Source organism: Corynebacterium kalinowskii (genome assembly GCF_009734385.1).
GTDB classification, from domain to species: Bacteria; Actinomycetota; Actinomycetes; order Mycobacteriales; family Mycobacteriaceae; genus Corynebacterium; species Corynebacterium kalinowskii.
Genome location: NZ_CP046452.1, coordinates 1092286 through 1149956, shown reverse-complemented (window position 1 = coordinate 1149956; position 57671 = coordinate 1092286). Strand labels below are relative to the sequence as shown.

The following is a 57671-nucleotide window of genomic DNA, read 5'->3' as shown; positions in this document are numbered from 1 at the left end:
TGCTTGGGATTTCCGCATCGTCTGCGAATGGGACTTCATAAACTTCGCCGGTATCGGTCTTGTACTTAACCAGCTGCCGAGGGGCGAGGTCGTGGTCGCGGTCGGTTTCATAGGAAACGGCGCCCATGCGGCTGCCACGAAGTACGCGATCTGCCATGTATCTTCAGTCCTTTTGTTCTTGTGGTTGCGGTCATCTGGGGTTAAAGCACACCCACGAATAGGTGACTGCGGGACAGTATTTGGCCATTATAGCTGTTTTGTCTCGTCACCCGCACAAATGGTTTATGTAGACCTGCGAAAGTTCGGCTATGGTGAACGTCGTGAAACCGTATATTGCTTCGGCAACGACCCATGCGGGAGCAGGGAAGCCAGCCACATGTGCTTGGTGTGGCAAGACTATCGAAGCCGGTGGCCGGGGCCGCCCGAAGAAATATTGCAGTCACTCGTGCAGGCAACGTGCTTACGAACAACGTAACAACGTCGCCGGCACATCTATTCCCGCCGAGGCGGTCATTTTACGCCCCGAAAAGGTAGCTCAGCTCAAGGATTCACTATTTGAATTGCGCTGCGCTGCTGAGGATGTCGCTACGGCGGCATCCGAGGGAGCTAATGCAGAAGAAATGCGACAGCTGTGCGAAGATCTAGTCGAGCTTGCGTGCACCATCGAGAAACTACGTTAGGTTACTAAGGCACTGATGAATCAGACTTACAACAAGAAACTAGTCATTGGCCTCGCCATCGCGATCATCATCGTGGCGCTGGCCAGTGTGGCTCCGGTGGCGTACAAGGCGTACATGACGCCCGGCGTAAAGACCGATGGTATCCAGGTCGAAGGTGCGAAGAAGGCATCGACCGAAATCAATGGCACCTGGTCTGTGGTTAAGGCCGCACCAGGAAACCCAACCTCGGTGGGCTACACGTTCCATGAGATCTTGCCAGGCGAGCGCCGCGAGACCTCGGGTAGCACCGAAAATGTTGATGGCAGCGTTGTCATCGACCAGGGAAAACTCAAGAGTACGGACATTACAGTTGACATGACAACTATTCGTACTGATCGGGAAAAGCGCGATATCAACGTACGAATGAAGCTCCTGGAAACGGACAAGTACCCAACGGCAAAGTTCGTCGCCGATGAAAATGCCTCAGTCAACGTCGCCGACATTCCAGATAACGCAACTGTTGGCAAAGTGACCGTCCCGGGCACGCTGACGATCCATGGCGTCGCAAAGCATATCGACGCCGAGCTGGACATCCTACGCACGGGCGACAACATTGTGGTCGGCGCCAACATTCCATTCAACCGCCTGGATTACGGCGTAGAGACTCCAGACTTTGTAGCGGCAAAGATCGATACCGAGGGCCACCTGAACATTCGCCTGGCGCTGGAGAAGTAACCCATGATGACCAAGCGGATGATTCCGTGGCTGTGGTTCCGGCTCGTCGTGATCCTCGGATTCTTCATCTTCGTCATGATCAAGGGGATGCCACTGATCGGGCTGATCGCGATCGGCTTGTTCGTTTTGAGCGCGCTGCAGTTGCGCACCGCATATCGATCCCAAACACCTCAAGAGCCACAACAGTAGACCCCCGCAACTTACGTCACAGTGACATTAGTAGTGGGAATTTCCATACGGAGCCAGCGCCTCACCAACGTGCGGAAATTACCCCAATTGTCCGATAATGTACATTATGTCAAATAGGAGGCGTGGTTAACGTCCACATTACACTGGCGGCCATGACGAGCACCGCGAGCTATCCTCCCCAACTGCCTCACATGGACATGGCCCAGCATCTTTTCGGCTACGTCCGTCACTATCACGCCGACCTTGAACGCCAACTAGGCCTAGTCTCGAACATCCACGAACCACTAACACCCAGTGGCTGGTCCGCGGCGGAGCTGGCGAACCACATCTTCCACATGGAGCGCCGCTGGATCCTGTGGGGCTTCCATGGTCAAGCGCTTCCCGATGTCTGGGGCGACTGGCATGACGGACGTCCCGGAACGAGATGGTTTGCGCCGACCGTGACGCTCGCCGATGCCGTCGCCAAGCTTGCACAAAATCTAGACATGTTTGAGACCACCTTGCGTGAGCACGACCTGTCTGAATCTGCCACTACCAGTGGCAAATTCCTAGAATCGGATCCGCCACAGCTGTCCTGGATCATGCTGCATGTCATCGACGAATTGGCCCGCCACCTGGGCCAATTGGATGCGGCTCTTGAGTTTCAGCGCGACCCGCAGGCCGCTAATCCCACTTAGCGCTGTTCAGAATTTCCCTTGGTGACCTTTTTATATTCAACCGACATCAAGGCAACGAGCACTATTTGTGCACAGGCCAATAAAATAGCCAGCCAAGGACTGATATCGCCAACCAGGTAGAGGACAGCTAGAAGCCCCGCGATGAGACGGATCGCGATCGAATATTGCGTTGACTTGTTTGACATGATTCCCTTTCCGGCTGCGTAAAGCTTTCAAATCTGATTGTATACTATACTTTACATTCCGTCGACTGTATTGGTCTTTTTGCTTAGCCCTGGTTCTGCGAACAACGCCTAAGGGCTTTATTATCAACCGTCATGACCAAAGTTCAGGGCAGCCCGTGGGAAGTCCTCAAAGTGTTCAGCACCCTCGGCCTCACGTCCTTCGGCGGACCTACTGCTCATTTGGGCTACTTCAAGACGGCCTTCGTTGACAAGCGCAACTGGCTCACCGAAGCCGACTACGCCAACACCGTAGCGCTGTGCCAGTTCCTCCCTGGTCCGGCATCCTCGCAGGTCGGCATGGTTATCGGTTTCCGTCGCGCGGGATATCTGGGCATGCTCATGGCTTGGCTGGCCTTCACGTTGCCGTCTGCGGCTGTGCTTACCGCGTTCGCCTTACTCGTCAAAGACTCGACGCTCGTGGATCCCGAAGCCGGATGGTTGAAAGGATTGCTGGCTGCTGCAGTTGCCGTGGTCTTTCACGCTGTGGCAGGCATGGCAAAGAACTTGGCGAACACCAGGGTGACCGCCACCATTGCTGTCATTGCGGGGTTGATCGTTCTCAGCGTTCCGAGCCCCTGGACGCACGTCGCAGTCATCGCAGTGGCTGCGCTCGCTGGCGCGTTTGTGTGCCAAGCATCTGCACCGACGGAGACCGACGACTCTCGATCAGTACCGCAAGCCGTCGCATTATCTGCGCTCGCGTTGTTCGTCGCGGCGCTGATCGCGCTCCCAATCTTGGCGCGCACCACCAAGGATCACACCCTGGAAATGATCAACGCCTACTTCTCCTCCGGCGCCCTCGTCTTCGGCGGCGGCCACGTGGTGATGCCGCTTCTCGAACAACACACCGTCGCCCCAGGCTGGGTCTCCCAAACCGAGTTCCTTGCTGGCTATTCCGCCGCCCAGGCTGTCCCTGGCCCGCTGTTTACCTTCGCGTCCTTCCTCGGTGGCGCCGACGCCGGCCTCCTTGGAGCCGCGATCGCCACCATTGCGATCTTCGCCCCCTCTGCGCTCCTGGTCCTTTTCGGCCTCCACTACTGGGACCGACTCTCCCACTCACTAACCATCCGGAAGGCCTTCGCCGGAGCGAACGCCGCCGTGGTCGGACTGCTGGCAGCGGCCCTGTACAACCCGGTGTTCACTCACGGCATCAGTGGCATCCCGTCCATGGCAATTGCCGCCGTGTGCTGGCTGGGCATGGCAAAGTGGAATGTTCCAGCGTGGGCCATCGCCCTCGGAGCGGGCATCGCGGGCTGGGTACTGCTCTAAGCAGGGCTTATCGACGCCCAGACCGGTTTCTCGTCGTGAGCGTCAGCTGCACCGCTTCCAAGTGTCCGAGCCGGAACAGGGCCTCAAGCAACGCAAAGTGGTAAATCCACATTCGGCGAAAAACTGGGTCATACCCTGCCGCTGCCGCCTCGCGGAGATGGCTTTCAAAAAGCTCGCGCTGGATTCGCAGGCTCTCTAAGTAGTGGTCACCGAAGTGCTTTTCTGCGATGATCCGCAAACCCGATTCCTTGTCGACCAAGGTATGCAGGCCTGTGATCGTCGAAAAGCGCAGGGCGGGCCACACATAGCTGCGCAGTACCGATAGGGCTTGACGGCTGGTCGGGCCGAAGGAATCGGTAGCGACCACGGTCTGCAATCCAATGAAGCCGCCGATGGTAAGCATGCGGTCGAGAGACTTCAAGTAGGAAATGGCGCCCTGTTTGCCCAGGTACTCGAGCTTTTCGGTGGAGATAATGCAGTCGTATCGGCCTCGCCACTCTTCGCGGGTCGGAAAAGGAGCCTTCAGGGTGTACGGGTGCACGTAGTCGGTAGCGCCGTTGAGCGTGATGAACTCCTCCACCGCGATCTGGTGGTCAGGGTCCGCAGTGAGAACGTCCACCGTCGCACCCCGCGCAGAAGCCAGCAATGCGATCGTGCCACCTGAGCTGGGAAATTCCAGGACGTCGGCACCCTGATCAACAAGGGCGGCGTCCAGCAAGCTCTCAGCGGCGCGTTGCTGGGCCGCGTCAAAATCGGCCCGCTCCACGCCGATGGGCGCAGACAAGGTCGTCACATCCACGAAATGTGTCGCAGGTTCACTGCCCCGCCCGGCACCCGAAACAAAACTCTTGGTGGAGGTACGAACGGTCGTCGGCACGCCCGAGGCGAAAAGTCCGCCAAACATGCTGACTCCGTCGACGGAGCACAGCTGCACTAGGTCGGCAGGAAGTTCGTGCCCATCTCCCCTGCTCGCGCTGCGTACGGACGTGCCGGACCGGCGACCCTGTGGCTGAAAGTCGGCGCCTAATAGCTTAGTCAAGGTGCCGGTGAGGTCTGTCGCCGTCCACTCGCCTGCCATGTAGGATTCCGCGAGCCCGAGCCAACCGGACTCCGCCAGACGCACAAAGAGCTCTTCCTGGACTACTTCTACATCCGGAGATTCACCACCGAGCGCAATCCCTGCTTTGTCGCAAGCCACTGCGAACCGGCGCTCAGCCTGACGGGTACGGAAGTTAACGATCCGGCCTGGCTCAGTCACCGACACCAACGCAGGCCAACTCTGCGCATCCACATTCTCCAAGTGCTGTGGAATGTAGGTTGCCATCTCGGATCGTCACCTCGCTTCCGGGAAATATATCCAAACAAGGACAGCTTAATGCTCCCTTTTCGCCCAGCACAGAACCGACACGGATGAGTCAACCATCACTCGAGTGCTACCCAGGATGTGACCAAGGTCAAAGCACGGTCTAGAATGGGAACCCTAACCCCAGGAACACCCCCATAACAGGAGCTAAAAGTATATGTCTGAGAAGCCATTCCGCCCTTCCGAAGAACGTCACCATGTTGTCATTATCGGTTCCGGCTTCGGTGGACTGTTTGCAACTCAGCGTCTGAAGAAGGCTGATGTCGACGTCACCCTGATCGACCGCACCAACCACCACCTGTTCCAGCCGCTGCTTTACCAAGTAGCAACCGGCCTGTTGGCATCCGGTGAGATCGCTCCAGCCACCCGCCAGATCTTGGCGGACCAGGACAATGCCTACGTAGTCAAGGCTCGGGTCACCGGCATTGATATCAACGAACAGACTGTCACCACGCAGCTGGGCAACAACACCAAGGTCTTTGGCTATGACTCCCTCATCGTCGCAGCCGGCGCTGGTCAGTCCTATTTTGGCAACGACCACTTCGCTCAGTTCGCGCCAGGTATGAAGGACATCGACGATGCCCTCGAAATTCGCGCCCGCATCATGGAGGCCTTTGAGCGCGCCGACATGACCCAGGATCCAGTAAAGCGCGAGCGCTACATGACCTTCACCATCGTCGGTGCCGGCCCAACCGGTGTCGAGCTTGCTGGTCAGTTGGCTGAAATGGCTAACCGCACCCTGAAGGATCAGTACCGCAACATCGATCCTTCCCAGGCGAAGATCATCCTCCTGGACGGCGCTCCTCAGGTACTGCCTCCATTCGGCAAGCGCCTGGGTCGTAACGCCCTGCGTCGCCTGCAGAACCTCGGCGTGACCGTGATGCTGAACTCCATCGTTACCGACGTGAACGAAGAGGCGATCGTCGTCAAGAACATGAAGGACGACTCGGTCTCCACCATTCCTTCCTTCTGCAAGATCTGGTCCGCAGGTGTGGCTGCTTCCCCACTGTCCAAGATGGTTGCTGACCAGGCTGGTGCCGAAGTTGACCGAGCTGGCCGCGCGATCGTGAACGAAGATCTCACCGTTGGTGAGTACAAGAACGTCTTCCTGGTCGGCGACATGGCAAACCGCGACAACCTCCCGGGCGTAGCCCAGGTAGCCATGCAGGGTGGCGAATACGCCGCCGAGCAGATCATCCACGAGCTGAACGGTCGTCCGAACACCGAACGTCCTAAGTTCGAGTACTTTGACAAGGGTTCCATGGCCACTGTCTCTCGCTACTCCGCAGTGGTGAAGATGGGCAAGCTTGAGTTCACTGGCTTCATCGGCTGGTTCATGTGGCTCGCAGTTCACATCATGTTCCTCGTCGGCTACCGCAACCGCTGGACCGCCGCGTGGGCATGGGGCCTCAACGTCCTGTCCCCTAAGCGTTGGCAGATGACCGTTACGGATCAGCAGCGCAAGGCCCGTAACCTGATTGAGCAGTAGTTTCGCCCCATCTCCCCCGTGAATTCCGGTAAATTCGCGGGGGAGATTTCTATGCAGTTTCAAGGAGCCGTCATGCCTCGCAGTATCCCCCGTGTCTTGTCCATCGCTGGCACTGACCCCACCGGAGGGGCGGGTCTGCACGCCGATCTTAAATCCATTCTGGCCGCGGGTGGCTACGGCATGGGCGTGGTAACTGCCCTAGTTGCTCAGAACACGCACGGTGTCCGCAGCGTCCACATCCCGCCCGTCGATTTCCTCACTGAGCAACTCCACGCCGTCTCCGACGATGTCCACATCGATGCCGTCAAGGTCGGCATGCTCGGCACTTGCGACATCATCAAGGCAGTGTCCGCCTGGTTTGAGCCAATCGATGCGCCACTAATCCTGGATCCGGTGATGATCGCCAGTTCCGGCGACCGCCTGCTCGACCCTTCAGCGGAGTCGGCGCTCCGCGAGCTCGCCGCCGCTGCCACCATCATCACGCCCAACATCCCAGAACTAGAGGTGCTCACGAGCCAAAGCCTTTCCTCCGTGGACGAAGCGATCACCGCGGCGCAGGGCTTCGCGCAAACGCACGGCACCCTCGTCGTGGTCAAGGGCGGCCACCTCGAAGGCAACGAAGCGGGCAATTGGCTTGTCGATGCCAACGGCATCCTCTCCCACACTTCCACCCCGCGCCTGGACACAAAGAACACGCACGGAACGGGCTGCTCACTCAGCGCTGCGCTGGCCACCCGACTGGCAAAAACCGGCGACCCAGCGCTAGCTCTGGAATGGGCAACACTGTGGCTTCACGACGCCATCGCCTCCGCCGACCAGCTGGAGGTTGGCTCGGGCAATGGCCCGGTCGACCACGGTGTCTGGCTACGCGCGCTCAAGGACGGCGATCAGGAAGCCTGATTGCGGCGAGAAGGGCTTGAGGTCCCAGGTGGATAGCAGGAGGCTTTCCTGCAGGCCGACGGAGGCGCAGTCCTCAAGGAATTGGCGGTAGTGGTAGCCCCGGTCGGTGCCGAAGCCGATGACGAGGCGACCGCCGTCGGCAAGCTGGCCAGCCATCGCACGCAGGGCAGGAACGCGGCCAGCGGGGGCGAGAAAGGTGATGACGTTGCCTGGTGAGACGATGACATCGTAGGGTCCCTCGGGCACCTCACCTGCTGCGAGGTCGCCGACGATCCACGCGCAGTCCGCGAACTGGCTCTCTGCGTGTCCAATGAGGGTGGGATCGATGTCTACCCCGGTGACCCGGTGGCCGAGCCTGGCCAATTCGCCACCTACTCGTCCGGTGCCGCATCCGGCATCAAGAATGCGGGCGCCGCGTGGGGCCATTGCGTCTACGAAGCGGGCTTCGCCATTAATATCCTTGCCTTCGGCAACGAAGCTCTTCCAGCGCTGCGCGTAGTTCTCGGAATGTTCCGGATTCGCGGCGACAATTTCTTTCCAGGTACGCATAGCTGACAAGTTTACGCGGACAGCACCATCGTTCGAAGAGTGGTGACGGCAAGCAGCTTGCCCCGATGGGTGCAGCGCACTTCAAATGCCTGCGTGGTGCGACCAGCATGGATCGTCGTAGCCTCGGCGTCAATCACACCAGACGAACAGGCAGCCAGGAAATTCGTGTTGTTGTTCAGACCCACGACAGGGGCGCCTCCGGCGGCGCAGAATCCTGCGATTGAGCCCAAGGTTTCTGCGATGCTGCAGTACACGCCACCGTTGACAATCCCAGCGACCTGCAGCAGTTCCTGAGTGACGGGAATTTCGGCCGCTACCCGCTCTGCGCTGACGTGGGTGAATCTGATACCGATGTGCTGCGAAAATCCGCGGTCAGCGGCGTTGAGCTCGGCAAGCTCAGTATCGCGAAGTGGCCGGTCTTTGGCGGCAGCAAACAAGGCAACGATGTCCATAGTGCTTGATCTTAGACTGCTCGAGTCTGGTTGCACGGCGTGAAGCAGGTAGCATATAGACCATGACTGAGAACACTGCGAATACTGGCCTTGCCCACATCGGAGTCGTTGGTTTGGCCGTCATGGGCTCGAACCTGGCACGTAACTTTGCATCCCGCGGCCACACCGTGGCCCTGTACAACCGCACCTATGAAAAAACTGCTGTTCTCATGCACGAGCACGGCGCCGACGGTAACTTCATCCCGAGCAAGTCGATCGAGGAGTTCGTGGCTAGCCTGGAGCGCCCACGTCGCGCCATCATCATGGTGCAGGCGGGTCCTGCCACCGATGCCGTGATCAACCAGCTCGCCGCGGCCATGGAGGAAGGCGACATCATCATCGATGGTGGCAACGCCCTGTACACCGACACGGTTCGCCGTGAGCGCGAGATTTCCGCAAAGGGCTTGCACTTCGTCGGCGCTGGCATCTCCGGTGGCGAGGAAGGCGCTCTCAACGGCCCGGCCATCATGCCTGGTGGCACCAAAGAGTCTTACGAATCCCTCGGCCCACTGCTGGAGTCGATTTCTGCTGTGGTCGACGGCACCCCGTGCTGCACCCACATCGGCCCAGACGGCGCTGGTCACTTTGTGAAGATGGTTCACAACGGCATTGAGTATGCCGATATGCAGGTCATCGGCGAGGCCTACCACCTCCTCCGCTACGCAGCGGGCATGGAGCCAGCTGAAATCGCTGACGTGTTCAAGGAATGGAACACCGGCGATCTGGACTCCTACCTGGTCGAAATCACTTCCGAGGTGCTGTCCCAGGTTGATGCCGAAACAGGCAAGCCGCTTATCGACGTCATCGTCGACGCAGCAGGACAGAAGGGCACCGGTCGCTGGACCGTCAAGGCCGCTTTGGACCTTGGCATCGCCACCACCGGTATCGGCGAGGCCGTGTTCGCTCGCGCACTGTCCGGCGCTCGCACCCAGCGCGCTGCCACCATTGGCAACCTGCCTTCCGGTGAAGTGACCACACTCGAGGCGCAGGGCGTTGATAAGACCCAGTTCGTCGAAGACGTACGTCGCGCCCTCTACGCGTCCAAGCTGGTCGCTTACGCGCAGGGCTTCGATGAAATCAAGGCAGGCTCTGAGGAGCACGAGTGGGACGTTGACCCACGCGACCTGGCCACCATCTGGCGTGGCGGTTGCATCATCCGCGCGAAGTTCCTCAACCGCATCAAGGATGCCTACGACACGAACCCTGAGGTCGAATCCCTGTTGCTGGATCCTTACTTCAAGGAAGAAATCGAAGGTTTGATGGACTCCTGGCGTCGCGTCGTGGTACTCGCCACCCAACTTGGCCTGCCAATCCCCGTCTTCGCGTCTTCCTTGTCCTACTATGATTCCTTGCGTGCCGAGCGCTTGCCAGCTGCCCTGATCCAGGGCCAGCGTGACTTCTTCGGCGCTCACACTTACGAGCGCACCGACAAGCCGGGCAAGTTCCACACTCAGTGGAGCGCCGACCGCACCGAAATTGAGGCTTAAACTTACTTGACTACCTTTTCTGACCTGGGCCTACCGGTTCCCGTCGTCCACGAACTCAAACGCCAGGGCATCATCGAACCCTTCCCTATCCAAGCGGCGGCCATCCCCGACGCATTGGCAGGACGTGATGTCCTAGGACGCGGGCCAACTGGCTCAGGCAAGACCTTCACCTTCGGGTTGCCGATGATCGACCGGCTGTCGAACTCCGGCGCGTCGAAGGCGCAGCGCCCCCGTGGCCTCGTGCTCGCACCCACCCGCGAGCTAGCGACGCAGATCAAACAACGCCTTGAGCCGCTCTGCACCGCTGCAGGCCTGCGCATCCTTGATGTCGTAGGCGGCGTGGCCATCAGCCGACACATTCAGGCGCTCAGCCGACCGGTCGACATTCTGGTCGCCACCCCGGGCCGGGCCCAGGACCTGGTGAACCAGAAGAAGCTCTTCCTCGATGCCGTGGAAATCACCGCACTTGATGAGGCTGACCACATGGCTGATATGGGCTTCCTACCGCAGGTACGCAAACTGCTCGACCTGACTCCGGCGAATGGGCAGCGGCTGCTGTTCTCCGCAACGCTGGACGGGGACGTCGATAAGCTCGTGCAACGCTACATGCACAACCCGGTGACGCACTCCACCGCGCCCGTCGAGGCATCGGTCGACACGATGACGCATTTCCGCCTGATGTGCGGTAACCGGGACCAACGCGCCGATGTCGTGGCACGGATCGCTGCTCGTGAGGGTAAAACCATCATGTTCATGCGTACGAAGCACGGCGTGGATCGTCAGGTGAAGAAGCTGCGCCGGGTCGGTATCAATGCGCTCGGTATTCACGGCGACAAGGGCCAAAACACGCGCACGGCGGCGATTGATGGGTTTACCTCGGGCGAGGTTCCGGTACTTGTTGCTACAGATATCGCGGCTCGCGGTATCGATATCTCCGGCGTTTCTCTGGTGGTTCACATCGATCCGCCTGCGGAACACAAGGCGTACCTGCACCGATCCGGACGCACGGCTCGCGCGGGAACTTCCGGCGCCGTAGTCACGTTGGTCATGCAGGAACAGCGCGATGAAGTGGACAAACTGTGCCACAAGGCTGGTGTCGATGCTCCAGAGATCGATGTCATTGCCCGACCTGGCGAGCTGACCCGCATCACCGGCGCACGTACCCCTAATGGCAAAGCCTTGCCGCTGCCTGGCCAACAACAGCCCGCTGTTGCGAAATCTGGCGGGCGTCAGCCAAGGAAATCCCAGAAGGCGCAACCGGTTGCCACGCCTCGTGGTAGCCGCAACCAACCTCGACGAAGAAAACAGAGCTAATCTAACTACCGCCTCATGGACATATTCTTAAGCATCGCGTCACTGCTTGGCTTTATCGCCCTTACCGCCACTACGGGTCTCTTTGTGGCAATTGAGTTTGCGCTCAGCGGCCTGGAGCGCTCTACCGTCGAAGAGCACGTACGTACGAAGGGGGACGGACTAGCAAAGTCCGTCCAACGCGATCACAACAACCTGTCCTTTGTGTTGTCCGGCGCGCAGCTCGGCATTACTATCACCACGCTGGCCACAGGTTTTCTGGCAGAGCCAATCCTGTCGGGTTACTTCACCCCAGTGCTCAAGCTGGTGGGTTTGAGTGAATCTGCATCCACGGCCACCGCAGTGATACTGGCCATGCTGGTGGCAACGCTGCTGTCCATGGTTTATGGCGAGTTGGTACCGAAGAACTACGCCATCACTCGCCCGCTTGCAGCGGCACGTTTCGCTACTCGTCCGGTGCACATTTTCAACATGATCTTCAAGTGGTTCATCATCGGGCTGAATTCCTCGGCCAACGCTGTGCTGCGGAAGTTTGGCATTGAACCTGCAGACGAGCTTGCTTCTGCGCGTTCTGCCGAAGAGTTGCAGTCGCTGGTGCGCACCTCAGCTGAACACGGCGAATTCGACCAGGCAAAGGCACGGTTGGTGAATAACTCGCTGGAATTCGGAGAGTCAAGCGCGGAAGATTTCATGACGCCACGCTCGACCATCGAGGCGCTCAGCGTGGATGATACTGCCGCAGATCTACTCGAGTTGGCCCGGGAAAGTGGCCACTCACGCTTCCCGATCGTCGATGGCGACCTCGACAACACCATTGGGGTGGTCCACGTCAAGAACGCCTTCGCTGTTCCCGCAGATAGGCGATCCATCGTGTCCTTGCGTTCCATTGCTCGCCCCATTCCGGTGATCCCGGCGAGCCTCGACGGTGACTCGGTGCTCGAGGCCGTGCGCTCCGCAGGCTCCCAAGTTGTCCTCGTCGCCGATGAGTACGGCGGCACCGCCGGCCTCGTCACCATTGAAGACGTTGTGGAGGAAATCCTCGGCGAGGTCTACGACGAGTACGACGATGCTGATGCCGAGCGCGACTTCATTCGCGACGGTGCCGCCTGGACGGTGGCCGGATTGGCCCGCGTCGACGACCTGCCCGAGACCATCGGCTACTACCCACCAGAGGGATCCTACGAAACCCTGGGCGGTCTCATCATGGCCGTGCTGGGGCGCATCCCTGAAGAAGGCGACCTGATGGTTCTGCCAGACGCCGAAAACGACGCCTTCAACGAGTTTGAATCCGGCATCCGTGGCCGCTGGACGGCCCTGGTCACCGCGATGGACGGACGTCGTGTTGATCGAGTGACGTTGCAGCCAGTGTCCAACGAACGCGCCGAGGAGATGCAGCGATGAGTCTCGGATCCGCATTAGCCCTCACCGTCGGCCTCCTGGCCCTCAATGCTTTCTTCGTCGGTGCCGAGTTTTCCCTGATCACCTCCCGCCGCGACCGATTGGAAGCCCTGATTGCTCAGGGCAAGACCCGCGCGCGCCAGGTGCTCGCTGCCTCAGAGGATCTGTCCATGATGCTGGCAGGCGCCCAGTTCGGCATCACGGTCGCCTCCTTGATCCTGGGCAAGGTCGGCGAGCCTGCCATCGCGCACCTGATCGAAGTCCCATTCCATGCAGCGGGGCTTCCCGACGGACTACTCCACCCAGTTTCCTTCGCCATCTCCCTGGCAATCGTCACCATCCTGCACATCCTGTTCGGTGAGATGGTTCCGAAGAACATCGCCATCGCTGGCCCGGAATCGGTAGCCATGCTCCTGGTTCCGCCGCACATGATGTTTGTGAAGATCACCCGCCCGCTCTTGCTCGCGATGAATCACATGGCGCGGATCACCTTGCGTATGTTCGGCATCGAACAGCGCGATGAGCTCGATTCCACAGTGAACCAGCAGGAGTTGGCATCGATGATTCGGGAGTCCCGCTCTGAGGGCTTGCTCGATGCGGAAGAGTCTGCCCGTCTGGCCAAGGCGCTGCGCTCCGATGCCCGCAGCATTCAAGAGGTGATCATCCCGATGGACACGGCCCGCTGCCTCAACTTCGGCGCGTCCGGCCCGTCGCTTGGTGCCCTCATGGACGCCGTCACCACCACCGGATTCTCTCGCTTCCCAGTCCTGGCAAAGGGCGGCAACCCCGTGGGCTACATCCACATCAAGGATGTCCTGGATCGCCTCGGCGATACCGATGGCGAGCGCGAGACAATTCTGCCCCGCTCTAGTCTCCGCCCGCTTACCACCTTGGAAGCCGACGCGACGCTCGACCAAGCCATGACCATCATGCGCAAGCGCCGGGCCCACATGGCGCAGGTTCGGGATAAAGGCCAGCTCATTGGCCTGATTACCCTGGAGGACCTCATCGAGGAGTACGTAGGTACGGTTAGGGACTGGACCCACCTGAATGACTGAAGTTCTCACCCCTGACCAGTGGCTGTCCTTGCAGGAAGCTCACGAGGAGCGAGCACACGAGCTCACGCGTGAGCACCTGCGGCGTCGCAAAGCGGGCGAGACCCATCCGGTCTGGGACTTTCTGTTCAACTACTACCCCATCAAGCCCGCGATCCTCGCGCGGTGGCACCCTGGTTACGGTCGTGCCCTGCTTCTCGACGGCCATACCCCGCCACACTTGCAGTGGCGGGACTACATCCAGGTGACGACCCCATCCGGACCTGCGGTGACCCTCGACGGCCCAGGGCTCATGGCGCGGCGCGGCCAGTCGTACGAGTACATTCTGGAACTGCTCACCCGGACACAAACAAACCCCGCGCATTTTGATTGCTTCGGATTGCACGAGTGGGCAATGGTGTATCGCACGGAGCAGCCCCGCCATTCCTTGCCGTTGCGGCTAGGGGTGGAAGGCACCGCGGCGGTGGTGGACAGCCACGCCATTAGGTGTACTCACTACGATGCTTTTCGATTCTTTACCGAGCCTGCACGTCCACTGAATTTCAAGGTTCTCGCGCGTGAGGACCAGTTTGAGTGTGATCAACGGGGGTGCCTGCACGCGGGTATGGACTTATACAAATGGGCTCATAAGCTGGGGCCTATCATTCCGGGCGCGATGTGGCTGGACACATTTGAGCTTGCTAGGGAGATTCGCCAACTAGACATGGAAGCTTCGGCCTATGATTGTCGCAGCCTCGGATTCGGTGTCGTTCCCATCGAAACCGCTGAAGGGAAAGCAGAATACGTCACCAGACAGCGCGCCTTCGCCGAGCGAGGGACAGTCTTGAGGCAGTATCTAATTGAAACGTTAGAACAATATAGGAACGAGTTTGGGAGTTAACTAGCATGGGTCGCCATCGTTCGCCGAAGAGCAAAACTCGTGTGGCTCGGGAATTGATCTACGCCATCATTGCTGTGCTGCTCCTCATCGCCGTCGGTGTCGGCTGGATGTCACTGCGCAACACAAACGCTGCCAATCGTGCCAATGAGAAAAGCTGCCCTGCTGGCGAGATCACCATTCCCTATAACCTCATGGGCAGCACGTCATCTTTGGCAAAAATCCAAGAAGAATACCTGGATACCAACCCGGTAATACAAGACTTCTGCGTAACGAGCTTCACCGGCACAACTATCAACAATGCCGCGCTGGTCTACACCGCCCACAATAACCACGACACTACGATGACACTCAGCAGGATGAACAAATCGGCAACGACAACCGAATGGCCAATCGTAGGCTTGAAGGACATTGGAGTTGCCGTTCCTGATGCTCAAGCAGGCGATCCTTCGTTTCGAAACTGGTCCGAGCTGAAGAATGTAGTTTTTATAAATGAACAAGCGCTTGCTTCTGCTATCGCAGCAGGGTCCATGGAGGACAAGCCCGCCATGACCATCCAAAGAAAGCGTGCTATCGAAGAAAAGAAGCCGTTTGTCACGGTGAGCAGCGAAGTTCCAGCAGGCTACACCTTCATCTTCCCAGATCAGCCATCTGCCCTCCACTTGCCTACTCGCATGCTTGCGGTAAACACTTCGGACTCTGTGACAGAAGAACAGTCGCGGGCGGCCGCGAGCTTCATTGAATTTGGCAAAGAGAAAGTCACTAAGGTCGATGGACCAGCGCTGACTTCGATTCAGTCTGCGCTGGCTGCCCCGCCACTTCCGGCAGAGCCCTCCCAACAATCGACAGCGCTTGGAGAGCCCGTAGCGCCGAGCGACACCCTCCTGCTTGTGGATACCTCCGAGAAGATGGGGTTGAACTTCGCCACTGTCTCTCAGAACCTCGCCACGCGCGCCACGAAGATTGGCGAAGGTGGCCACAAGGTCGGCCTGTGGAACTACTCTTCGCCGCAAAGCGCAACAACGACCCACGGCTGGCGCAACAACGTCACGCTGAATGACAATTCCGCTGGCGCTAACGCCGCTGCAGCCGTTACCAGGTTTGGTACGGGTGGCACTCCGCAGACGCACGAAGCCGTTGTCGCAGCACTGCCCTACGCCCAGCGAGTCGCAACCGATAACAACAAACCGGTGAAGGTAGTGCTCGTTACTACCGGCACCTCAGATGCTGGTTCTCAAGGTTTGCTCAACGAAAAACTCAAGGATATCGACCCTAACCGCGTGCAGCTGCACATTATCCATATTGGTGGTGGCGCCCAGGATGAAGAGCTGGCCCAGTGGGCTACCGAAAACGGCGGCTCTGCCACTGCGCCAGCGTCGGACGCTGAACGAGAAGCGGCCCTCGATCGCGTGTTGGGATTGTAAGTCTGATAACGCAAACCGCCTCCAGCTACTTGCCGGGGAGAATTCGGCAGTGACTGGAGGCGGCTTTGTTGTTGCTAAAGCTAGCTGACTACGCGGCGACGGCGACGGGCAGCGAGCTCGTCTGCCACGACTTCGTTTGCTTCGTCGATACGCTCGGAAGGGAATGCGGAAATCGTGCCGGTGAGCTCCCTCATGATGCCTGGTACAGCGATACCAAATACGCCCTGACCACCAGCAAGAAGGTCGATGACTTCTTCGTTGGAGCGGCACTCGTACACGGTGGTGCCGTCCGAAACCAGCGTGATATTGGCTAGGTCATCAACGCCCAGGTCGCGGAGCTTATCGACGGCCTGTCGAATGTTCTGCAGGGAGATGCCAGTATCCAGGAGGCCCTTTACGATCTTCAGCACGAGAATGTCCCGGAACGAGTACAAACGCTGGGAGCCGGAGCCGTGTGCGGAACGGATGGAAGGTACGACGAGCTTGGTGCGCGCCCAGTAGTCAAGCTGTCGGTAGGTGATGCCAGCTACCTGGCATGCGATCGGTACGCGGTACCCGACTTCTTGGTCTGGTCCCACGTCGAACAGCGAGCCTTGGACAGCGCGCTCTTCCATGTCATCGTTACGACTAACCACGTAATTTCTCCCTTGTAATTATCTGCGAGGCGCATTACCCCTTATCTTCAAGCAAGGTTAGACCAACGTCAAGTGTTGGCACTGCGACACGCCCTAAAGTTCAACCTTAAGTTGAGAGTTTAGAGCCATTGAGACACTTTGTCATCTTTAGTCACACGCGTGTCATTAAAAACTTTTGCCACAAGCGTGGTCAAAGTGAACTAACAGAATTATTCGCCGCGTAAGTCGTCTTCAGATACGCCAAGGCTGCGCATGAGTTCTTCGAAATCCGCATCTGCTTGGACATCACCAGATGCAGAACCGGCTTCATTAGCTACTGCGTCTTCGATGACAATGTCGAAGTATCGAACCAGGTCCGATGCAGAAACGAAAATAGAAGAATCGGTGAGTACGTCCTCATCGACCAAGATAGGGACGTCGATAATGCGGGCAATAATGAGCGCGTCGCTCGGGCGGGCATCGATCTCTTCCCCATTGCCAAGCACAAGTGACGCGATGAACACCCCTCGATGCTGGCTGATGAGGCGGACTTCCGCTACCCCGCCCATCTGTTCAAAGGTGGTCACCAACAAATCGTGTGCGGTGGGGCGACGCGGGGTGATCCCGGAATCGCGGACATCAAGCTCGTCGGCGGCGCTAGCAGCTAGCCACAGGGGTAGCACGCGACCGCGTTCGGCCCAGCGCAGCAGGGCACACGGAAACATCTCCGGACCAATGGGAGTGACTCCGTAATACTCGACTGCAATAAAACCCATGAGATTATCCGAGCTGATCGCGCAGAGCGCTCTTCACCAGAGAGGCATGCAGGGACACCACGAGCGCCGTCATTTGCTGAGACAGCTCAGTGGCGCGCTCGCGGGCAGTATCACTCTTGGACAATGCCACTGGCCCGGCTACCTGACCGATTAGGTCAGCCTGGCGCAGCGCGGTGTTGCGCAAAGAGCGGAGCTGGCGCACGTCGAAGCCGAATTCCTCCAGGGCGACACAAGTGGACACAACCCGAACGTCATCGGCAGTGAAAAAGCCAGAACGATCGCCATGGATCAGGCCTGCGGATGCCAACAGCGCCACAGCCTCGGGAGTCACACCGGCTTGCTGCGCAACATCATCGCTCGTCAGACGAGCTGCCGTAGGGGCACGGAAATTATCCGGGCTGATGATGGGGCTGGCTTCCTTGGCAGACAGCATCGTCGTGACGGTGCCGTTGTCCATTGCCTCGAGCTGTTCCCGGATGACCTTCAGCGGTAGGTAGTTGTCACGCTGCGTGATTAGAATGTAGCGCAGACGCTCAACGTCTGCCTCAGTGAAGCGTCGGTAGCCAGAGGCGGTGCGCTGTGGCGACACCAACCCCTCGGACTCCAAGAAGCGAATCTTGGACACGGTGATGTCGTCGAACTCCTGCTGCAAACGATCCAAAACCACGCCAATGGACATGGTTTTTGGAGCTTTTTTGGCAGGCGACTTGGCAGCGGAAATCCGCGGGGCTTTCACCTTTTGAGTCTGTACCGCAGATGGAGACGAAGCTGATTTAGGAACAGCGCTCACGCTTCACTTCTCTTCGAAACTAGGAGGAACAACCGGGCAATAGGATATAGACGCACCAAAGACTACATAAAGCGCTCTTGGTGCGTCGAATCGGGAGAGATTAGGCCTTTGGGCCAGCGAGGAAGACCAGGCGGAACTTGCCGATCTGAACCTCGTCACCGGTGGATAGAACCTGGGAGTTCTTTGGCTCACGGTTGACGTAAGTGCCGTTCAGGGATCCGACATCAACGACCTCAAACTCGCCATCGTTCATGCGGAACTCAGCGTGGCGACGGGACACGGTGACATCATCCAGGAAGATGTCAGACTCCGGGTGACGACCAGCCGTCGTGGTTTCCTGGTCGAGCAGGAAGCGGGAGCCAGCGTTTGGGCCACGCTTGACCACCAGCAGAGCTGCACCAGCAGGCAGATTGTCATTACCTGCTACCGGGGAGGTCGTGCCGGATTCCATTTCCTTCAGCAGATCAGCACGGAAAACAGAGGTGGTCTCGACTTGTGCGTCAGGAATCCCGGTGTTGTCGCTCATTATTTCTAAACCTCCTGGTTTCGAAGTACACCATCTAAGTAATGGCTCCATCATAGCGGTAGTTACTGCACCAAGTGCACCATCTGCCCCTAGTTTTAGCTAACGAATTGGATACCCGCTGCTTATCGGAACATTGCCCCGATGCCATTGATCAAGGAATTTCCCGATTCGGCAAGCGGGTTGTCCCCCACCATGTACGTCCACGTCGCGGACGGGCGGGCCAAGCCCGCATCGTCCAGGTGGGCGCCGGAGCCGTCGATAAGCACGCTCTCAAAGGTAGCTACGGCCTGGTCAACGGCCTCTTGTGCCAGCGTCTTGAACTCCGTGACGGCGATGCGGTGGAACTCGTCGAGCGGGGTTTCGCGGGCGATGGCGCGCAGGTGGATGGACTCGCGAACATCGTCGAGCAGGGCGAGGTGGTCGCTCCACCCACGATCGAGGTGGTACAACATGATGTCGCGGGCTGCCTGCTCCACCACGTGCTGAGGCAGCTCGGCCAGCTGAGCCGCGCGCTCCGGGCTACGGGCACTGAGCTCTTCCCAGGCGCGCGGGGTGTCCAGAAGTGCGCTGCGGCGTTCATCGATGATGGTGCGCTGGTCGGAGATGAGCTTGTTGTATTTCCAGGTCTGGGCGTGGATTTCCAGCAGTTGGCCTTCAGTGACGCGCTGGCAGTGGTCCACAAATTGCTGGGCGCGCTTGGAATCAATGCGCCCCGATGCGTCCGGGGTAAAAGTGTGGTTCTCCCCTTCGCCACCAGAGACGACGACATCGTCCTCGAGCGAGACGAAGAAAACCGAACTACCGGGATCCCCCTGGCGACCAGTGCGACCGCGCAGCTGATTGTCCAAGCGGGAGGACTTGTGGCGTCCGGTGCCAATCACAGCGAGGCCACCCAGAGCAACTGCCTGGTCGCGATCGGCTTCGTCGGCGCCGCCGAGGCGGATGTCCGTGCCACGACCAGCCATCTGGGTGGACACAGTCACTCGCCCGATATCGCCGGCTTCGGCAATGATCCGGGCCTCTTCCGCGTCGTTCTTTGCATTGAGCACCGTAGTTTCAATGCCGAGCTCGGTGAGCGCGTCCGCCAGGGCTTCCGATTCGGCAACGTCGTGGGTGCCCACCAAGACGGGTCGTCCCGTTTCACGCAGCGCAGCGATCTCCGCAACGATAGCGCGCTGCTTGTCTTCAGCCGTGGCGTAAATGCGGTCGGCTTCATCAAAGCGACGGAGCTCGCGGTTGCGCTCGATCACGGACACCCGCAGGCCGTAGAACTGGCGCAGCTGGTCAGTGGCTTCCACGGCGGTGCCGGTCATGCCGCACACCAGTGGATAGCGCCCCATGAGTGCCTGCAAAGTCAGGGAATCCAGAATGCGGCCACCGTCGGTGACCACCAGGCCCTCTTTAGCCTCCACGGCCGCTTGGATGCCATCGGGCCAGCGCTGCAGGTCGGCAACACGCCCCTTGGAGGCATCGATCAGCTGGACTTTGCCGTCGCGGACAATGTAGTGGACATCGCGAATGAGCAGCGCGCGGGCGTGCAAGGCGAGATTGACTTGGACCAGCGTGGTGCCGACGTGCTCGTCGTCGAAAAGCGAGGCGATGCCCAGGGCCTTTTCCACCCGGTGCGCTCCATCGTCGGTGAGGAAGGCGTTGCGGCCATCCGAATCGATGGTGAAGTCGCGTTTTTCTACTAAAGTGCGCACCACCTGGGTAATCTGTCCCGTCGGTGCAGTGCCTGGTTCAGCGCCTGCCAACACCAGAGGAACCAGGGCTTCGTCGACGAGCACGGAGTCGGCTTCGTCCACGATCGCGACGTCCGCGCCGTGCTGTACTGCCTGGTCGCGGGAGGTAATGAGCTGGTCGCGCAGCACGTCGAAGCCGATCTCGTTGACCGGCCCGTACACAATGTCGCAGGCATAAGCTTCTCGACGCGCAGTCGCATCCATCGCCTCCGTGATGCTGGCGACCGTCAGTCCGAAAAACTCGACGAGGGGTCGGTTCCATTCCGCATCGCGATGGGCAAGGTAGTCATTCACAGTGATGGCATGCACGCTTTTGCCCATGAGGGCATAGCCGGTGGCGGCCATCGCACCGACCAGTGTCTTACCTTCACCGGTGGCCATGTGCACGACGTCGCCTTCGAGAAGGCGCAGCGTGGCCTGGGACTGCACCGCGAACGGCTCGATGCCGAGCGTCCGCTTGGTCGCGATCCCCAGGATGGCAAGGAACTCAGCTGGGTCTTGCAGCGCACTGCCAGCGGTAACGTCGCGCGCACGCTGGGCGAGTTCGGCGTCACTGAGCTGGCCGAGTTCGTCCGTCGCGGCTTGCGCACGATCGACAATCGCCTGACTGCGCTTTTGATTTCGACCCGACTTTCCGCCGAGCGCCTTCCACAACCAATCCATCAGATGACCTTCTTTCCTGCTGCTTATTCCTCCCACTGTATCGCGCCCGCTCATTGCACTTGGGTAAGCCGGTCGCATTCAAACGCACTGATTCAACATTCGTTAGGATTGCTGTCGTTGCCCCATTCTTGCCCCTCACCCAAAGGGAGAAACCCAGTGCATTCGATCAGTGTGACCTTCCCCAGCAGCGCCGGTTACACCCTTGCTGGAACGATTGACCTGCCCGAAACCAAACCCCGTGCGTGGGCACTGTTCTCCCACTGTTTCGCCGGCAGCCGCTTTACCCCGGCCGCTGCTCGTACCTGCAAGTGGCTGGCCGAGCACGGCATCGCCTGCCTGCGCTTTGACTACCCGGGGCTCGGACAGTCTGAGGGAGACTTCGCGAATTCCTCTTTCAGTATGAATGTCGCTGACCTCAAGGCAGCAGCTCAGTGGCTGGCCGACAACTACGAAGCCCCAACCCTGCTGATCGGGCATTCCCTCGGCGGCGCGGTCGCTATTAAGGCTGCGACGGATATGCCGTCGATCCGCGCGGTGGCGACAATGGGCGCTCCGTTTGACCCTGCGCACTCCGTGCTGCACTTTGCGGACAAGATCGGCGAGGTTGATGAGACCGGCGCTGTACCCGTCACCCTCGGCGGGCGTGAGCTGACGATTTCCCGCAGCTACCTGGAGGACCTCGCTGATATCAATCCCGAGGCCTACATCGGGTTCATGCGCAAGCCACTGCTCATCCTGCACTCCCCGGTCGACCAGACGGTGGGCATCGATTCCGCGCAGAAGATCTACCTGGTAGCGCGCTACCCGAAGTCCCTGGTCTCCCTCGACCGGGCCGATCATCTCATGACTCGCGAGGGCGCCGCACAGCACGCCGCCAGCGTGATTTACACCTGGGTCCAGACCTATCTGCCTCCGGTGGAAGCGAACGAGCTTCCAGAGACCACCGCCGAGGCACGCTCCACGCAGTCGACCAAGATGAGCGCCGTTGTCCGCTCCGGCGGCCGGGAACTGTTTACCGATGTCCCACGCAGCGACGGTGGCAAGGACTTGGACATCTCACCTCTATCTCTCATGTTGTCTGCACTGGCCACGGACACGAACAATGCGGTGCGCGCCGCCGCTGCCGAACAGCGTATTCGCACGCTTGACGACGTCCACGTCACCGTATCCCTCGACGGCGACGCCATCACGCGTTCGGTGAAACTAGTCGGAGAGTTGTCCGGCGAGGAGCGCGCCCTGCTGGCAGCCGCGGTGGGTACCGGTGGCGTCGAAAAGCTGCTCGGAGCTGACATCAGGGACGAAATCCAGTGACCGTTTCAGACTCCGACCGCTGCCCCTGTGGCACCGGTTTCACATACGGCGAGTGCTGCGGTCGCTATCACCGCGGGCAGCCCGCACCCACAGCTGAGGCATTGATGCGCTCGCGCTATACGGCCTTCGTCACGCACGATGAGGACTACCTGCTGCGTACCTGGCACCCCGACACTCGGCCTTCCCAGCTCGGCTTCGACATCCCGCTGGAGTTCTACCGCCTGGATATTCTCGAAACCACCGACGGCGGGCCGTTGGACAGCACCGGAGCAGTTGACTTTGAGGCGTTCTACCGTGTCGATGGGCAGCGCGGCAGCCAGCGCGAGCATTCCACGTTCGTCCGCATTGATGGGAAATGGGTCTACCATGCAGAACATTAAAGTAGCGGCCGTCATTCTCCGCGACGAGACCGGACGAGTCCTCACCGTGCGCAAACGCGGGACTTCCCTGTTCATGTTCCCAGGTGGCAAGCCCGAGCCCGACGAGACTTTCGCTGATGCCGCTGTCCGAGAGGCGTACGAAGAGCTCGGCGTGCATCTCACCTCGCTCGCCCCTTATGGCTCCTTCACCGCGCCCGCAGCCAACGAGGAAGGCGCCACCGTCGAGGCCGAAGTATTCACCGCCGCGCTTCTCGACGCTCCATCGCCCGCCGCCGAGATCGATGAGATTGCTTGGGTTGACCCCGACTCCTCTCATGTCGCATTGGCACCACTGCTGGCCGAGGAAGTGTTTCCTACTTTGCGACCGGCTGTGCGCAAAGTAACCGTGTTTTGCGGATCGGCATCGGGCAACTCCCCGGCTTTCACATCCATGGCTTCCGAGCTTGGGTCGATTTTGGCTTCACATGGGATTGGCCTGGTCTACGGTGGCGGAAAAATCGGACTGATGGGCACCATCGCCGACGCGGTGCTAGCCGGTGGCGGTCATGTAGACGGAATCATTCCGGAGGGGTTAGCGAACAAGGAGCTTGCCCACAATGGAGTGCAGTCATTGGAAGTCGTGAACTCCATGCATGAGCGCAAGAGCCGCATGGCCGAACTTGGCGATGCTTTCATTGCCATGCCTGGCGGTGCCGGAACCCTGGAAGAGCTTTTCGAGGCATGGGTCTGGCAGATCCTCGGCATCCACAACATGCCCGTCGCACTGTACGGCCGCGACTTTTGGGCACCACTGATGGACATGCTGGAAAAGATGCGCGACCAAGGCTTCATCGCCCCGAACTTCGTCGATGCCTTGATTGTCGCCGATAACCCCACTGAGCTGCTGCGACGGATCCAGAATTGGACTCCGCCACGCGCTAAGTGGAGCTGATTTCTTCACGTATTTTCGTGTGTTGTAATCTGCTTCTAGTCTTGTTTTAAGGCAAGACGGACGGGCTGTGGCGCAGTTTGGTAGCGCACTTCACTGGGGGTGAAGGGGTCGTCGGTTCAAATCCGGTCAGCCCGACAAATTATTCGGAAATCTGTCTCTCCGCGACACAAACGCCTAAGTAATTGCAGGTACCTGCTGAGATACCGGTCAGATTTCGAGATCACTCTGGGTATCCTGATACCTATGCAAAGAAGAATGCCGCTCGCCGAAGGATTACTAGCCCTTATCGCGTTCATTGTCCTCAAGCAGCCGGGTACCAGTGATGTTCTCTTCACAGTGCTAGCCCTGCTCATCATTTGCAGTGTGTTGGCAGCAGTCCTCACTTTATTTCTCTCCGCGGAGAAAACCCGAACTCAATGGCTACTATTCGCAATTGGTGCTGTGCTGACACCGGTAGGTGCGTACTTCATGATTCAAGACGCAGGGGAACCCGTCATGTTCTCACTCGGAATATTGCTCTACTTAGGTGGTCCAGTGTTGATTTCAGCCCTATTCACTTTGATCCACCGAGCACTAAAGATCACACGCACATCTGAACTAACCTAGCAACGCTGGTATCTCGAAACCACAGGTCGTCTTTCCGTAAAATAAACCGAGTAATCTACTAACATGACTACCCCGCCCCGCTCACAAAGAGACATGCCACTGTTTAAGACTGAGCAGCAGCGCAGGGTCGCAGCGAGAGCCTTTGAAGCGGGTGCCGACACATATGCGGATATCAGGCCGGGGTATCCCGCAGAGGCATTGGAACTTCTAGAACACAGGCCAGAAGGACCGATCCTCGATGTCGGTGCAGGCACTGGAAAACTGACCGAACAGCTCAAGGGCGAGGTCTGGGCACTGGATCCGAGTCGGGACATGTTGGGGCAGCTGCGGGCGTCGATAAGCGTGCCCGCGTGGCAGGCAACCGCCGAGGACACCGCGCTCCCCGACGCCTCGGTCGCCGCAGTAGTGAGCGCACAGACATGGCACTGGGTGGATGTACCCCGGGCGAGCGCTGAGATGGATCGCATCATCGCGCCGGGCGGACCGCTGGTGTTGATGTGGAATACCCTTGATGTGCGTGTGCCGTGGGTGCATCGGCTGACGCGAATTATGCATGCCGGAGATGTCCAGAAGCCGGGATTCTATCCGGAGGTGGCGTTGCCTTGGTCGCTCGCGCGCGAAATCCGGACCGAGTGGCAGCAAGAACTGCAAGCGCAGGACCTGTTCCGGCTCATGGCGACGCGCGCGTACTGGCTCCGAAATGGCGAAAAGGTCAGGCAGAAGATGACTTCAAACCTGACCTGGTATCTCTACGAGCACCTTGGCTTTGCCCCGGAATTCGAGGTCCAGCTGCCGTACCGCTGCGATGCGTTTCGCTACGAGCGTTAGCCTGCGGGGTAGTAGGCGATGCGGGAGAACTGCTTATCGAAGGCAAAAATGCCGCGCGCTGCGCTCTGAATGTCGCGTGGCTCTGCTGCATTAGCGACGACCGAATGCTCCGACACCGTCTTGCCATCCACCAGCGAGATGGTGCGGATGACGTTGGAACCATCGGCATCGTCGCCGGCAACATAGGTGAGGCGCTCACCGTCGGTGACGGTGTTCTTGGAGACCACGCGAGATGGAATGCTCCAGGTGCCCGAGCTGATGCGGTCGTCCACAGTGTTGGCGATGTGGGTATCGCCAATGGTCTGCTCGATATCGACAACCATGGCGCCGTCGGCAGGCTGCGCAGCTTGCGCGGTAGCAGTCAGCGGAGCGCCGTCCTTGGTCAGCTCAATCTCGGCAGCCCCCATGGTGACCTTCACAGTGTCGCCAACGCGGATGGCAGCGCCTTCGCCCGGAATCATGGCTTCAGCGGAACGCGGAACCGCAACGGTCCACAGCCCGGCAGGGTTCTCTACCGTCCCGGCGGCAACTTCGATCATGCCAGCACCATTGGTGCGAGCCGAGTAAAGCACGCCATCGGCGAAACCAAACGCTTCTGGAGCAAAACCTGGGTTGAGGGCTGGGCCGAACGCGCCCGCACCTGGGTTGAACGGAGCCCACTCGCCCGCGTTCTGACGACATGGCACAGCGCCGCCGAGATCGACACGCTGACACTCCAGGGAGCGGTCCTGCCAGAGCAGGGAGCCATCAGTCATCGAAAACGCAGCGGTACCGGCTTCGTTGAGAACAGAACTACGCAGGCCGACGAGCATGACGTTGCCAACCTGAAGCGGTGCCACAGAGTCGGAGCCATACATCGGGCCGAGACGCATGCCGTCAATCTTCTCGTCGAGAGTGAGCGACCACGCTGCGCTCTGCGATAGGTCCGCAAGGCTGCCTTCCGTCTGGCCGTCAACCGCTGGCTTTACGGTGCCGTCAACAACCTGAGCTGAGGTGGTAGATGGGAACGCAGAAGTGAGCTCGGAAGTGGTGACGCCGGCGACTGCACTGAAGATGGACGTGTTGTTGCGGTGCTGCGTAGGCGAAATCGTATCCGCCTGGCTCACTGCGCAACCGGCTGCGGTCGCGAGAAGAACAGCTAGGCCCACCAGTCCGGCGCCGCGCTTGGCGACGGAGGGGCGTCGACGAGCTGCCGACGTTGCCATGGAGTGTTCTACGTTCATTCTTACCTTTTCTTGCTTTACAGAGTGCGAGTTTCAAAGTCTCGCTGTGCTTACAACTAGAAGATCGCTGAGGTTACAGATTCGTTAACACGACCACGAAAATTTTTTACCATTTCGTGACTTTGCACCCAAAACAATCATTATCCAGCCATTGAACTTGACTGATTGCAGAGTTGTATTCTTACCAATACTCACAATATGACCAGGCGTTTCACGTGAAACACACAAAACACTGGCTACTTTAGTCGCAACTTCATCAAAAGTCTCATTAGGATCACAAATTGGTCGTAGGTCAAGTTTTTAGACTTGCCTTTGCCTCCTTTTGATTAATGCCATGCTCACGTGCTCGTTGACTGTCACCCAATAGCGATTTTTCAAACCGAAAAGAATCTTGTCGATAGCAAACGTGCTTGCTGGCCGAATACACGAAAAACGGGTAGCGATCATTCAAGCCGAATGATCGCTACCCGTTTCAGTACTCAGATACCTTCGTTCAACACAAAGTGAAAGAACTACTTCTTTCCGCGCTTCTCACGCACACGCACAGCGATCTTCACCGGCGTGCCCTCGAACCCGAACGTCTCGCGGAACTTGCGCTCCAAGTAACGACGGTAACCAGCATCCAGGAAGCCAGTCGTGAACAGCACGATCACGGGCGGGCGAGTCGATGCCTGGGTGGCAAAGAGTACGCGAGGCAGGCGACCGCCGCGCATCGGTGGCGGATTCTGCGCGATAACTGCGCGGAGCCAGTTGTTGAGCTGCCCCGTAGTCACTCGCTGATCCCAAGACTCCAGTGCCTCGATCATCGCAGGCTCGAGGCGCTGCAACGCGCGGCCGGTGGCTGCAGAGATGTTAACGCGCTTTACCCACGGGACGTGCGCCAGCTGCAGGTCGATTTCGCGGTCGAGAAGTTCGCGTCGATCCTCGTCCACCAGGTCCCACTTGTTGAACGCGATGACCAGAGCGCGGCCCGAATCAATGATCATCGAGAGGACTCGCTGGTCCTGCTCGGAGATTTGCTCGGAGGCGTCGATAAGCATGACGCACACCTCGGCAGCGTCGATCACGCCGCGGGTGCGCAGCGAGGCGTAGTACTCGTGCCCCTGCGCGTTCTTGACCTTTTTGCGCAGGCCCGCGGTGTCAATGAACTTCCAGAGCTTCTGGTCGAGCTGGACCAGGGAGTCCACCGGATCTACTGTGGTGCCCGCGACATTGTCCACCACGGAGCGCTGCTCGCCGGAGATCTTGTTCAGCAGTGAAGACTTGCCCACGTTTGGTCGGCCGACGAGCGCCACGCGACGTGGTCCCTGAACGATCGATGGGTGGCGAGGCTCCTCAGGGAACAGCTCGAGGATTTTGTCCAGGACGTCGGCGCCGCCGCGGCCGTGCTGCGCAGACACTGGGAATGGCTCGCCGAGGCCAAGGCCCCAGAATTCGGCGACATCGGCAATCATGTTGTCCGAGTCAGCCTTGTTGGCCACCAGAATCACGGGCACATCGGCGCGCTGCAGGTTGGAAGCCATGACGGAGTCAGTTTCGGTGATGCCGACCTTGGCGTCGACGACCATGACGATCACATCGGCAGTCGCCATTGCTGTCTCCGCCTGGCGAGCGATCGCGCCGTGAATGCCCTTGGCGTCAGGGTCCCAGCCGCCGGTGTCCTGCACCCAGAAGCGCTGGCCAGTCCATTCGGCGAGGTAGGAGATGCGGTCACGGGTCACGCCCGGGTGGTCTTCCACCACTGCTTCGCGACGCGCCAGAAAGCGGTTCGTCAGCGAAGACTTGCCTACGTTAGGCCGGCCAACAATAGCGACGGTGCAGAGGTTTTCCTCTTCGAAGGTCGGTGCGAGACCGAATTCGCGCTCGACTTCTTCCCAATCTTCGTCGTCTTCAAAGTCATCCTCACCGAAGTCCGCCTCGCCGAACTCGGACTCGTCAAAGTCCTCATCGAGCTTGAAACCGAAGTCGGAAGCGTCGAAGTCGGAGGCGGCATATCCGCCGCCGGGAGCTACGACCTCGTCATCAGAGTAAGCCTTGTCAGCAGCGATCTCGCCACCTTGGGTGTGGTAGACGAAGGTAGTTTCTTTTTCTTCGTGAAGTTCATGATCCTTGGAGCTCATATGTTTATGCCCCTTCCTGTGCAGCGGATGCTGACACTCGCGTCAGCTCAATGAGTGAGTCGACGACCTGGTCGAATGACATGTCGGAGGTATCCACGATGGTCGCGTCCTCGGCAGGGCGCAGTGGGGACACTGCGCGGGTGGAATCAAGTTCGTCACGGCGTTCGACGTCGGCAAGCACTGCCTCGAAGTCAGCAGCACGACCGGCGGCAACATCCTGGTTGTAGCGACGTCGGGCACGAACCTCGGCGGAAGCGGTGAGGAAAATCTTCACCGGCGCTGTGACCAGGACAGTGGTGCCGATGTCGCGGCCATCAACGATGCAGCGATGCGCTTCAGCGGCCAATGCGCGCTGCAGTGCGACCAGGTTTTCGCGGACCTGCGGGTACGCCGACACCTGCGATACGTACTTAGTCACTTCGGGACCACGAATCTCGCGGGAGACGTCCTCACCGGAGAGCAAAACCTCGGTGGATGCTGGGTCGTCGTTCACCTGGAGTGGCAATGCGGCAGTGGCAGCAACGACGGCTGCTTCATCAGCAGGGTCAATGCCTTTGCGCAGCACGTGCAACGTGGCGACGCGGTACATAGCACCGGTGTCCAGGTACTTTGCATCCAGTTGGCGCGCAACAGCGCGGCACGCGGTGGACTTGCCAGCACCCGAAGGACCGTCGACGGCGACGATGAGGCCCTCTTCAGGCATGTTGGAGATCATCACATCTCCACCACCTTGTAGAGCGAAGCGAGCTCGGCGTCATTCAGCGCGCGGATGGCACCCGGGGTCTGCTCGCCCAGCTGCACAGTGTGGATCTTGGTGCGCACGAGGCGCTCGACCGGGAATCCAGCGGCCTTGAGCAGGCGACGGACGATGTGCTTGCGGCCTTCGTGAATGTCAACACGCACGATGGTCTTGCCCTGCCAGGTCTCAATGATCTGGGCGCTGTCGGCCTTGGCTGGGCCGTCGTCAAGCTCGACGCCATTTTTCAGGGTGCGGATGTCGGCTGGGCGCATTTCACCGATAACGGTGGCCAGGTAGGTCTTGTTGACCTCGTACGAAGGGTGCATGAGGCGGTTAGCCAGCTCGCCGTCGTTGGTGAGCAGGATCAGGCCTTCGGTGTTGGCGTCGAGGCGACCAACGTGGAAGAGGCGCTGACCGGCATCGAGCTTTTCGCCGACGATGTCGCCGATGCATGGGCGGCCCATGTCATCGCTCATGGTGGACTGCACGCCGAATGGCTTGTTCAGCACGAAGTACTGCAGGTCCTCGTTGATGCGGATGCGGACGCCGTCGACGCGCACGATGGCGGTGTCCGGGTCGATGCGCATGCCCTGGGTCATCACGATCTTGCCGTTGACCTCAACGCGGCCTTGATCGATCAGTTTTTCCGCCATGCGACGGGAAGCGACGCCAGCTTGGGCGAGCACTTTTTGGAGGCGAATACCGTCGCCCTCTTCAGCAGTTCCGAAGGAGTGATTATCGGAAACGTGCTGGTGGCGGGATGGTTTTGCCTTAGAGACATAGATGTCAGAGGCAGTTTGACGGGTAGCATTTTCGCCACGGCGCGGGCGAGAAGAGGTGCTTGGACCCTTGCGGGGCTGCCTTTTCTTATCCGGTGTGCCGTCTCGGCGAGCGGGTGTGGTCACGAAATGTGTCCTATCTATGAAGTTTGAAGTTACGCCCAGAGCCTAGCGGATTTAGTCGTCTTTCAGCAACAATTCCGGCAGCTGCAGCGTCTGTGCCACTTCCGGCAGTCGGTCCAGGCAACCCTCGGGCAGGGATCCGAGGTAAGGCACACCAGTTACTACCGCGAGCTCGGAAAGGTTCAGCTGCGCCGCGAGATCATTTTCAATCTGCACGCGCCCACCCACGAGCCCCAGCACCTCCAGTCCCCTACGCTGAGCTGCTTCGACGGTCAGTTCCGCCACATTAAGCGAGCCCAGAATTGTCGAAGTCACCACGATCATCGGGGCGTGCAGGTGCGCGGCGAGGTCGGCGATGGTCCAGTCGTCGGCAAGGCGCACGAGCAACCCACCCGCGCCCTCAACCAACACCACGCGGCCTGGTGCATCAAACTCGCGCACCCACGCGGCCACCTCGCTTATCGACGCCTGTGGCAGCCCAGCGCGTCGCGCAGCCAGATTCGGGGCGAGGGGCTCCGGGTAGCGCGCAAATTCAAAGGTATCCAGCCCGGTGAGGGCGTTGACGGTCATAGCATCGCCCTCGCCATCCGGTTCGCCAGTCTGCAAAGGCTTAATTGGAATCACATCCCAGCCTTCCGTTTGGAGCCTTAACGCCAGCGCAGCGGTGACGGCGGTCTTGCCGACGTCAGTGTTCGTGCCGGTGATGATGACAATCACTTCTTGTACTCCTCGTTGGCTTCGACCGCGGCGCGGATGGCGCGGCAGATCTGTGTTACCTGCTCAGTGGTGCTGATAAACGGCGGCATGCAGTAAATCAGCTTGCCGAAGGGTCGCAGCCACACGCCCTCGGCAACGGCCGCTTCGGTAGTTGCACGCATATCAACGGGCTGCTTCATTTCGACCACGCCGATGGCTCCCAATACCCGAACCTCGGCGACGCGCGGATCTACTGATAGTGGCTCCAATCCGGCCCTGAGCTCTGCTTCGATGCGCGGGACCTGGTGCTGCCAGTCCCCTGCCTCGATGAGTTCCACGGCTGTGTCGGCGACCGCGCAAGCCAGCGGGTTGCCCATAAACGTCGGGCCGTGCATGAGTGCGCCGCCGCCTTCCGGGGTCTGGATCGCCTCGGCTACCTCGTTCGTGGCGAGCGTTGCAGCAAGGGTCATGAAACCGCCGGTCAGGGCTTTGCCTACGCACATGATGTCCGGCTTCACCCCAGCCGCCTGGCAGGCGAAGATCGAGCCGGTGCGCCCGAAGCCGGTGGCGATTTCGTCGGCTATGAACAAGATGCCGTGCTTGGTGCACAGTTGCCTGATCTCCGCCACTAAATCCGGGGAGTGGAATCGCATGCCGCCGGCCCCCTGGACCACGGGCTCGATGATCACAGCGGCGACCGTCTCGTCGATGCAAGACTCGAAAGTTTCTATGTAGTCATTGAAATCAGTGCCAGCAGGAGGCGCCGGTGCGAATTTCTGCTCCGCGATGGTCCCCCGCCACAGCGCGTGCATGCCGCCCTCCGGGTCACACACGGACATCGGTGCAAAGGTATCCCCGTGGTAGCCGCCACGCCAGGTGAGCAGCTTGTTTCGCTCAAGGTGTCCCATGCCGCGCTGGTATTGCAGCGCCATCTTCACTGCCACTTCTACGGACACAGAACCGGAATCGGCATAAAACACCTTGTCCAGCCCGGTGAGCCTGACCAGTCGCTCCCCCAGCTTCACGGCAGGTTCGTGTGTCAGTCCGCCGAACATGACGTGGCTCATCCGATCAATTTGCTCGTGCGCAGCGCTCACCAGTGCTGGATGGGAGTGGCCGTGGGCGGCTGCCCACCAGGAGCTCATGCCGTCGATAAGCCTGCGGCCGTCAGTGAGCGTGAGGTGCACGCCGCTTGCCGACGCCACCGGCAGCGGATCCATCGGCGCGGGTGTGGGCGCGTAGGGGTGCCACAAGTGGGCTTGGTCGAAGGCGACGATGTCTTCTGGGCGCATGAGAACTCCGTTCATTGAACGGTGTTCAAGTCTAGTATTCCTCGTCGATAGAATCCACATCGGGCAGCAGCGGGGCCAAATCTGGCAGCCTGGACAGCGAATCGATGCCCATGAGCTCCAAGAACAGCTCGGTGGTTTCGTACTGGTTCGCCAGCCCCTCGGATTCCACCTCACGAATCAGCCCGCGCAGCTCCAGCGTGCGCATCACGCCATCCACGTTCACACCGCGCACCGCCGCGACCTGCGCACGGGTGACGGGCTGGCGATATGCCACCACCGCGAGCGTCTCCAGGGCCGCGCGCGAGAGCTTCGTCTGGCTGCCATCGAGCACGAGCTTTTCGACGACCCCAGCGTTTTCTTTCCTGGTGTACAAGCGCCACCCCTCCGGCGATTCCCGCAGCTCAATGCCGCTGGCCCGCTCGTCGAGTTCACTTTGCCACTGCTGCAGGATTGTTTTGACAGAAGCCTCGTCCTGTTCAAGAACCTTGGCCAACACCGAAGTAGTAATCGGAGAATCAACAACCAGGAGCATCGACTCCAGTTGAGAGCGGAGCTGGGAAATCGCGGGGAGGGTCATAGGCGTTAAGTTTACCCAGCCTCTCCTGAGTTATTGCACGCGGTCAACCGGCGAACGAGCCTGTTGGAGCATTCAACTTCACCACATCAAAAAAAGTTTTTTCCACAATACTTTAAAGTCATTGCCAGGCAACAGTTATCCCACTGCCAACTTCGAGCCCATCTCCTTTAAAGGACAAGCAATGACACGCTACTTAAAAAAACTCGAAACTCTCGGATTTGCATTGGCGTCGACTGTACTTTTGGTAGCGTGCGGCAATGCCATAGACACACAGTTTGTGGGAAAAGTCGCCGTCACTAAGGATGAATCTGGTCAAGTACTCCTCTCCTTCAACCCGTGTGGTCTCCCAATTAACCGAGTTACCGTTTACGCGTTGCAAGAAGAAATGGGAGAAAGCACTCCGAAGAACTTCTTCTTTGCTGCCGAATCTTCGAAATCGCATCCTGAACCGTTTACTCTTGACCCAAATTCCTTGAATGGAGACTGGGCTGGGACACCGAAAGTGCTTCCAGAATCTGGGTCCAGAACTCTCCGTATCCGCGCTGAGGCAGTCGGCCATGACGCAATTAGTTACGATACAGAGACAACTGGTGACAGCATAGGTCGCCTGCAGCCGGGTCAGCTGGTAATTGGAAAAGACAAGATCGTAAGTAAAGATGAGTTTCTTCATTGTGATTCAACCTTTAAATGATAGAACTCAGCTGGCACGAAAAGATCTAATCCAATCTATTCTCGTTCGATAAGAACTCTAATGGGATCCATGGAAACGCTGGTATGCATTTGCAAGAATGGTTTTGCTTGCTAAATGGGATACTCATCGTTGAGGAAAATACGAGCTGCGGCTGAGCTGACTCGAAATTAAGTCACAATTCGTTCGCTTGATTAGTGAGCTACTAGCAAGATGATCAAAGGCGCAAGGTGCAAACAAAACGCATCCGCCAGTCTTTACTCCCAATTCGCCGCGGCGACCACGGCGGGGTCGACATCGATGCCGGTCCACGCCACGCGTAGTTCGCCGAGTGATTCTTCCTGTTCCACTCCGATGGCGCGTGCTTTGTACAGCTCGAGCAGGGCGAGAAATCGGCCGATCTTTTCCATGGTGAGGGTGCAGTCGCGGGTGAGCGTGGCGAAGGTGAGCCAGGTGTCCTTGCCCGCAAGTCTCAGGGTATCCAGCACTTTTCCGGCCTGCTCCGGTACGGATACCGCCACCTGGTGGATATGGTCGGTACCCACGAGCTCCGGGGCTTTGGGGCGGAAGGCACCTGCAGCGATCTCGGCGAACTGGGCCAGAGACTTTCCGATGGTCACCGGTGGCAGCAGGTCCACAAACTGGGGCTCCAGCGAGACTTCGCGTGGGTAGCGTCGTTGCGCGCGGCGCTGCCACTCGGCCAACATGTCCGCCACCTGCTTGTACGCCTTGTATTGCAGCAGGCGGGCAAAGAGCAGGTCGCGGGTCTCCAGCAGCGCGAGATCTTCCTGATCCTCCACTTCGCCACGCGGGATGAGGCGAGCTGCCTTGAGGTCTAGCAAAGTGGAGGCGACCAGCAGGAACTCTGTGACTTCGTCGAGGTCCGCGGTCTCCCCCAAGGCCCGAGTGTAAGCGATGAACTCATCGGTCACTTGAGACAGCGCCACCTCGGTGACGTCGAGTTTCTTCACTGAAATCAGCTGCAAGAGCAGGTCAAAAGGACCCTCAAAGTTTTTCAGGGCAACCTGAAAGCCCGTGATTTCTGGTTGCTCCGCTGCGCCGTCGGGAAGCGGAGGCGAAAGCCTAGGCCGTACGCTCAATGACTTCGCGGGCTAGGTTGCGGTACTGCTCAGCGCCCTGAGACTTCGGTGCCCAAGAAATGATTGGCTCGCCCGCGACAGAGGTTTCGGGGAAACGCACGGTGCGGGTGATGACGGTGTCAAAGACCTGGTCACCAAAAACTTCCACCACGCGGTTCATCACTTCGCGGGCGTGCGAGGTGCGGCGATCAAACATGGTCACCAGAATGCCGAGCACGTCGAGGTCGAAGTTGAGACGATCGCGCACCTTCTCCACGGTGTCCGTGAGCAGAGCAAGTCCGCGGAGGGAGAAGTACTCGCACTCCATCGGGATGATCACGCCGTGGGCACAAGCGAGCGCGTTGACGGTGAGCAAGCCGAGGGATGGCTGACAATCCAAGATAATGAAGTCATAGTCTTTCATCACTGGGCGCAGTACGCGGGCCAGCGTCTGCTCGCGGCCAACTTCGTTCACCAGCTGGATCTCGGCTGCCGAGAGGTCGATGTTCGCCGGGACCAAGTCGAGTCCAGAAACGTTTGTCTTGTGAATGGCGTGGAAGATGGAGGTGTGGTGATCGACGAGCAAATTGTAAATCGTCAGATCGAGCTCGTCGTGTCGCACCCCCAGGCCCGCGGAAAGCGCACCCTGCGGGTCAAGGTCTACGAGCAGCACCTTGCGACCCAGCTCAGCGAGGCAGGCGCCTAGGTTGATAGTGGACGTCGTCTTGCCCACCCCACCCTTTTGGTTACACATCGCCACGATAGTTGCCGGACCATGGGTGTCCAGCGGGGCTGGTTCAGGAAGTTCGCGGATCGGGCGCCCGGTGAGGCCAAGCTCCGGCCCTGAGGCGTCGAACAGCGCGGACGTCCCACCCTGCTTCGAGTTCGCCATGAATCAACCCTTCTTCCTTAACTTTTCCGTTGGTGCCGACTGCATTGCACGACAAATCACATACTTGTGATTACCAGGATACATTCCCCGCATCCCAAACGGCAGTATTGAGCGCGCGTCGCGCCGAGTATAGCACCCACCCTTGACTGGGACCGCGAAGCTCGCAGTCCGCTATCAAGCACGTGGGTGCGACTGCCGCCACACATCGCGTAGATTCGTCGCCGTCACATGGGTGTAAATCTGCGTCGTGGTCACCGAGGAATGCCCCAGCAGCTCCTGAACCACACGAATGTCCGCCCCGCCCTCAAGCAAGTGAGTCGCAAACGAGTGCCGCAGCGTGTGCGGCGAAATGTCTTTCTCAATCCCCGCCCGAGCCGCGGCATCCTTGATAATCCCCCACGCACTTTGCCGAGACAGCGGACCGCCCCGCTTATTGAGCAGCAGCGCATGGGTCTTCCCCTTAGACAGCGCCGGCCTCCCCCGGACCAAATAGTCGGACACCGCCTTGCGAGCCATCGACCCCAGCGGCACCAACCGTTGCTTATCCCCCTTGCCCGTCACCGTCAGCATCCCCTCGGTGGCGTGCACTGCGTCAACAGTCAGCCCAGTCACCTCCGAAATCCGGGCACCTGTGCCGTACAGCAATTCGAGCAGAGCCTTATCGCGCAGACCAATGGGGGTGTCGGTGCTGGTGGCGTCGATAAGCCCGCTCACTTCGGCAATGCTGAGCGTGTCCGGCAGGTGCTGGGCCGCTGCGGGTGGCGAGACCGACGCCGCCACATCCACCGCCAGCGTCCCTTCCGCCACCGCGAACTTGTGCAAACCGCGGGCCACGACGAGGGCACGCGCGCTTGACGACGCCGCGAGCGGCCGCCTTCCCGTCGACGGATCCCCGCGCCGCAGGTCAGCGACATACTCCTCCAACTGGTTAGAGGTCACTGCAGATAGGTCAGAGACGCCAATGGACTCGAGCCACGTTAGGTATCGCTCGAGGTCGCGTCGGTAGTTGGAAAGAGTGTTGGGCGAAGCCCCGCGTTCCACAGCGAGGTGGCTGAGCCATTCCTCGGCTATCTCGCGTGCGGAAGAACTCATAGACGTTTCATGTCGGCGTGCAGGCCGGCAGCTTTGCGCCGCTCGGCCATCGACGTCGGGCGCAGCTCGAACGGCTCATCGGTGGAGCGTCCGGTATTCCCGGATTCGATGAGCCTAGCGCCGGTCATGATCGCGGCGATGGCAATGCCGTTGACGATCTCTCCGCGCAGCACCATGTCCACGGCCTCCTGCAAAGTGAACCATTCCAGCTGCATGTCGGCCTCTTCGTGCTCCGGCTCCGGGCGCTCAACCTCGGACAGGTCGGTAGCGAGGAATACTCGAATGGATTCTTCGCAAAAGCCGGGACTGCTGACTAGGTCTACAATAAGGGACCAGTTGGTGGCCGCCAGTCCAGTCTCTTCCTGCAGCTCACGCTTGGCACACTCTAAAGGATCCTCGTCCGCGACATCGAGAATGCCGGCAGGCAGCTCCCACAGACGCTGCTTCACGCAATGACGGTACTGGCGCACCAGTGGGATCTTCTCGCCGTCGAAGGCGAAGATCGCGACGGCGCCGAAGTGCTCGACGATCTCCCGGTTCGCCACCTCGCCACCTGGCATGACTACCGCGTCGCGACGCACCGCGATAATCGGAGAATCCAGCAGCAACTCCGACGAACGAACCTCAAAGTTGTGCATGGCGACTAGTCCTTTGGCTTACCTGGGGAGACAGCGTCGACATCGTTGGCGGTGCCGTAGTCGCCCTGCTTGTTCTCCAACTGCTCCCGGCCGGCCAAGATAGTGGCAATCTGGCCGAAAGCGCGGTCCACCGAATCCACGGTAGAAACGCCAGACTGAGCGTCCTTGCGCAACTGACCAATCACGCCGTTTTCTGCGGCGGTGTTCACGCGACCTGCCACGACCACCCCGTTGGCCTTCTTATCCAGGGCCTTGGCAAACGTAGCTTGGTGGACGGCAGCGAAGTTCTTATCGCCCACGCCGTCCGAGTCGCCGGTAATAACGATAACCAGCTGAGCTGGCAGGACGGTGCCATCTGGGTAATTGATGTAGCCGCCATCGCGTAGCGCCTTAAGCAGCAGTGCACGGTCTTCGGTGCTGGCCAGTGGCTCGCCGTTGTCCTTGTTGAGCAGCAGCGCCGCGCCCAAGGCTTCGCCGGCGTGAGTGCCCGGGTCAAGCTGGGTGGTAGACAGCTGCGCGCCCGCAGGCAACGTGTTAGCCACGATAGACTTGAGCGGATCGGCGCCGTCCATGGAGAAGAACTTCTCGGTCAGCGTGATAGTGCCCGCATCCTTCGCACCCGACTTGGTGCGCAGCTCGGTCACTGCCTTCACATCGTCCTCGTTGGCATCCGCAGTACGGAAAATCAGTACCGGACGATCTTTGAGTGCATTCGAAACAGTGTCACCCGCTGTAGCGGCAATGTAGGAATCAGCCGCGCTGGCTTGGGCATCATTGATCGCGGCCTCGGACTTGGCCTCAGCTAGTTCAGCCACAGCCTTGTGGCTTTCCTCGTTGGCCCCGCCTGGCAGGTTCGGGGACAAAACATAGGTACCAAAAGCGGTGCCCAGTGCGATACCGAATGCTAGACCTGCGATAGCGGTGCCAGTTGGACGCTTCTTCTTAGCCATTTAGCTTCTCCTGCCGCTACTTAAACAGCCCTTGGAACTCCACCGCAATGTTGTTCCAAGTGTCGATGAGGTTGTCCACGAATGCGCCGTTGCCACTCAGTCCCGCGATGGCGAGGATGACAGCGATCGCTACCAGGATGCCGAGCAGTGCCCAGATCCAACCGCTGGCACCGCCACTGCGGTTGACGGTGTAGAGGTTGGCCACGGTATCGCCGTCGATAAGCTTGCTGCCGAGCTTGGTGCGGGTGAGCAGCGCAGATGGCGTTGCGTAGGAAGCGCCGGCGAAAATCTCGCTCAGGTCCAGCTTGGAACCCGCGGCCACGATCGTGGAGGCCTGGTGGTAGTCAGCCAGCAGCAGCGCAAGGTCGGTGGCCGAGTCGGATGCCGCTGGGAAGGTCATCGCGCCGATGCCAAGATCCTGGATGCGCTCCAAACCTGGGGCATGCCCGTCTGGGCCCGCCGGAAGCACTACCTTCGCGCCCGAACGGAGCGCATCATTGCCGATGTTGGACGGATCGCCCACGATGAGGTCTGGCGTGTAACCGGACTCCACCAAGGTATCTGCCGCGCCATCCACGCCGATCAACACTGGTTCGTATTCGCGGATGAAATTGCGGAGTCGCTTCAGCTGATCGCGGTGGCCCTGGCCTGGGCTGAGCACGAGCACCTTGCGATCGGCAAAGTTGACGCCGGTGTCGGGGATGCCGAGGCCGTCGATAAGCAGGGGCGATTCGGAATGCAGGAACTGGATGGTGTTGCCGAAGAAGGCCTCCATGTGGTCCACCAAGGTCTGCTGCGCGTCGGTGAACGATGCCTCTGCGGACTCGGGCGTGACGACGGCGCCGGAGGCGATGCTGCGCTCACCGAGGAACAACTGGCCATCCTCAGTCAGGCGGACCTTCTTGCCGTCCTTGGCGTGGTCGCGGATGCTTTCGCCGACGCCCTCGACCAGGGTGACCCCGGCGTCGAGGAGGATCTGTGGGCCAACATTCGGCATGGCGCCCGTGGTGAACTGGGCCATGTTGATGACGGCGGCGGGCTGCGCGTCAGCGAGTTGCTGCGCAAATGCCCGGCCCATGTCCGGCGCATCGACCAACGCGATGTCGCCCTGGCTCAGCTTCTTTGCGCGCTTCGCACCCAGGGAAAGGTCGCGGAGCGTGGCGGTCAGGCCCGGCAGATCGGAGTTGCGAGAAAACAGACTCATGCGCACCATTGTGGTGGCAACTCGCTTGGAGCTGGGTCAGGCGCGCGGGGAGAGCCGATTATTTTTGCCCCATAGACTTTCGCTCTGCGCTCGCCCGCTCCAGCAGCTCCTGGGCGTGAGCGCGGCCGGTATCGGTGTCATCTAGGCCCGCGAGCATGCGCGCGAGCTCCTCGACGCGCCGATCCCCCTTGAGGGTTTCCACCCCGGAGCGCTGCGTGGCATCGGTGACCTCTTTGGATACGTGGAGGTGGGTGTCCGCGTAGGCCGCCACCTGTGGCAGGTGCGTCACGACGATCACCTGTGCGCGTTGTGACAGCCGGGCTAGGCGACGCCCGATTTCAACGGCAGCCCTGCCACCAACGCCGGCATCGACTTCGTCAAAGACCAGCGTGCCACCACTCGTACCCGCGGAGAGGATGACTTCCAGGGCTAGCATCACGCGGGACAACTCACCGCCAGAGGCGGAGGTCGCCAGTGGCCGAGCCTCCAGCTCCGGGGCGCCTGCCAGCCGAAACTCGACCTCATCCATGCCTGTGATACTCGGCTTCACAGGGTTCAGGGAAACCTCGAACCGTGCCTTTGGCATTGATAAGCCTTGGATTTCAGTGGTCACCTGCTTAGCAAGATCCTTGGCTGCATTCGCGCGGGCTTTAGTTAAACGCGCACCGGCGGTCAGCATGGTTTTCTTGGCCTGGTCTACCTCCGCCTTCAGCTTGTCCAGTGCCTCCGAGGACACATCAATGCTGAGCAATTTGGCGGCAGCTTTGTCGCGCCAGGACAACACACCGGCGATATCCGGGGCGTACTTTCTGGTCAGCGACTTGAGTTCCTGCTGGCGTTGCAAACTCGACTCAAGCGCAGCCGGATCGGCGGGCAGCCCCTCAAGGTAGCTGCTGAGTTCGCGGGAGATGTCGCTGAGCTCGCTTGTAATCGCGCTCAGGCGCTGCCCTAGCTCCGCCAATGCGGGATCGTCAGACCCAGTGAGTGCGTGCTCGGCTGTTCCCACGAGATCGATAGCACCCTGTGTGTCGCTATCTTCGAGGCCGTCGATCGCGGAAAGGCCCGACTGCGCCTGATCTCGCAGACTATCTACATCCTGGAGACGGCGAATGAGCTGAACGAGCTCTTCGTCTTCCCCCGCCTCGGGAGCGATGGCGTCGATTTCATCCAGCGCAAACTTCAGGCGATCAATCTCTTGGGCCAGTTCACGGCGTTTTTCCGTGCGCTGTTTGAAGTCGCGGGCCAACGCGCGCCACGTCTTGAAAGCTTCGGAATAAGACGCAAGTAGTCCAGCGATTTTCGGTTCTGCTCGGTCCAATGCCTCCAACTGAGCCACCGGACTGAGCAACCTCAGTTGGTCGTTTTGGCCGTGAATGGTGAGCACTTCGGCGGAGAACTCGCCCAAGGTCGCAGCCGGGACGGAACGTCCCCCGAGGTGAGCCTTGGACCGGCCCGTGGAATTGACCACGCGAGTGGCGATCACTTCCCCATTTTCATCTGAACGCGCACCTGTTTCGGACAGAATTGCGTCCATCGTCGCGCGCGCAGACTCGCTGAGATCGTCGACATAGAATCGTCCCTCGACCACTGCTTGATCAGAGCCCGTTCGCACGCGGGAGGCATCGGCTCGGGCGCCGCTGAGCAGTCGCAGACCGGTCACGACCATCGTCTTGCCAGCACCCGTCTCGCCGGTGAGGACGGTGAGTCCTGGGGAAAACTCAAGCGAGGTGGACGAAATCACGCCTAAGTTCTCGATTGCAATGTCTCCGAGCATAGTCTCCTACCTTAGCCCAACACGGTCAGGCGGCTGGGCCGCGCCAGCCGTCGACAGGCAGGCGGAACTTGCGCACGAGGCGGTCGGTGAAAGGCAGATTATCTAGGCGCACCCAACGCACGGGACGGTCGCCACGAAGTACCTCGACGCGCGCGCCTGGTGGCAGGTCGCAGGTACGGAACCCGTCCATGATGGCGACAGCCGGGGCATTATGGGACTCCACCGCCACCCGAGAGTGTGGACTGACCACGAGGGGCTTGGCAAAGAGCGCGTGGGCGTTGTTGGGGACCACCAGGATCGCGTCAAGTTCGGGCCACAGCACCGGACCACCCGCGGAAAAAGCGTAGGCGGTCGAACCAGTCGGGGTGGAGATTAGCACGCCGTCGCAGCCAAAGCTGCTCACCGGGCGAGAATCCACTTCCAGCGTGGCATCGAGGACGCCCCGACGGTTGAGGTTTTCCACGCTGACCTCGTTCAGCGCCCAACCACGGGCGAGGACGTTGCGATCTTCGTCGCGAATGACCACTTTGAGCGTCATCCGGTCTTCCACGCGGTAGTCCTTAGCGATCACCCGGGCGATGGCCTCCTCCATGGAGTCCGCCTCCCATTCGGCGAGGAAACCGATGTGCCCAAGGTTGATGCCCAGGACCGGCAGGTCAGCGCTGTGTGCAAGGTCGGCAGCACGCAAGAATGTACCGTCGCCGCCTAGCACCAGCACCAGCTCAACACCAGCGGTGGCGGCCTCGACGTGCCCAAAGAGCGGGAACTGGGAGAGCACCGGATGTCCCTTAATAGCGTCTTCATTGGGGCCGCTCATCAAGCGCACGGCAATGCCGGCGTCTTGCAGCTGACGAGCTGCAACCGCGGCGGATTCCAAGTTCGAGGTGCGCCCGGTGTGCGGGACGAGCAGAACTTCACGCATTATTGGGGTCCTTCCTCAACTGCGGTCGCCACCATCGCGGCCACTTCTTCCTCCGATAGCGCAGCTGCGCCACCGTCTTTGACCAGCCACAAGAAGTATTCAACGTTGCCCGATGGCCCCGGCAGTGGCGAGGCCACAACCCCTTTGAGGCTCAGCCCGAGCTGCTGCGCTGCCATTGCCACAGACGTCGTCACCTCTGCGCGCAGCTCTGGGCTGCGCACCACGCCTCCGTTTCCAAGCCGATCCTTGCCGACCTCAAACTGGGGCTTGACCATGGGAAGCAGCTCGGCGCCGTCGTTAAGCGCTGCCACAATCGCCGGCAACACCAGCTCGAGCGAGATGAACGACAGGTCGCCCACCATCGCGTCGCATGGGCCGTCGGTGTGCTCGAGGGTGAGGTGGCGGATATTGGTGCGGTCGACGACGCGCACGCGGTCATCGTTTTGTAGGCGCCAGATGAGCTGGCCGTAGCCGACGTCGACGGAGACTACCTCGCGGGCGTCGCGACGCAGGCAGACGTCGGTGAAGCCGCCGGTAGAAGCACCCGCGTCCAGCACTTTCTTTCCCTTAAGGCTCAGGCCATGCGGTTCAAATGCTTCCAGCGCCCCGAGTAGTTTGTGGGCGCCGCGGGATGCCCAATCGTCGTTTGCTGCTTCATCGACGCGGATGGAGACATCTGGCTCGACCACTGTTGCGGGTTTGAGCGCAAGAATGCCCGCGACATACACGTGCCTGCCACGAATGAGTTCCGTGGCGTGCTCCCGCGAGCGAGCGATTTTGCGACGTACGAGCTCTGCATCGAGCCGTCTCCTGGCTACCATTACCTGTCCTTTTGCCTTATTGCAGCGCGTTGTGCACGATGTCGTGGGCCCGCGCCAGGGCCTCTGCTTCTTCTTTGAGCGTCGATGTGGGCTCGCTCAGCACCTGCGCCACGGCGTCATCGATCTCCTCCGGGGTGGTGGCGGGCTTGCGTGGGTCGCGAGGGATCGGGGCTCCTACCGCCATGTGGCTACCGCCTGCTTTGCGACGTCCGATACCCCAACGATCTCTTCCACGCGCGCGTCCTCGAATTGCCAGACAACGCCGAGAGCGGTACGAAATGCCTGAATGCTGGTGCTATCTGGAGTGCCGCCATCGATGGTGAGCGTCGTGCCGTCGAGCGTTGCCGTGAATCCGCCTTGGGCACCGGGCAGGAGTTCGTCACGCTCAACAAACAGGCCACGCATATCGTCTGCGATGAGCGTCGTGCGCTGGTGCGGAGGCGCATTGAGAATGTCCCGATGACCGCTCACGCCGGTGATCACCTGGAGTGAGTCCATTCCGGCAGCGATTCCACCAGCAATGTCAGTATCGAGCCTGTCGCCCACCGCCAACGGAGTCTTAGAACCAATCTTGTCGGCGGACAGGCGGAACATTTCCGGCTCGGGTTTGCCTGCCGAACGTGGGGTGACTCCTGTTGCGCTCACGACAGCCGCAACCATGGAACCGTTACCTACGTGCAGACCGCGCTCCATAGGGAGCGTCGTGTCCAAGTTCGAGGCGAGGTACACCGCGCCCTGTCGGATTGATAGCGCGGCCTCTGAGAGCTGCGCCCAGCCGGTCTCCGGGTTGTGTCCGTGCAATACCGCGGCTGGCTGATCGTCTGCAGACTCGACTACCTGGAAACCTGCTTCGGCGGCCAGCTCCTTGAAGGAGGTCGTGCCCAGCACGAGAACCTTCGCTCCTGGTGCGCACACTTCCTGAGCCATCAAAACAGCTGCCTGTGCGGAGGTCATCACGTGCTCAGGATCCGTGGCCAACCCCATGTCAGTTAGCTGATTCGCAACGGTAGCCGGCGCCTTGGAGGCGTTGTTTGTGACGTAGATGGCGGGCAGGCCGCTGTCCGTCACTGCTTCGACGGCATGGGTGATGGCTCGGCCACCTTCCCAGATGGTGCCGTCAAGGTCGAGTAACAAGGCATCGTACATGGTGGCTACGTTCATGCCACCAACTTTAACCCACCGAGGTTGTCCGCTACTTAAGACAGTTCCCTAATGCGGTCGACGGTATCGAGCAGACCGTCGACGTCGGCTTTCTTCGAGTATTCAAACCACTTCTTGGCCTCGTCTTTGCGACCAACGGCCAACAACGCATCCGCGTAGGCATACATGAGACGGGACGCGCTGACACCTTCGGCGTCTGGGCGTGGATCAGCCTTGCCGAGTTCAACAACTGCAGCCTCGTGCTGGCCTAGGTCGTGGCGTGCACCTGCGAGAACGATTGCCAGCTCGATACGAGTCTCCTCGTCCAGCTCCGCAGTATCGACCTCACGAGCAAGCTCCAGGGCCTTCTCCGGCCGCTCGAGTGCGCGCTCACAGTCAGCCATGACAGCCACGAGCCCTGGTCCACCGCTCATCCGACGCGCAGCGCGCAGCTCCGACAACGCCTCTTTCCACTCACCGGCATGGTAGGCAGCGATGCCTGCGGTTTCACGAACCACCGAAACTCGGCCGCCACGGTCCTTGGCGGCGCGTGCGTGGCGTAGCGCAAGCTGAGGATCATCAGCCATCAGGGTTGCTGCCATGATTAGGTGCTTTGCGACGGCATCGGCATTGTCCTTCGCCAGGCTACGCAGATCCTGGAGTACAGATGGGTCGAGATCCTTGACATCAAGGTCACTTGGAAGATCAGGTTCGTTCTGGCGAGCTACGATTCGTTCCTCACGAAATCCAGCTCGGTTTGGACCGGCTTGGAACTTGCCGACGTTGCGTCCTGAACCACCGCGCTGAGCGTGCTTGCGTGCTCCGCTGCGCTCTGGTCGTCCGCCCTCAGCGCCCTCTTCACGACGGCGTGGGTTTCCACCACGGTTGGCGCCGTCACGACGTGGGCCTTCACTACGGGAACCGCCGCCTCGGGACGAATTGCCATTACGAGAGTTGTAGTCACCCATGGTGTCTGAAGATCCTTCTGTTGCCTTTTGTTGCATTACGCTTTTTAGTTTAGGTGGAAATGCCGAATCTCCATACCCGAATCGTGCTCCTCCGGTTGGAGATGCGAATTCAGGTATGGAGATTCAGCGATACATTGTTAAGTTTTTGGTCGGCGGTGTCCTACTCTCCCACACCCTCCCAGGTGCAGTACCATCGGCGCAGTAAGGCTTAGCTTCCGGGTTCGGAATGGGACCGGGCGTTTCCCTCACGCTAATAACCACCGACACAACTGTGACAATCGGCCACACACACATGTGGTGTGGGTGTTGTGTCAGATACTGCATAGTGAACGCGATTTATTCTTGTTTTTGTTGCGGCAAGATGTTTTGTTTGCTGTTGCGTGCCCTGTTGTAGGGGTTTTGTTAGTTGGTGTATTAGTACCAGTTACCTCCACACATTGCTGTGCTTCCAGATCTGGCCTATCAACCCCATGGTCTATGGGGAACCTCAAAAGAAACCTTATCTTGAAACAGGCTTCCCGCTTAGATGCTTTCAGCGGTTATCCCTTCCGTACGTAGCCAACCAGCCATGCACCTGGCGGTACAACTGGCACACCAGAGGTACGTCCGTCCCGGTCCTCTCGTACTAGGGACAGCTTTTCTCAAGTTTCCACGCGCGCGGCGGATAGAGACCGAACTGTCTCACGACGTTCTAAACCCAGCTCGCGTGCCGCTTTAATGGGCGAACAGCCCAACCCTTGGGACCTACTCCAGCCCCAGGATGCGACGAGCCGACATCGAGGTGCCAAACCATCCCGTCGATATGGACTCTTGGGGAAGATCAGCCTGTTATCCCCGGGGTACCTTTTATCCGTTGAGCGACACCGCATCCACAAGCCAGTGCCGGATCACTAGTCCCGACTTTCGTCCCTGCTCGACCTGTCAGTCTCACAGTCAAGCTCCCTTGTGCACTTACACTCACCACCTGATTGCCAACCAGGCTGAGGGAACCTTTGGGCGCCTCCGTTACTCTTTAGGAGGCAACCGCCCCAGTTAAACTACCCACCAGGCACTGTCCCTAACCCAGATCATGGGCCGAGGTTGAGGTATCTACTACGATCAGAGTGGTATTTCAACAACGACTCAACAACACCTAGCGATGCTGCATCACAGTCTCCCACCTATCCTACACAAACCGCACCAAACACCAATACCAAGCTATAGTGAAGGTCCCGGGGTCTTTTCGTCCTGCCGCGCGAAACGAGCATCTTTACTCGTACTGCAATTTCACCGGGCCTGTGGTTGAGACAGCAGGGAAGTCGTTACGCCATTCGTGCAGGTCGGAACTTACCCGACAAGGAATTTCGCTACCTTAGGATGGTTATAGTTACCACCGCCGTTTACTGGGGCTTAAATTCTCCGCTTCGGACTTTACGTCCTAACAGGTCCTCTTAACCTTCCAGCACCGGGCAGGCGTCAGTCCGTATACATCGACTTATCGTCTTCGCACGGACCTGTGTTTTTAATAAACAGTCGCTTCCCTCTATTCTCTGCGACCACAACCAGCTCACGTTGTAAAAACGATCACCGCTTGTGGTCCCCCTTCTCCCGAAGTTACGGGGGCATTTTGCCGAGTTCCTTAACCACAGTTCACCCGAACGCCTTAGTATTCTCTACCTGACTACCTGTGTCGGTTTGGGGTACGGGCCGAATATGCACATCGCTAGAGGCTTTTCTCGACAGTACAGGATCACCAACATCCCCTTTTAAAGGGTACGCATCACGCCTCACCCTACATGCGGTCCCGGATTTACCTAGGCCGCGGGCTACACGCTTACACCACAATCCAATAAGTGGCTCGGCTACCTCACTGCGTCACCCCATCACTTAGCTACTACCAGATCAGGCCCCACGCATCCACACCACACAGACAACAAAGTTGCCCACGAGGCGTTTCAGGGTGGTTAGTATCACTGATTCACCATGGTCGCGCACACTCGGGTACGGGAATATCAACCCGTTATCCATCGACTACGCCTGTCGGCCTCGCCTTAGGCCCCGACTCACCCTGGGAAGACGAGCTTGACCCAGGAACCCTTAGTCATCCGGCGGATGAGATTCTCACTCATCAATTCGTTACTCATGCCTGCATTCTCACTCGCGTACACTCCACACCAGGTTACCCGGATGCTTCAACGCAGTACACGACGCTCCCCTACCCATAAAATAATTTATGCCGCGGTTTCGGTGGTGTGCTTGAGCCCCACTACATTGTCGGCGCAGAACCACTCGACCAGTGAGCTATTACGCACTCTTTCAAGGATGGCTGCTTCTAAGCCAACCTCCTGGCTGTCTAAGCGATCCCACATCCTTTTCCACTTAGCACACTCTTAGGGACCTTAACCGGCGATCTGGGCTGTTTCCCTCTCGACTACGAAGCTTATCCCCCGCAGTCTCACTGCTGCACTAACTTTGGCCGGCATTCGGAGTTTGGCTGACGTCGCTAAGATTGTAGTCCCGCTAAACCAACCAGTAGCTCTACCTCCGGCAAGCACCATGCAACGCTGCACCTAAATGCATTTCGGGGAGAACCAGCTATCACGGAGTTTGATTGGCCTTTCACCCCTACCCACAACTCATCCCCTCAGTTTTCAACCTAAGTGGGTTCGCGCCTCCACAACCTCTTACAGCTGCTTCACACTGGCCATGGGTAGATCACCCCGCTTCGGGTCCAAGACATGCCACTAAACACACTAGTTAGTATTCGCTTTCGCTACGACTACCCCACAACGGGTTAACCTCGCGACATGCCGCTGACTCGCAGGCTCATTCTTCAAAAGGCACGCCATCACCCCAAAGGGCTCTGACGGATTGTAGGCACACGGTTTCAGGTACTATTTCACTCCCCTCCCGGGGTACTTTTCACCATTCCCTCACGGTACTAATCCGCTATCGGTCACACTGAGTATTCAGGCTTACCGGGTGGTCCCGGCAGATTCACAGCAGATTCCACGAGCCCGCTGCTACTCGGGAAACAAACACGCATGGCTTACACATTTTCAGGTACCGGGCTCTCACCGTCTACGGCAGGCGATTCCACACCACTTCCCCTAACACACAAACACACACGACCAACACGGCAGTATTGGAACAGCTTGCTCCCACAACCCCACACACGCAACCCCTGCCGGGTATCACACGCATGCAGTTTAGCCAAACATCCGCTTTCGCTCGCCGCTACTAACGGAATCACAATTGTTTTCTTCTCCTACGGGTACTGAGATGTTTCACTTCCCCGCGTAACCCCCACACCCACTATGAATTCATGGGCAGGTAACTAGGCATAACCCTAGCTGGGTTTCCCCATTCGGACACCCTCGGATCAACGCTCTATTGGCAACTCCCCGAGGCTTATCGCAGCCTTACACGTCCTTCATCGGCTCAGTATGCCAAGGCATCCACCGTGCGCCCTTAAGTAACAAAAACACCATACAAAAGGCAAACACAAACAAAATATATGCCACAAAAAACAAAGAAACACAATAAAAATTGCATCGCGTCCACTATACAGTTCTCACACAACACACCCCCCACAACCAGCAACCACACCATCCCACAAAGAAACAGTCACGCAACCAGAAAGCAAGGAGCCCATTGAAACAACACAACAGTGTCATTCCAGACACCCAACAGCATGCCAAGCACAAAAACATATTTAAGTCATATTTCCGGTCGTGATGACCACCACCATATAAGCGGCTAGTTAGTCTCCACCCGATTCATAAACCAACAGCCACACACTCGGTGACTGAGTTGGTGTACACGGCTCACAACTGTGAGCCAAAAAAGCTCCTTAGAAAGGAGGTGATCCAGCCGCACCTTCCGGTACGGCTACCTTGTTACGACTTCGTCCCAATCACCGATCCCACCTTCGACAGCTCCCCCCTAAAAGGTTGGGCCACTGGCTTCGGGTGTTACCGACTTTCATGACGTGACGGGCGGTGTGTACAAGGCCCGGGAACGTATTCACCGCAGCGTTGCTGATCTGCGATTACTAGCGACTCCGACTTCATGGGGTCGAGTTGCAGACCCCAATCCGAACTGAGGCCGGCTTTCAGCGATTAGCTTCACCTCACAGTGTCGCAAACGCGTTGTACCGACCATTGTAGCATGTGTGAAGCCCTGGACATAAGGGGCATGATGATTTGACGTCATCCCCACCTTCCTCCGAGTTAACCCCGGCAGTCTCTCATGAGTCCCCACCATAACGTGCTGGCAACATAAGACAAGGGTTGCGCTCGTTGCGGGACTTAACCCAACATCTCACGACACGAGCTGACGACAACCATGCACCACCTGTACACCAGCCACAAGGGAAACTACATCTCTGCAGCGATCTGGTGTATGTCAAGCCCAGGTAAGGTTCTTCGCGTTGCATCGAATTAATCCACATGCTCCGCCGCTTGTGCGGGCCCCCGTCAATTCCTTTGAGTTTTAGCCTTGCGGCCGTACTCCCCAGGCGGGGCGCTTAATGCGTTAGCTACGGCACAGAAGTCGTGGAAGACCCCTACACCTAGCGCCCACCGTTTACAGCATGGACTACCAGGGTATCTAATCCTGTTCGCTACCCATGCTTTCGCTCCTCAGCGTCAGTTACTGCCCAGAGACCTGCCTTCGCCATTGGTGTTCCTCCTGATATCTGCGCATTTCACCGCTACACCAGGAATTCCAGTCTCCCCTACAGCACTCAAGTTATGCCCGTATCGCCTGCAGCTCCGAAGTTAAGCCCCGGTATTTCACAGACGACGCGACAAACCACCTACGAGCTCTTTACGCCCAGTAATTCCGGACAACGCTCGCACCCTACGTATTACCGCGGCTGCTGGCACGTAGTTAGCCGGTGCTTCTTATACAGGTACCGTCACGTTAGCTTCGTCCCTGTCGAAAGAGGTTTACAACCCGAAGGCCGTCATCCCCCACGCGGCGTCGCTGCATCAGGCTTGCGCCCATTGTGCAATATTCCCCACTGCTGCCTCCCGTAGGAGTCTGGGCCGTGTCTCAGTCCCAATGTGGCCGATCGACCTCTCAGTCCGGCTACCCGTCGACGCCTTGGTAGGCCATTACCCCACCAACAAGCTGATAGGCCGCAGGCTCATCCCACACCGCAAAAGCTTTCCACCACAAACACTAAATCATGGTGGGTATTCGGTATTAGACCCAGTTTCCCAGGCTTATCCCAAAGTGCAGGGCAGATCACCCACGTGTTACTCACCCGTTCGCCACTCGAGTACCCCGAAGGGCCTTTCCGTTCGACTTGCATGTGTTAAGCACGCCGCCAGCGTTCGTCCTGAGCCAGGATCAAACTCTCCATAAAAGAACAAATGATTAAATAATCAGTGCTATGAAAAGCCCAACTACCTAGCAAAAAAACAAACAACCAGCAAAAACAAACAACAAAACGCTGCTCGTCTCTATCTAGATTGTCCAAAAAAATGCGGTCCCAGAAGTTATCCGACGAGGAAGGCCCCCTGAAACCAAAATTGAGTATTAATGCTTACACAGACCCCTCACGGGCCTGCCGGCACCAACACACAACCAAAAACAACTTAAAAAAATAAGTACTTGGCACACTATTGAGTTCTCAAACAACACACGCACACCAAGATCTGACATTCTAAACAGAATGTGATGCTTGGGGGCTGAGGACTTACGTTAACAAAGAATTCATCTCTTTGTCAATGTCGGTTCTCTTGCTTGTCAGCTACAACCTTGCGGTTGCTGTCTCGCTGACTTGGAATAAGTTACGCACAATCTGTTCCGAAGGCAAATCTGCAGGTAGAAACGCAAAAAGTGGCGAGGTTTCCCTCGCCACTTTCGGTTAGACCAGCTTTGCTCCAGCAAAATTCTTCTTACCTTTCCGCAGCACCAGCCAAGCGCCATGCAACAGGTCTTCAGAAGTAGGTTCCCATTCCTCGGATTCGATGCGCTCATTGTTCACGTAAGCGCCGCCTTCCTTAATGGTGCGTCGAGCAGCTCCCTTGGAGTCAGCGAGTCCAGAGCCAACCAACAGGTCGATGATCGTACGTGGCTCCCCTGCTGCAACCTCAAAGACTGTGGTCTCAGACAGGGCTCCCGCCAAAGTCTTCTCATCGAGGTCAGCGAGAGAGGCCCGACCGAACAGTGCCTGGGCTGCCAGCTCAACAGCGACGGTGGCCTCATGACCGTGGACGAGGTCTGTCATTTCCTGCGCCAGGCGTCGCTGAGCTTCACGCTTGAAAGGTCGCTCGGCAACTTCAGTCTCCAGAGCTGCGATCTCTTCCTGGCTCAGGAAAGTGAACCATCGCAAGTAGTCGATGACCACGGAGTCGCCAGCATTGAGGAAGTACTGGTACCAGGAATACGCAGAGGTCTTTTCAGGGTCCAGCCACAGCTTGCCGCCACCGGTGGACTTGCCAAACTTTTGGCCCGTTGCGTCAGTGACCAATGGCACAGTGAGGCCGTGCACCTTTGCACCGTTAACGCGACGATTGAGGTCAACGCCGGAAACGATGTTGCCCCACTGGTCACCGCCACCGATCTGCAGCACACAGTCGAGTTCGCGGTGCAGGTGCACGTAGTCGTTGGCCTGCAACAACATGTAAGAGAACTCCGTGTAGGAAATACCGTCGGATTCGAGTCGACGCTTCACGGTGTCGCGGTCAAGCATGGTGTTCAGAGAAAAGTTCTTGCCGACGTCACGCAGGAAGTCGATGACGGACATCTGCATCGTCCAGTCAGCGTTGTTCACCATGACCGCTGGGTTGTCGCCTTCGAAGTCCACAAAGCGGCGCAGTTGCCCCTTGATTGCTTCGAGGTTCTGATCAATGGTGTCCTGGGACAGCATTGATCGCTCGCCGACATCGCGAGGGTCGCCGATAAAACCGGTCGCGCCACCGGCAAGGGTGATCGGGCGGTGTCCGGCCTGCTGGAATCGACGCAGCATAATCATCGGCACCAGGTGACCGGCGTGCAGTGAATCACCGGTTGGGTCGAAGCCGCAGTACAGGGAGATCGGCTGCTCGCATGCTTCGCGCAGGGCATCAAGGTCAGTGGATTGGTTAATCAGTCCACGCCACTGGAGTTCGTCAATAATGTTCATGTTTCCTACTTCGCTGGGTACTCTTCGGCTTCATCTGCAAGCATGACTGGGATGCCGTCGTCGATACGATAGGCAATTCCGAGTCGCTCGTTCACGAGCTTTTGCTCGTCCTCGAGATATCGCAGTGGCCCTTTATCCTGTGGGCAAACCAGCACTTCCAGCAATGTGGGATCGAGACTCATGCTTGGCATTGTACCTAGTGGTCAGTTACTGCGGGCCATCAAGGTAGAGCTTGACCCCAGTGAACTTTTGCTCCAACTCTGCGCGCTGATCCTCCAGGCCCCGGAACTTCTGTTGCACGATCGCGTTGAGGATCTTCGCTGCCTCCTCATTGAGCAGTTGCAGCGAAGAATCCAACTCGTCCAAGGCCTGCCCACGCGCGATGTCGGGGACTTCTTCAAAGGCGGCTTCGAGGGTCGGCACGTGACTATAGGCGATCTCGTTCACCGTTTGCAGCAAAATAGGTTGTGCTGCGAGCTCATCCATGTGACGTTCGAGTTGGCCGATAGTCCATTTCAGTTGACCCAGCTCACGCTCAGAACTCTGCCCAATGCCCAGTGCGCGGAAGTGCAGGGTTGAGGCGTCGATGGCGTCGACAAGCGTGCTCGGCGGGGCTAGCGCGGGTTGCGGGGCGCTGGGGGTGAGCGCCACGCCGACGCCCCACGCTGCGATCGCGATGACCGGCCACAATGTGCCTAGGCCGACGGCGAGATGGATGACAACCGCGACAATCGCGAGGATCAATCCCACCACGTTGCGGCGGGAAAAGAACCAGTTACTGGTATCCACGAATCTCCTTGAACGCGCCAGCGAGGTCGCCCTTTGTGGCATCGAAAGTCTTGCCCTGAGTCAGGTCAGCGAGGGCCTTCATCTCCACATTATTCGACTCACCGTACAAGATGATGAACACCGGGATGCGACGCGCTTCAGGAGAGAGCTTTTCGTGGAACTTCTTGAAGTCATCGAAGGTCATGCCCACATTCGAAGCTCCATCAGACATCAGAACGATCGACGGGATCTGGCCTTCAGGGATGTTCGAACCAAACTGCTCGTAGGCAACCTTCAGGGCATCGTAGACTGCGGTTTGGCCACCGGCACTCAGATTACTAATCGAGCTCTGCAACTGCGCTTTCGAAACTGGGTCAGTCTTATTGAAGGTGGTTTCGAACGGGCGTGCCACTTCCCCATCGAAGCCAATGATTGTCACTTCTTCACGATTCCGCAGCCCCACCGGACCAGTGGAGGTTCGCGCGGTGCCATCGACCAGCTCTACGAGAATCGAGCGGAGACTCTGAATACGCTGGCCCCGCATCGATCCGGATTTGTCCAGTACGAACACCGTGCGAGCAGGCGCGCGGAGGTTGTCGCCGTAGCTCAGCACAAGCTCATCGGCCACGTCCTGGCGTGCCGGAAACGGCAGCTCAATGAGGGTGTTCTTCTGGTGCTGCGCGTCCAGCGCCACGGCCGGATCTACCGGACGGCGCAGCGTGTCCTTCACGATCTCTTCGTTGTGTTCCAGCAGCCACTTGGCCAAGCGATCAGTGTTTTCAGCTGCCTTTGGGCTCTTTGGCGTGCGCAGAGCTGCCAGCGGGTAGTCTGCCGTCACTACGCCATCCGCCGGCACCACGACCTGAATATCTGCCCGGCCGGACTTTTGCAGCTGGATCAGCACGGATTCATAGGTGATGATCGCTTCGGTACGGGCCGGATCGCTCAGAAACGCATCTTCCAGCCAGCCCGAAGACCCCGAAGTCAGGTTCTGGCCCGCAAAGAACTCGACCAGCGTGCCACTGACCTTTTGAACATCCGCCGTGGTCAGCGCAGCGCCGGTATCAGCATTAGCAGTGGCCACCGACACCAGCGCGGAAAAGCCAGAGTTACTGCGGCCGGGGTCAGTCATGCCGAAGCGGAATTTCTTGGCCTTCACCGCGTCGGTGATCTCCGCCCAGGTCGGTTGCTTCTTGTCCCAGCCGAGTTCCCGCGCGGTCTTGGTGTGCACGCCGAACGCGACCGGCGAGTTGGCAATGCTTGTCGACGCCCCGAGCTTGTCTCCCGCCTCCAGGAGCTCCACGTACTTGTTCGTGGCAAACCAGGTGGCATCGTAGTTGCCGTCGAAGTTGCCGTTCTTCAGTGCGTAGGAGTTGGCGATGGTGCCATCGGGGTATTCCATCTTGATCTCGAAGCCAAGGTCCTTGCTGGCGCGTTGGATGAGTGGCTCCATGTCTTTTAGCTCGGTAGCCGCGACGATGGATAGTGCCTCGCCACTCCCCTTGCCGGAAGGCGTGACAATGTCACTCCCACACGCCACAAGCACTGTCGCTAGTAGCGCCGCAACGAGGGCTTTTGCTTTGGTCATCATTGTTCTGGTGCTCCTTCAGGCGGGGCCGAGCCGTTGTATTGCGCGCTCACGCCCTCAATCAGCTGTTCAAGACGGTCAAAGTCTGGTGGGTTGATTGTGGCGAGAAACTCTGGCGGGGTGGCCATCCCCTTGTCCTTGAGAACCTCGTTGAATACTCCTGGAGAGTTTGGCCGGAAGCCGTGCTCGGCGGCCAGGCGCTGGAGGGTGGCATCGGTAGCCAGCGCCTCGCCCAGCTTGTCTCCGCCATCGGAGTACGCCAACAGCGTGTGCTGGGAAGATATGGTCGGGTCGAGGTACATGAGCTTCATGTTCTGCCCCACGGTGTTGGGTGCAGAGATCTGCTGCCCAATGAACTGTGCCTCGTAAATGAGCACCATCGGGCGTGCCCCCATCCCCTGCGTCAGGTATTCAGCGAAGGGACCCGCAGAGGATCCGCCGGTGAAGCCTTGATGGGTAAAAAGCGGGCTGACCTTGTTGACGACCTTGGACACCTCTTGATCGGTCGCAGGGACATTGCCACCGTTGGCAACCCACGCCGCGACCGAGAGGTACATCGCAGCCGAATTCGAACTGCGGATATCAGTGGAGGAAATCTGCACGGCAAGCGGAGAGGGGAACTCCGGCGCAATATCGCGCCAGCGCTTGCCACTCGAAGCCAGCTCCAGGTACTTCTCGACGTTCAGGTACCACACGCCGTCGCGCTGCATTGCGACCTGCTGCTTCTCGAGGCTGCCCAGGATGGGATCGAATGTCGCCACTGCCATCGGCGAGTGGAACGGGGAATAAATCCCCTTCGGCTGCGTCTCGCGGGAAATCTTCTCGGCCGCGGGCGCTGAAGATGGGAACGCGGCGTCAAATTCTTTCAGGTCAGAGCGCGTAGCAATCTTGCGGGAGCCACTCGACGTGGCTTCAACCTTCAGACCGAGCTCGTCAAGGCGCTTAACGACGTCCGGATCTTGGAAATACGGAATCTTCTCCGAACCCGCGACAACCCGAACGGTGGTGGTACCACCGGTGGAAATCACCTGTTTGCCACCGCCGCGTCCGATGATCACCGCGGCCACGATCAGTCCAATCAGGACCACCGCCAGCAGAATGGATAACACTCCTGGACCGGACCGCTTTTGAGGCTGATAGCTACTTACCATGACTTGATGGTAAGTCGCACTAATAGGTCTGTCGACTCACTTGAAACAAATGTTCACAAACAGAGACACTTTCGGGTGAGTCGACAGGTTGGGGTTTAGGAAGCCCATTCCCTAAATTGCGCCGAGGCAGCAGCGACGCGCTCGCGTTGCTCCGCCACGCGCACGCCGGCGGTACCACCGCGGGTCGCACGGGAAGCGACCGCTCCTTCAACGGTGAGTACTGAGCGAACCTCAGGAGTCAGACGCGGATCCACCGAGGCTAGTTCGGCATCGGTCAGATCTACCAAGCCCACTCCCCTGGCCTCGGCCAGACGAACGCAGGCGCCGGAGGCCTCATGTGCTTCGCGGAATGGCACGCCCTGGCGCACCATCCACTCAGCAAGGTCGGTAGCAAGAGTAAAGCCAGCAGGTGCCAGCTCCAGCATGCGGTCCTCGTGGAAGGTAAGCGTGGAAACAAGCCCGGTCATTGCAGGCAACAGCAGGTTCAACTGAGCGAAGGAGTCAACGATTGGCTCCTTGTCTTCCTGCAGGTCGCGGTTGTACGCCAGTGGCTGCGCCTTCAGCGTAGCCATCAGACCAGCAAGGTTGCCGATCAAACGACCAGTTTTGCCACGGGTCAGCTCTGCCACGTCCGGGTTCTTCTTCTGTGGCATGATCGACGATCCCGTAGACCAGGCATCAGACAGGGTGACGTAGCCGTATTCCGGGGTGCACCAGTAGATGATTTCCTCGGCAAGGCGAGACATGTCCACAGCGATCTGGGCCAGCACGAAGGCAGTCTCGGAAGCGAAGTCGCGGGAGGACGTGCCATCGATGGAGTTGTCACTGGATGAGTCGAAGCCGAGCTCGGCAGCGATAGCTTCCGGATCCAAAGCCAGCGAAGAACCAGCCAAAGCACCCGAGCCGTACGGAGACACCGCAAGGCGCTTATCCAGGTCCTGGATGCGCTGCAAGTCGCGTAGCAGTGGCTGAGCGTGTGCCAGCAGCTGGTGCGCCAGCAAGACTGGCTGCGCGGCCTGGGAGTGCGTCTTGCCCGGCATGATGGCTGCCGGGTGGGCAGCGGCCTGGGCAACGAGGGCGTCGACAAGCTCGGTGACCTGGAAGGCAACGGAGCGGGCGGCGTCGCGCACCCACATGCGGAACAGCGTGGCTACCTGGTCATTGCGGGAGCGGCCTGCGCGCAGGCGACCGCCGACCTCAGGGCCGACGATGTCGATGAGGCCACGTTCCATGGCGCCGTGAACGTCTTCGTCGGTCGGCAGCGGCTTGAACTCGCCGGAAGCCACCGCAGCACCGAGCTGATCCAACCCGGCCAGCATCGTCTCAAGATCCTCGTCCGACAGCAGCCCAGCTTTATGCAATACGCGAGCGTGGGCCTTGGAAGCCAGCACGTCATAAGGTGCGAGCACCCAGTCGAAGTGGGTGGAGACGGACAGCGCGAACATCGCCTCCGCGGGGCCACCGGCGAAGCGGCCGCCCCAGAGTGCGCCTTCGTTAGTTCCCGACATTTAAGCCTCGCGGTCGCGCTTGTTGGCGATCTGCGTGGACAGGCCGTGGAGCTGGACGAAGCCCTTAGCTGCGGTCTGGTCGAAGGTGTCGCCGGTGTCGTAGGTAGCCAGGTTGAAGTCGTAGAGCGAGTGGCTGGAACGACGGCCGTTGACAGTGATCTTGCCGGCATGCAGCACGATGCGGATATCGCCGGTCACGTGCTCCTGGGTGGAGTCGATGAAGGCATCCAAGGAGCGCTTCAGCGGGCCGAACCAGAGGCCGTCGTAGACCTCTTCGGACCAGCGAGCGTCGACGAGACGCTTGTAACGGCCGAGCTCACGCTCAACAGTGACATCTTCCAGAGCCTGGTGTGCGGCGATCAAAACCATGGCACCTGGGGCTTCGTAGATCTCGCGAGACTTGATGCCCACGAGGCGGTCCTCGACCATGTCGAGGCGACCGACGCCCTGAGCGCCACCGCGGCGATTGAGCTCTTCGATGGCTTCGAGGACGGTTACTGGGCGGCCGTCGATGGCGACTGGCTTGCCGGACTCGAAGGAGATGATCAGTTCATCTGG

53 protein-coding genes, 1 tRNA gene, 3 rRNA genes and 1 pseudogene (2 of these 58 only partly in view) are annotated in these 57671 nt (G+C 59.2%); 19 read left to right on the top strand and 39 right to left on the bottom strand.

Annotation, left to right across the window (positions count from 1 at the left end; translation table 11 throughout):
• Positions 1 to 157: the 5' end (the start) of an RNA polymerase-binding protein RbpA gene (locus CKALI_RS05400; protein ID WP_156192330.1), read on the bottom strand. 227 nt of this gene lie to the left of the window's left edge; the window shows 157 of its 384 coding nt (coding positions 1-157); its start codon is at positions 155 to 157; its stop codon lies off the left edge, out of view.
• Positions 158 to 320: 163 nt separating this feature from the next.
• Between CKALI_RS05400 and CKALI_RS05395 the strand changes: the two genes are divergently transcribed.
• From CKALI_RS05395 to CKALI_RS05380, 4 genes are all read left to right on the top strand, one after another.
• The gene (locus CKALI_RS05395) at positions 321 to 680 is read left to right on the top strand and encodes a hypothetical protein (protein ID WP_231580539.1); all 360 of its coding nucleotides are present in this window, start codon (positions 321 to 323) and stop codon (positions 678 to 680) included.
• A 15-nt stretch (positions 681 to 695) separates the two neighbouring features.
• Entirely contained in the window at positions 696 to 1394 is a 699-nt protein-coding gene (locus CKALI_RS05390) for a YceI family protein (RefSeq protein WP_156192329.1), read from the top strand.
• Positions 1395 to 1397: 3 nt separating this feature from the next.
• Complete coding sequence (locus CKALI_RS05385) at positions 1398 to 1583, top strand: hypothetical protein (RefSeq protein ID WP_156192328.1); 186 nt, start codon at positions 1398 to 1400, stop codon at positions 1581 to 1583.
• Positions 1584 to 1735: 152 nt separating this feature from the next.
• Positions 1736 to 2260 (top strand): mycothiol transferase, encoded by a 525-nt coding sequence (locus tag CKALI_RS05380; RefSeq protein ID WP_156192327.1) that lies wholly within the window; start codon positions 1736 to 1738, stop codon positions 2258 to 2260.
• Here the strand turns inward: CKALI_RS05380 and CKALI_RS05375 are convergent.
• Positions 2257 to 2445, bottom strand: coding sequence for a hypothetical protein (locus CKALI_RS05375; RefSeq protein WP_156192326.1), 189 nt, complete (start codon positions 2443 to 2445; stop codon positions 2257 to 2259). The genes CKALI_RS05380 and CKALI_RS05375 overlap by 4 nt on opposite strands.
• 132 nt (positions 2446 to 2577) lie before the next feature.
• On the opposite strand from CKALI_RS05375, the gene chrA reads away from it, so the two are divergent.
• Positions 2578 to 3753, top strand: coding sequence for a chromate efflux transporter (chrA, locus tag CKALI_RS05370; protein WP_156192325.1), 1176 nt, complete (start codon positions 2578 to 2580; stop codon positions 3751 to 3753).
• A gap of 7 nt (positions 3754 to 3760) precedes the next feature.
• On the opposite strand, the gene CKALI_RS05365 is transcribed toward chrA, so the two are convergent.
• Positions 3761 to 5077 carry a class I SAM-dependent methyltransferase gene (locus tag CKALI_RS05365; protein ID WP_156192324.1) on the bottom strand — a complete coding sequence of 439 codons (1317 nt, stop codon included), beginning with the start codon at positions 5075 to 5077 and terminating at the stop codon, positions 3761 to 3763.
• Between the two features lie 196 nt (positions 5078 to 5273).
• Here CKALI_RS05365 and CKALI_RS05360 point away from each other — a divergent pair, with 196 nt between their 5' ends.
• A complete protein-coding gene (locus CKALI_RS05360; RefSeq protein ID WP_156192323.1) occupies positions 5274 to 6605 on the top strand; it encodes an NAD(P)/FAD-dependent oxidoreductase in 1332 nt (443 codons plus the stop codon).
• Positions 6606 to 6677: 72 nt separating this feature from the next.
• Positions 6678 to 7505, top strand: coding sequence for a bifunctional hydroxymethylpyrimidine kinase/phosphomethylpyrimidine kinase (gene thiD, locus CKALI_RS05355; protein ID WP_156192322.1), 828 nt, complete (start codon positions 6678 to 6680; stop codon positions 7503 to 7505).
• Here the strand turns inward: thiD and CKALI_RS05350 are convergent.
• Both CKALI_RS05350 and CKALI_RS05345 read right to left on the bottom strand, forming a co-directional pair.
• Positions 7470 to 8054, bottom strand: coding sequence for a class I SAM-dependent methyltransferase (locus CKALI_RS05350; RefSeq protein ID WP_156192321.1), 585 nt, complete (start codon positions 8052 to 8054; stop codon positions 7470 to 7472). The two genes, thiD and CKALI_RS05350, sit on opposite strands and share 36 nt — an antisense overlap.
• A gap of 11 nt (positions 8055 to 8065) precedes the next feature.
• Complete coding sequence (locus tag CKALI_RS05345; protein ID WP_156192320.1) at positions 8066 to 8506, bottom strand: PaaI family thioesterase; 441 nt, start codon at positions 8504 to 8506, stop codon at positions 8066 to 8068.
• 62 nt (positions 8507 to 8568) lie between these two features.
• Here CKALI_RS05345 and gndA point away from each other — a divergent pair, with 62 nt between their 5' ends.
• Genes gndA through CKALI_RS05315 form a run of 6 tightly spaced genes read left to right on the top strand, consistent with a single transcriptional unit; the run spans position 8569 to position 16097 of the window.
• On the top strand, positions 8569 to 10032 hold the full coding sequence (gndA, locus tag CKALI_RS05340) for an NADP-dependent phosphogluconate dehydrogenase (protein ID WP_156192319.1): 1464 nt from the start codon (positions 8569 to 8571) through the stop codon (positions 10030 to 10032).
• A gap of 6 nt (positions 10033 to 10038) precedes the next feature.
• Positions 10039 to 11346, top strand: a complete 1308-nt coding sequence (locus CKALI_RS05335) for a DEAD/DEAH box helicase (RefSeq protein WP_156192318.1) — start codon at positions 10039 to 10041, stop codon at positions 11344 to 11346.
• Between the two features lie 15 nt (positions 11347 to 11361).
• Entirely contained in the window at positions 11362 to 12744 is a 1383-nt protein-coding gene (locus tag CKALI_RS05330) for a hemolysin family protein (RefSeq protein WP_156192317.1), read from the top strand.
• The gene (locus CKALI_RS05325) at positions 12741 to 13799 is read left to right on the top strand and encodes a hemolysin family protein (RefSeq protein WP_156192316.1); all 1059 of its coding nucleotides are present in this window, start codon (positions 12741 to 12743) and stop codon (positions 13797 to 13799) included. The genes CKALI_RS05330 and CKALI_RS05325 overlap by 4 nt, the downstream gene beginning before the upstream one ends.
• A complete protein-coding gene (locus CKALI_RS05320) occupies positions 13792 to 14676 on the top strand; it encodes a 3-methyladenine DNA glycosylase (protein ID WP_156192315.1) in 885 nt (294 codons plus the stop codon). The genes CKALI_RS05325 and CKALI_RS05320 overlap by 8 nt, the downstream gene beginning before the upstream one ends.
• A gap of 5 nt (positions 14677 to 14681) precedes the next feature.
• Positions 14682 to 16097 carry a vWA domain-containing protein gene (locus CKALI_RS05315; protein WP_156192314.1) on the top strand — a complete coding sequence of 472 codons (1416 nt, stop codon included), beginning with the start codon at positions 14682 to 14684 and terminating at the stop codon, positions 16095 to 16097.
• A gap of 80 nt (positions 16098 to 16177) precedes the next feature.
• Here CKALI_RS05315 and CKALI_RS05310 read toward each other — a convergent pair whose 3' ends face one another.
• From CKALI_RS05310 to secA2, 5 genes are all read right to left on the bottom strand, one after another.
• A complete protein-coding gene (locus tag CKALI_RS05310; RefSeq protein WP_156193665.1) occupies positions 16178 to 16711 on the bottom strand; it encodes a MerR family transcriptional regulator in 534 nt (177 codons plus the stop codon).
• Between the two features lie 230 nt (positions 16712 to 16941).
• A complete protein-coding gene (locus CKALI_RS05305; protein ID WP_156192313.1) occupies positions 16942 to 17487 on the bottom strand; it encodes a bifunctional nuclease family protein in 546 nt (181 codons plus the stop codon).
• A 4-nt stretch (positions 17488 to 17491) separates the two neighbouring features.
• On the bottom strand, positions 17492 to 18277 hold the full coding sequence (gene ftsR, locus CKALI_RS05300; RefSeq protein WP_231580538.1) for a transcriptional regulator FtsR: 786 nt from the start codon (positions 18275 to 18277) through the stop codon (positions 17492 to 17494).
• A gap of 100 nt (positions 18278 to 18377) precedes the next feature.
• Entirely contained in the window at positions 18378 to 18803 is a 426-nt protein-coding gene (odhI, locus tag CKALI_RS05295) for an oxoglutarate dehydrogenase inhibitor Odhl (RefSeq protein WP_156192312.1), read from the bottom strand.
• Positions 18804 to 18925: 122 nt separating this feature from the next.
• Positions 18926 to 21208 carry an accessory Sec system translocase SecA2 gene (gene secA2, locus CKALI_RS05290; protein WP_156192311.1) on the bottom strand — a complete coding sequence of 761 codons (2283 nt, stop codon included), beginning with the start codon at positions 21206 to 21208 and terminating at the stop codon, positions 18926 to 18928.
• Between the two features lie 156 nt (positions 21209 to 21364).
• Between secA2 and CKALI_RS05285 the strand changes: the two genes are divergently transcribed.
• From CKALI_RS05285 to CKALI_RS05265, 5 genes are all read left to right on the top strand, one after another.
• Complete coding sequence (locus CKALI_RS05285) at positions 21365 to 22519, top strand: bifunctional alpha/beta hydrolase/OsmC family protein (protein ID WP_156192310.1); 1155 nt, start codon at positions 21365 to 21367, stop codon at positions 22517 to 22519.
• The gene (locus CKALI_RS05280; RefSeq protein WP_156192309.1) at positions 22516 to 22899 is read left to right on the top strand and encodes a YchJ family protein; all 384 of its coding nucleotides are present in this window, start codon (positions 22516 to 22518) and stop codon (positions 22897 to 22899) included. Before CKALI_RS05285 ends, CKALI_RS05280 begins: the two co-directional genes overlap by 4 nt.
• Positions 22886 to 23830, top strand: coding sequence for a TIGR00730 family Rossman fold protein (locus CKALI_RS05275; RefSeq protein ID WP_197079772.1), 945 nt, complete (start codon positions 22886 to 22888; stop codon positions 23828 to 23830). Before CKALI_RS05280 ends, CKALI_RS05275 begins: the two co-directional genes overlap by 14 nt.
• A gap of 61 nt (positions 23831 to 23891) precedes the next feature.
• Positions 23892 to 23965, top strand: a tRNA-Pro gene (locus CKALI_RS05270).
• A 534-nt stretch (positions 23966 to 24499) separates the two neighbouring features.
• Complete coding sequence (locus CKALI_RS05265; RefSeq protein ID WP_156192307.1) at positions 24500 to 25264, top strand: class I SAM-dependent methyltransferase; 765 nt, start codon at positions 24500 to 24502, stop codon at positions 25262 to 25264.
• Here the strand turns inward: CKALI_RS05265 and CKALI_RS05260 are convergent.
• From CKALI_RS05260 to scpB, 7 genes are all read right to left on the bottom strand, one after another.
• Entirely contained in the window at positions 25261 to 26487 is a 1227-nt protein-coding gene (locus tag CKALI_RS05260) for a hypothetical protein (protein ID WP_156192306.1), read from the bottom strand. The two genes, CKALI_RS05265 and CKALI_RS05260, sit on opposite strands and share 4 nt — an antisense overlap.
• 512 nt (positions 26488 to 26999) lie before the next feature.
• Positions 27000 to 28607: a ribosome biogenesis GTPase Der gene (der, locus tag CKALI_RS05255; protein WP_156192305.1), complete on the bottom strand. Its 1608-nt coding sequence runs from the start codon at positions 28605 to 28607 to the stop codon at positions 27000 to 27002.
• A gap of 4 nt (positions 28608 to 28611) precedes the next feature.
• Positions 28612 to 29322: a (d)CMP kinase gene (gene cmk / locus CKALI_RS05250; protein ID WP_156193663.1), complete on the bottom strand. Its 711-nt coding sequence runs from the start codon at positions 29320 to 29322 to the stop codon at positions 28612 to 28614.
• Entirely contained in the window at positions 29322 to 30251 is a 930-nt protein-coding gene (locus CKALI_RS05245) for a pseudouridine synthase (protein ID WP_156192304.1), read from the bottom strand. Before CKALI_RS05245 ends, cmk begins: the two co-directional genes overlap by 1 nt.
• 51 nt (positions 30252 to 30302) lie before the next feature.
• Entirely contained in the window at positions 30303 to 30965 is a 663-nt protein-coding gene (gene bioD / locus CKALI_RS05240; protein WP_156192303.1) for a dethiobiotin synthase, read from the bottom strand.
• Positions 30962 to 32251: an adenosylmethionine--8-amino-7-oxononanoate transaminase gene (locus CKALI_RS05235; protein WP_407643760.1), complete on the bottom strand. Its 1290-nt coding sequence runs from the start codon at positions 32249 to 32251 to the stop codon at positions 30962 to 30964. Before CKALI_RS05235 ends, bioD begins: the two co-directional genes overlap by 4 nt.
• A gap of 16 nt (positions 32252 to 32267) precedes the next feature.
• A complete protein-coding gene (scpB, locus tag CKALI_RS05230; RefSeq protein ID WP_156192302.1) occupies positions 32268 to 32813 on the bottom strand; it encodes an SMC-Scp complex subunit ScpB in 546 nt (181 codons plus the stop codon).
• A 181-nt stretch (positions 32814 to 32994) separates the two neighbouring features.
• Between scpB and CKALI_RS05225 the strand changes: the two genes are divergently transcribed.
• Positions 32995 to 33504, top strand: a complete 510-nt coding sequence (locus CKALI_RS05225) for a hypothetical protein (protein ID WP_156192301.1) — start codon at positions 32995 to 32997, stop codon at positions 33502 to 33504.
• Between the two features lie 254 nt (positions 33505 to 33758).
• Here the strand turns inward: CKALI_RS05225 and CKALI_RS05220 are convergent, their stop codons facing one another.
• The 22 genes and pseudogenes from CKALI_RS05220 to CKALI_RS05115 all read right to left on the bottom strand — a co-directional run.
• The gene (locus CKALI_RS05220; protein WP_156192300.1) at positions 33759 to 34601 is read right to left on the bottom strand and encodes a segregation and condensation protein A; all 843 of its coding nucleotides are present in this window, start codon (positions 34599 to 34601) and stop codon (positions 33759 to 33761) included.
• Positions 34585 to 35472: a ParA family protein gene (locus tag CKALI_RS05215; RefSeq protein ID WP_156192299.1), complete on the bottom strand. Its 888-nt coding sequence runs from the start codon at positions 35470 to 35472 to the stop codon at positions 34585 to 34587. The genes CKALI_RS05220 and CKALI_RS05215 overlap by 17 nt, the downstream gene beginning before the upstream one ends.
• Positions 35473 to 35646: 174 nt before the next feature.
• Positions 35647 to 36564 carry a site-specific tyrosine recombinase XerD gene (xerD, locus tag CKALI_RS05210; RefSeq protein ID WP_156192298.1) on the bottom strand — a complete coding sequence of 306 codons (918 nt, stop codon included), beginning with the start codon at positions 36562 to 36564 and terminating at the stop codon, positions 35647 to 35649.
• Positions 36561 to 37202, bottom strand: a complete 642-nt coding sequence (locus CKALI_RS05205) for an NUDIX domain-containing protein (RefSeq protein ID WP_156192297.1) — start codon at positions 37200 to 37202, stop codon at positions 36561 to 36563. Before CKALI_RS05205 ends, xerD begins: the two co-directional genes overlap by 4 nt.
• A gap of 5 nt (positions 37203 to 37207) precedes the next feature.
• Positions 37208 to 38152 (bottom strand): copper transporter, encoded by a 945-nt coding sequence (locus CKALI_RS05200; protein WP_156192296.1) that lies wholly within the window; start codon positions 38150 to 38152, stop codon positions 37208 to 37210.
• 16 nt (positions 38153 to 38168) lie between these two features.
• Positions 38169 to 39365 (bottom strand): putative cytokinetic ring protein SteA, encoded by a 1197-nt coding sequence (steA, locus tag CKALI_RS05195; RefSeq protein WP_156192295.1) that lies wholly within the window; start codon positions 39363 to 39365, stop codon positions 38169 to 38171.
• Positions 39366 to 39414: 49 nt separating this feature from the next.
• The gene (recN, locus tag CKALI_RS05190; RefSeq protein WP_156192294.1) at positions 39415 to 41130 is read right to left on the bottom strand and encodes a DNA repair protein RecN; all 1716 of its coding nucleotides are present in this window, start codon (positions 41128 to 41130) and stop codon (positions 39415 to 39417) included.
• Between the two features lie 25 nt (positions 41131 to 41155).
• Positions 41156 to 42052 carry an NAD kinase gene (locus tag CKALI_RS05185; RefSeq protein WP_156192293.1) on the bottom strand — a complete coding sequence of 299 codons (897 nt, stop codon included), beginning with the start codon at positions 42050 to 42052 and terminating at the stop codon, positions 41156 to 41158.
• Complete coding sequence (locus tag CKALI_RS05180; RefSeq protein ID WP_156192292.1) at positions 42052 to 42873, bottom strand: TlyA family RNA methyltransferase; 822 nt, start codon at positions 42871 to 42873, stop codon at positions 42052 to 42054. The genes CKALI_RS05185 and CKALI_RS05180 overlap by 1 nt, the downstream gene beginning before the upstream one ends.
• A gap of 16 nt (positions 42874 to 42889) precedes the next feature.
• On the bottom strand, positions 42890 to 43057 hold the full coding sequence (locus CKALI_RS05175) for a hypothetical protein (protein WP_156192291.1): 168 nt from the start codon (positions 43055 to 43057) through the stop codon (positions 42890 to 42892).
• A complete protein-coding gene (locus CKALI_RS05170) occupies positions 43048 to 44034 on the bottom strand; it encodes an HAD-IIA family hydrolase (protein WP_156192290.1) in 987 nt (328 codons plus the stop codon). The genes CKALI_RS05175 and CKALI_RS05170 overlap by 10 nt, the downstream gene beginning before the upstream one ends.
• A 35-nt stretch (positions 44035 to 44069) precedes the next feature.
• Positions 44070 to 44930: pseudogene (locus tag CKALI_RS05165) on the bottom strand (hypothetical protein); the annotation flags it as partial.
• A 198-nt stretch (positions 44931 to 45128) separates the two neighbouring features.
• A 5S ribosomal RNA gene (rrf, locus tag CKALI_RS05160) occupies positions 45129 to 45246 on the bottom strand.
• Positions 45247 to 45374: 128 nt separating this feature from the next.
• A 23S ribosomal RNA gene (locus CKALI_RS05155) occupies positions 45375 to 48446 on the bottom strand.
• Between the two features lie 371 nt (positions 48447 to 48817).
• Positions 48818 to 50334 (bottom strand): 16S ribosomal RNA (locus CKALI_RS05150).
• Together the 16S, 23S and 5S rRNA genes form the textbook arrangement of a ribosomal RNA operon.
• Positions 50335 to 50838: 504 nt before the next feature.
• Positions 50839 to 52098, bottom strand: a complete 1260-nt coding sequence (gene tyrS / locus CKALI_RS05145; RefSeq protein ID WP_156192289.1) for a tyrosine--tRNA ligase — start codon at positions 52096 to 52098, stop codon at positions 50839 to 50841.
• A 5-nt stretch (positions 52099 to 52103) separates the two neighbouring features.
• Positions 52104 to 52289, bottom strand: a complete 186-nt coding sequence (locus CKALI_RS05140; protein ID WP_197079771.1) for a Trm112 family protein — start codon at positions 52287 to 52289, stop codon at positions 52104 to 52106.
• Positions 52290 to 52305: 16 nt separating this feature from the next.
• Positions 52306 to 52887, bottom strand: a complete 582-nt coding sequence (locus CKALI_RS05135) for a hypothetical protein (RefSeq protein WP_156192287.1) — start codon at positions 52885 to 52887, stop codon at positions 52306 to 52308.
• Entirely contained in the window at positions 52874 to 54457 is a 1584-nt protein-coding gene (locus tag CKALI_RS05130) for a VWA domain-containing protein (protein ID WP_231580537.1), read from the bottom strand. Before CKALI_RS05130 ends, CKALI_RS05135 begins: the two co-directional genes overlap by 14 nt.
• The gene (locus tag CKALI_RS05125; RefSeq protein WP_156192286.1) at positions 54454 to 55605 is read right to left on the bottom strand and encodes a hypothetical protein; all 1152 of its coding nucleotides are present in this window, start codon (positions 55603 to 55605) and stop codon (positions 54454 to 54456) included. Before CKALI_RS05125 ends, CKALI_RS05130 begins: the two co-directional genes overlap by 4 nt.
• A gap of 95 nt (positions 55606 to 55700) precedes the next feature.
• Complete coding sequence (gene argH, locus CKALI_RS05120; protein ID WP_156192285.1) at positions 55701 to 57113, bottom strand: argininosuccinate lyase; 1413 nt, start codon at positions 57111 to 57113, stop codon at positions 55701 to 55703.
• Positions 57114 to 57671: the final stretch of an argininosuccinate synthase gene (locus tag CKALI_RS05115; RefSeq protein ID WP_156192284.1), read on the bottom strand. Its footprint extends 639 nt past the window's final position; the window shows 558 of its 1197 coding nt (coding positions 640-1197); its start codon lies beyond the right edge, outside the window; the stop codon is at positions 57114 to 57116.

Coding starts and splice junctions, on each gene's coding strand:
- CKALI_RS05390 (WP_156192329.1), top strand. CDS start 696: ATGAATCAGACTTACAACAAGAAACTAGTCATTGGCCTCGCCATCGCG.
- CKALI_RS05385 (WP_156192328.1), top strand. CDS start 1,398: ATGATGACCAAGCGGATGATTCCGTGGCTGTGGTTCCGGCTCGTCGTG.
- CKALI_RS05380 (WP_156192327.1), top strand. CDS start 1,736: ATGACGAGCACCGCGAGCTATCCTCCCCAACTGCCTCACATGGACATG.
- CKALI_RS05375 (WP_156192326.1), bottom strand. CDS start 2,445: ATGTCAAACAAGTCAACGCAATATTCGATCGCGATCCGTCTCATCGCG.
- chrA (WP_156192325.1), top strand. CDS start 2,578: ATGACCAAAGTTCAGGGCAGCCCGTGGGAAGTCCTCAAAGTGTTCAGC.
- CKALI_RS05365 (WP_156192324.1), bottom strand. CDS start 5,077: ATGGCAACCTACATTCCACAGCACTTGGAGAATGTGGATGCGCAGAGT.
- CKALI_RS05360 (WP_156192323.1), top strand. CDS start 5,274: ATGTCTGAGAAGCCATTCCGCCCTTCCGAAGAACGTCACCATGTTGTC.
- thiD (WP_156192322.1), top strand. CDS start 6,678: ATGCCTCGCAGTATCCCCCGTGTCTTGTCCATCGCTGGCACTGACCCC.
- CKALI_RS05350 (WP_156192321.1), bottom strand. CDS start 8,054: ATGCGTACCTGGAAAGAAATTGTCGCCGCGAATCCGGAACATTCCGAG.
- CKALI_RS05345 (WP_156192320.1), bottom strand. CDS start 8,506: ATGGACATCGTTGCCTTGTTTGCTGCCGCCAAAGACCGGCCACTTCGC.
- gndA (WP_156192319.1), top strand. CDS start 8,569: ATGACTGAGAACACTGCGAATACTGGCCTTGCCCACATCGGAGTCGTT.
- CKALI_RS05330 (WP_156192317.1), top strand. CDS start 11,362: ATGGACATATTCTTAAGCATCGCGTCACTGCTTGGCTTTATCGCCCTT.
- CKALI_RS05325 (WP_156192316.1), top strand. CDS start 12,741: ATGAGTCTCGGATCCGCATTAGCCCTCACCGTCGGCCTCCTGGCCCTC.
- CKALI_RS05320 (WP_156192315.1), top strand. CDS start 13,792: ATGACTGAAGTTCTCACCCCTGACCAGTGGCTGTCCTTGCAGGAAGCT.
- CKALI_RS05315 (WP_156192314.1), top strand. CDS start 14,682: ATGGGTCGCCATCGTTCGCCGAAGAGCAAAACTCGTGTGGCTCGGGAA.
- CKALI_RS05310 (WP_156193665.1), bottom strand. CDS start 16,711: ATGGAAGAGCGCGCTGTCCAAGGCTCGCTGTTCGACGTGGGACCAGAC.
- CKALI_RS05305 (WP_156192313.1), bottom strand. CDS start 17,487: ATGGGTTTTATTGCAGTCGAGTATTACGGAGTCACTCCCATTGGTCCG.
- odhI (WP_156192312.1), bottom strand. CDS start 18,803: ATGAGCGACAACACCGGGATTCCTGACGCACAAGTCGAGACCACCTCT.
- secA2 (WP_156192311.1), bottom strand. CDS start 21,208: ATGGATTGGTTGTGGAAGGCGCTCGGCGGAAAGTCGGGTCGAAATCAA.
- CKALI_RS05275 (WP_197079772.1), top strand. CDS start 22,886: ATGCAGAACATTAAAGTAGCGGCCGTCATTCTCCGCGACGAGACCGGA.
- CKALI_RS05265 (WP_156192307.1), top strand. CDS start 24,500: ATGACTACCCCGCCCCGCTCACAAAGAGACATGCCACTGTTTAAGACT.
- CKALI_RS05260 (WP_156192306.1), bottom strand. CDS start 26,487: ATGAACGTAGAACACTCCATGGCAACGTCGGCAGCTCGTCGACGCCCC.
- der (WP_156192305.1), bottom strand. CDS start 28,607: ATGAGCTCCAAGGATCATGAACTTCACGAAGAAAAAGAAACTACCTTC.
- cmk (WP_156193663.1), bottom strand. CDS start 29,322: ATGATCTCCAACATGCCTGAAGAGGGCCTCATCGTCGCCGTCGACGGT.
- CKALI_RS05235 (WP_407643760.1), bottom strand. CDS start 32,251: ATGAACGGAGTTCTCATGCGCCCAGAAGACATCGTCGCCTTCGACCAA.
- scpB (WP_156192302.1), bottom strand. CDS start 32,813: ATGACCCTCCCCGCGATTTCCCAGCTCCGCTCTCAACTGGAGTCGATG.
- CKALI_RS05225 (WP_156192301.1), top strand. CDS start 32,995: ATGACACGCTACTTAAAAAAACTCGAAACTCTCGGATTTGCATTGGCG.
- CKALI_RS05215 (WP_156192299.1), bottom strand. CDS start 35,472: ATGGCGAACTCGAAGCAGGGTGGGACGTCCGCGCTGTTCGACGCCTCA.
- xerD (WP_156192298.1), bottom strand. CDS start 36,564: ATGAGTTCTTCCGCACGCGAGATAGCCGAGGAATGGCTCAGCCACCTC.
- CKALI_RS05205 (WP_156192297.1), bottom strand. CDS start 37,202: ATGCACAACTTTGAGGTTCGTTCGTCGGAGTTGCTGCTGGATTCTCCG.
- CKALI_RS05200 (WP_156192296.1), bottom strand. CDS start 38,152: ATGGCTAAGAAGAAGCGTCCAACTGGCACCGCTATCGCAGGTCTAGCA.
- steA (WP_156192295.1), bottom strand. CDS start 39,365: ATGGTGCGCATGAGTCTGTTTTCTCGCAACTCCGATCTGCCGGGCCTG.
- recN (WP_156192294.1), bottom strand. CDS start 41,130: ATGCTCGGAGACATTGCAATCGAGAACTTAGGCGTGATTTCGTCCACC.
- CKALI_RS05185 (WP_156192293.1), bottom strand. CDS start 42,052: ATGCGTGAAGTTCTGCTCGTCCCGCACACCGGGCGCACCTCGAACTTG.
- CKALI_RS05180 (WP_156192292.1), bottom strand. CDS start 42,873: ATGGTAGCCAGGAGACGGCTCGATGCAGAGCTCGTACGTCGCAAAATC.
- CKALI_RS05175 (WP_156192291.1), bottom strand. CDS start 43,057: ATGGCGGTAGGAGCCCCGATCCCTCGCGACCCACGCAAGCCCGCCACC.
- CKALI_RS05170 (WP_156192290.1), bottom strand. CDS start 44,034: ATGAACGTAGCCACCATGTACGATGCCTTGTTACTCGACCTTGACGGC.
- tyrS (WP_156192289.1), bottom strand. CDS start 52,098: ATGAACATTATTGACGAACTCCAGTGGCGTGGACTGATTAACCAATCC.
- CKALI_RS05140 (WP_197079771.1), bottom strand. CDS start 52,289: ATGCCAAGCATGAGTCTCGATCCCACATTGCTGGAAGTGCTGGTTTGC.
- CKALI_RS05130 (WP_231580537.1), bottom strand. CDS start 54,457: ATGATGACCAAAGCAAAAGCCCTCGTTGCGGCGCTACTAGCGACAGTG.
- CKALI_RS05125 (WP_156192286.1), bottom strand. CDS start 55,605: ATGGTAAGTAGCTATCAGCCTCAAAAGCGGTCCGGTCCAGGAGTGTTA.
- argH (WP_156192285.1), bottom strand. CDS start 57,113: ATGTCGGGAACTAACGAAGGCGCACTCTGGGGCGGCCGCTTCGCCGGT.